The sequence below is a fragment of the Kluyvera sp. genome (assembly GCF_965301105.1).
Window position 1 is genome coordinate 1 of the sequence record NZ_CBDKZX010000001.1, and the last position, 57,671, is coordinate 57,671.

Here is a 57,671-nt window from a genome sequence, read left to right on the forward strand (position 1 = left end):
AGTCAGCGGTGACGATGCACTCTTCCGCCATGCCGCCGTCAACGGAGTAACCGGCGTTTTTCACGTCGCGGCACAGGGTTTCGTTGCCCGTATTACAATATTCGCAGTGGCCGCAGCCTTCGAAAAACCACGCCACGCTGGCACGATCGCCAACTTTCAGTGATTTCACACCGGGGCCGATTTCCTTCACGATGCCAATCCCTTCATGGCCCAGAATCACCCCGGTTTTATCGCCGAAATCGCCGTTCTTCACGTGGAGGTCGGTATGGCATACGCCACAGCACTCCATCGTCAGCAGGGCTTCCCCGTGCTTTAGCGGGCGTAAGGTTTTTTCGGTAACGTTGACCTGGTGGTCCTGTGTGACAACAGCAGCCTTCATGTGTATCTCCTTGTTCATGATGAGTATCTGCATAGCAGGTGTAATTCTCCTTAAGGATTAGTGGTTTGGCGCTGTAATGCAAGGCAATGGCAACATAATGTCATCATTTAAGCCGATTTCAGATTAAGAATACGGCGTTCCTCTAATAATTAAGGGGGGAAAATGCTGGCCCGGCGAGGTACTCGCCGGGCGCAGACTTACAGCTGTGCTTCTATCTCCTCAATCTCTTTACGCCATTGCGCCTGCAGCTGCGGCTTTTGATGCTTCGGCTTGCGCGCCAGATCGTCTTCCAGCAGCGTTTCCAGCGCGATCAGCCGCTCAAGCAGATCGTCATGCGGCGAGGGGTGAACCGTCGCGGCGACAGCGGGCGCAGTGGCTGTCACCAGCCCCGCGCGTTCACGCAGCCGCTCAAACACCGCTTCTGCATCGTGCCATTCGCTCAGCGTACCGTCCTCAATCAGCCAGAAACGGTTGCAGCTTTGGCTAATTAACTGACGGTCATGGCTGACCAGCAGCACGCCGCCTTCGAACTGCTGAAGGGTTTCTGCCAGCGCCGCTTTGCCTTCCATATCAAGGTGGTTGGTAGGCTCATCCAGCAACAGCAGGCTATAGCGGGCACGCGTCAGGCCAACGAACAGCAGGCGAGAGCGCTCGCCGCCGCTGAGCGTGCTGACGGTTTGTCCGTGACGCGCCCACGGGAAACCCGCGCTTATCAGCGCCATTTTGCGGTTCTGCGGATCCGGTGCGAACGGCTCCAGCGCGTCAAGCAGCGTGGCAGAGTCCGACAGTTGATTAAGCGTCTGGTCGTAATAGCCGGGCGACACGCGCGGATGGATTTTCAACCCGCTGTCTGCGGGCTTATCGGCAAACTGTTGCCAGATAAGCCTCATCAGCGACGATTTGCCGCAGCCGTTACGACCGACAATCGCCACGCGATCGCCGCTTTTCAGCCGCGCCATGTCGATGTTAAACAGCGGCGGTAGCCCGGGCGCAGGCGGGACGTCGAGGTTTTCCAGTTCCAGCAGACGGTCTGCCCGCAGCGCGTCGCCGCGCAGGGTTAACGTCCACTGACTGCCCGCCGTAAGCGCCGTCTGGCTCTCCCTGAGCCGCTCGACCTGTTTTTCCATCTGTTTGGCTTTGCGGGCAAGGTCTTCGTTGTCGTAGACCTTTCCCCAGGTCGCCAGCCGCTTCGCGCTGGCGGTGACGCGGTCGATCTCCTTTTGCTCCGCCTTGTGGCGCTGCGCGTCGCTTTCATCTTTTGCTTCAAGCGCCTTGCGTGCCGCCGTGCAGGGAAGGGCGAAGTAGTGCAGCATCTTATCGCGCAGGATCCAGCTGCCGTTGGTGACGGCATCCAGCAGCTGTCTGTCGTGCGAGACCAGCACGAAGCTCCCGGACCAGTTCTGCAGGAATTGTTCCAGCCACAGCAGGGTCGGTAAATCGAGGTGGTTGCTCGGTTCGTCCAGCAGGAGCAGATCCGGATCGTGGATCAACGCTCGCGCCAGCAGCAGACGCGTATGCTGCCCGCCGCTGAGCGTTGCGGATTGCAGCATCATATCCTGCGGCGTGAAGCCCATGCTTGCCAGCAGCGTTTCGGCTTTCCAGCGCTGGCTGTCGCGCTCAGCAAAAGGCAGCTGTGCGAGTACGGCATCCAGCATGGTCAGCGGGAAAATGGCGTCCGGGAGATGTTGCTCCACGCGTGCCATCAGGCAGTGCCCGGCCAGCGCTACCGTTCCGGCAGCAGGGGAATCTGTGCCGTCCAGCACCTTCAGCAGCGTACTTTTGCCGCAGCCGTTGTCGCCCAGCAGGCCAATGCGGTCGCCTTTTTTCAGCGTAAAGGAGAGTGAGTCGAAGAGCGTGCCAAACGCCGTATCAACGCGTAAAGATTGTGCAGTGAGTAAAGTGCTCATTGTTGCTTACCCAAGAGTTACAGGCATGTTTATGCCTCGTCAAACATCGCTGACGATAACTCAGTAAGCCCGAGAGAAGGGATTTCAGGGGTTGGTGTCTTCGCTCAAGCAGAAGTTATCGCAGCACGATACCGATAACGCTTGAGCTGGTGCGATCACCAAATGTATGTGAAACATTGAAAATTTCACAGTACAGCATAATTAGCCTCCTTTTCATGATGTCAGGTGATTCGGTGAATGCAGTGTAGCGGGTGTGTAATGTCTTTGCCACCAAAGATATTAGTTACAACATACATATGAAGTGTTAAAGATAAGACACATTCAGCATTGTGCATAACATCGTTTTCAACCAGAAGATTGAGTGAAGAACCCGGCGTCACGCTTGCTCAGCCGGGCTAATGGGACAGGTTAAATCGAGGTACGACGATAGCTGCGATATTCCGGCAGCCAGAAGTTCTCATCAATCGCTTCTTGCAGCGCGTCAGCAGAGGTATTCGTCGCGACCCCCTGTTGCTGCGCCATCTTACCCACCGCAAAGGCGATGGCACGCGAGACGATGTGAATATCCTTCAGCTCCGGAAGCACCAGTCCTTCGCCATGATTGGCAAGTGGAGAGTGTTTCGCCAGGGTTTCGCTCGCCGACATCAGCATTTCGTCGGTGATACGCGAAGCGCCGGAAGCGATCACGCCAAGACCAATCCCCGGGAAGATATAAGAGTTATTACACTGGGCGATCGGGTACACCTTATCTTTCCAGGTCACCGGCGCGAACGGGCTGCCGGTAGCAACCAGCGCCTGACCATCAGTCCAACTGATGATATCCTGCGGCGTGGCTTCTACGCGTGACGTCGGGTTCGACAATGGCATCACAATCGGACGCGGGCAGTGTTTGTGCATTTCACGAATAATCTCTTCCGTGAACAGGCCCGTCTGACCAGATACGCCAATCAGGATATTCGGCTTCACGTTACGCACCACATCGAGCAGTGAAATCTGCTCATTGTCATGCTGCCAGTCGTGAATTTTTTCCTGTTTTTGCACCAGTTTACTCTGGAACGGCAGCAGGTTAGGCATCTGGTCGGTCAGCAGACCGAAACGGTCGACCATAAACACGCGGCTGCGAGCCTGTTCTTCGCTCAGACCTTCACGCTGCATCTGCGAAATGATCTGCTCGGCGATGCCGCAGCCCGCAGAACCGGCCCCGAGGAAGACAATTTTCTGCTCATTCAACTGGCTACCCGCCGCGCGGCTTGCCGCAATCAGCGTGCCGACGGTGACCGCCGCAGTGCCCTGAATATCGTCGTTAAAGCAGCAGATTTCATCACGATAGCGATTTAACAGCGGCATCGCGTTTTTCTGCGCAAAATCTTCGAACTGCAGCAGCACGTTTGGCCAGCGCTGTTTCACGGCCTGGATAAAGTCATCAACAAACTGGTAGTACTCTTCGTCGCTGATACGCGGGTTACGACAGCCCATATACAGCGGGTCGTTCAACAACTGTTGATTGTTGGTGCCGACGTCCAGTACCACCGGAAGGGTGTAGGCAGGGCTGATGCCGCCGCAGGCGGTGTACAGCGAAAGCTTACCGATAGGGATCCCCATACCGCCGATCCCCTGGTCGCCCAGGCCGAGAATACGTTCTCCGTCGGTAACCACAATGACTTTGATGTTGTGGTTTGGCACATTTTGCAGGATATCGTCCATGTTGTGACGATTCTGATAAGAGATAAAGACGCCGCGCGCACGACGATAAATCTCAGAGAAACGTTCGCAGGCCGCACCGACAGTCGGCGTGTAGATAACCGGCATCATCTCATCGAGGTGGTTTTCAACCAGGCGGTAGAACAGCGTTTCGTTGGTATCCTGAATGTTGCGTAGGTAGATATGCTTATCGATTTCAGTTTTGAAACCCTGATATTGAATCCAGGCGCGCTCGGCCTGTTCTTCAATACTCTCGACAACCTCGGGCAGTAGCCCCAGCAGGTTGAAGTTGCTGCGTTCTTCCATACTGAACGCGCTGCCTTTATTCAGCAGCGGAAATTCCAACAGAACCGGCCCCGCATAAGGGATATACAGGGAACGATTTTTCTTGCCTGGTAACATCTGACTTAACTCCGTTATCTTCACTCCAGACCCAGCGGCGGGTGCAGCGCGCAAGATTATAGAGCAACGCTTAACATGATGGTGACAAATCGATAGAAAGGGCACAAAAAAGCGGGTGACTGCCTAAAAGCTCGGCAATTTCAGGTTTGTTTGATGGTCTTTCGTGGTGACAGTGTCACTTTTAAGCTGAAGTAAGAAAAGAGGTTGCCGCCAATTCTGGCGACAACCTGCACTTTTAGCGTGCCTGGAACATAATGGTGTCGGAAGTGAAGCTGCCATCCGCGGCAATAGCGAAATGCTCGCGTACCTCATGAGAGACTTTTTCTTGCAGGTAACGAATGGCCTCAATGATATTGTCCGGCGTTTTCATCCGCGCAACCCAGGAGGAGAACTCCAGGTGCAGCGTATCGCCAACCAGTTTATCGACGACCATTCCCCGGTTATTGACCATCGCCAGCCATTCGCCTTGCGAATAATTGCGAATGTGCGATGGATCGCGCAGCATTTCAATGGTTTGCAGCCACACATCCAGAATCGCTTTTCCCGGTGATGCAATATCCATCATGATAAAGCGGCCACCTGGTTTCAGGACGCGGCGAATCTCCATCAGCGCCGCCTGCATATCGTGCCAGTGGTGGGCGGAATAGCGGCTGATAACGATATCAAAGCTGTTATCGCCAAATAGCAATATTTCTGCCGGGCCTTGCGCACAGGTAATGTTGTTGAGCCCACGTTTTTGCGCTTCCTCGGCAACCACCGCCAGCATCCCTTCAGAGAGATCGTATGCCGTCACCTGTGCAACCTGTGTCGCGGCGGTAAAACTGGCGTGCCCGGCGCCACAGCCAACATCCAGTACCGTGGCCTCGCTATCTTCGGATAACCATTCGCTCAGGCGCCGCAAATCGGCTCCCTGGGCGTGGACATTGCTCTGTAAATAGGCCGCCGCCTGACCGCCAAACTGTGACTTCACCAATGCTTCATGATGGTTGTTCATACCCGTCTTCCTCTGTTGTTATGTTCTTGTTACAACGGACTATACGCCGGGATTAATACGGGTACAATATTGGCACTTATACTGGTATATCGAGTTACTACCATGGACAAAAGCGGGCTGACAGGGCCAGAAGCGTTGGGGACATTTTTACGGGTGAAGCGCGAAAGCACCTCGCCGGAAATGTTGGGCATTCCCGTTCTTTCACGCCGGAGAACGAAGGGGCTACGGCGTGAAGAGGTCGCACAAATGAGCGGTATCAGTACCACCTGGTACACCTGGCTGGAGCAGGGGCGTGATATCACCGTTTCCGCACAAACGCTCTCTGGTATTGCCATGGCGCTGCGGCTCAAACCCGCAGAGCGTGAATATCTCTTTTTGTTGGCGCATAAGAGCGACCCACTCAGCGAACAGGTACCTGCGGTAGAACAGACGATTCTGTCTACCGTGCATCACGTCTCGGAACCTTGCTATCTGCTGGATCTCACCTGGCAGGTGCTGGCGTGGAATAAAGGCGCTGAGACGCTGTTTAGCGGCTGGCTGGGCACCGAACCCGCACCCAATATGATGACTTTTATGTTCCAGCATCCGCTGGCGCGCACGCTGGTCGATAACTGGGAAGCGCGTGCGCGGCGTATCGTCGCTGAACTCCGTTCAGATGCGATTCATTATCCGAAGGACAGTACGCTTAACGCGTTTGTGCAGCAAATGAGCGATAACAGCCGTGATTTTCGCGAATTCTGGTCTCAGCAGCAGGTCATTGTACGTGAAGGGGGCGAACGCGTTTTTCATCATGCGGTAAAAGGTGACATCACCTATCGGCAACTGAGTTGGCAGCTGGCAAGTAACCGGGCGTTAAAAATGATCATGCTGGTCCCGGAGAGTGATTCGCAGCATTCTGTTACTCGGTAAATAGCCTCATAAAACAACGACGTAGCCAGGTGTTGGCGGCGTCCTGATGAACGTGACTGTGCCAGAACAGGTTAATCTGAATACGGGGTAACTCATAGGGCAACGGACGAATAATCAGCCCGAAGCGCTGCGCGGTTTGCAGCGCCAGCTTCTCCGTCACGGTGACGATAAAGTCGGTCTCACTGAGAATATAGGGGATTGCCATAAAATGCGGCACGCAGAGCGGGCTCAGATCGGTCACGCCCGCTTTGGCAAATAGCTCAAAAATCCGTTTATGCCCGGAATCCTGGGCCATCACTTTGATGTGCTGCGCAGCCCGGAAGGCCTCTTCATCAAAGGGAACGGTGCTCAACGGATGGTCTTTGCGCATCAGGCACACATAGCGCTGATCGAATAGTCGGCGCTGATAAAACCCCGCCTCGAGCTGCGGCAGCAGGCCAATGGCCAAATCGACACCGCCATTCTCCATCTCAATTTTTAACGGTACCGCCGTGTCGCGCACGGTGGTAATTCGTACCCCAGGCGCTTCTTTGCTGAGCAAATTCATCAGCCGCGGCAGCAGATAAATTTCACCAAGGTCGGTCATCGCCACGCGAAATTCTCGCTGACTGCCACAGGGATTGAACGTATTACGGTAGTTCAGCGTTTTTTCTAGTGTGCTCAATACCTCATCGACATCGCCCGCAATGGCTTCTGCATAGGGCGTCGGGCGCATCCCGCGCGACGCTTTTTCAAATAATTCATCGCCCAACATAATACGCAGGCGCTTTAGCGCATGGCTTACCGAAGGCTGAGTGAGCCCCATAATTTCCGCAACACGCCCGGTATGACGCTCGCTGTACATATGGCGAAAGACCACCAGAAGATTGAGATCCACTTCGTTTAAACGTGACATAGATATCGTTATCAATCCGATTAATAACCGCTATAAACCGTACGGCATATCTCACCGCTCCGTTTTTTTATACGCTTTGTTAACAAAATGACAACATTGAAGGTAAGGAACTGTGATGCAAGTGGATTTCACTCCGGTTAACCGCCAGGTCACCGCTACCCCCGGCAGCAATCTGCTGGACGTCTTACGCGAGCAACAAATTCCTATCTCATACAGCTGCATGGCGGGGCGCTGTCAGACCTGTCGCTGTAAGGTGGTTAGCGGTAACGTCGAACAAATTCTGCCGGATGATGTGCCAGAAATGGCGGCGGGTGAGGTGCTGGCCTGTTGTACCACGCTGCACTCGGCGTGCACCATTGAGCTGCCGCCCGCCGATGAGATCGTGGTGCATCCGGCGCGAACGTTAAAAACCACGGTGACGGCATTTTCACCGCTGTGCCACGACGTATGGCAGCTTCGCCTGAAGCCCGCCAAACCCTTTACCTGGTCAGCCGGACAGTTTGTCAGACTGACGTTTCCCGGCGGCGGTCAGCGCAGCTACTCAATGGCAGGGCTCCCGCAGGACGATGAGCTGGAGTTTCATATTCGCATTGTCTCTGATGGGCGTGTCACTCCGGGCCTGGTCGAGAGCCTGACGCCGGGGACGATGATCAAACTCAATGGTCCGATGGGTGGCAGCTGGCTGCGACAAAAACATGACGGCCCAATGCTGTGCGTCGCCGGCGGCACTGGCCTGGCGCCGCAACTCTCTATTATTCGTGCGGCGCTGGCAGCCGGGATGGCTAACCCCATTCATCTTTACTACGGCTGCCGATGGGCTAGCGATCTCTACGGTGTGGATCAGTTGGAGTCGCTCGCCCAAACCTATCGCAATTTCCGTTACCACCTCGTTCTGAGTCAGGAAACCCCATCCGCAGTGTACCGCACAGGCCGACTGCCCGCAGCTGTCGCCCTGGATCTTCCCGCCTTAACCGGCTGGAAAGTTTACCCCGCCGGACCACCGGCAATGGTCGAAGCCATGAGCCTTCAGGCTCGCGCCCTGGGCGCGCGGGCTGACGATATTCATGCCGACGCGTTTTATTACCAACCGTAATGTCGTTTCCCGGATAGATAACGAAAAGGAGTCATGATGAGCTTCACCTCTGCACCCAATAGCAATTTACTCTGGCCTGACGACGGCACCAGCCGCATTCCTTACTGGGCCTATACCCGCGACGATATCTACCAGCGCGAACTGGAGAAAATTTTCTACGGCAAACACTGGTGCTACGTGGCGCTGGAAGCGGAGATCCCGGAACCGGGCGATTTTGTCCGCAGCGTGGTGGGCGAACGCTCGGTGATTGCCGTACGCAACCCGCAGGGCGAGATCAACGTGGTTGAAAATGTCTGTGCCCACCGTGGAATGCGCTTCTGTCGGGAAAAATCCGGCAACCGCACGGATTTTGTCTGTCCCTATCATCAATGGAATTACGACCTCGACGGTAACCTGCAGGGCGTGCCATTCCGCCGCGGCGTCAAGCAGGATGGTAAAGTGAACGGCGGGATGCCTAAAGATTTTAACCCCGCGGAACACGGGCTGAAAAAACTCAACGTCGCCTGCCATAACGGCGTGGTATTCGCCTCATTTTCGTACGATGTCGAGCCGCTTGAGCAGTATCTGGGCCCGGAAATTCTGGCCTATTTTGAACGTGTCTTCAGTGGTCGTCAGTTGAAGTTACTGGGTTATAACCGTCAGCGTATTCCTGGTAACTGGAAGCTGATGCAGGAGAACATTAAAGATCCGTACCACGCAGGCCTGCTACACACCTGGTTTGTTACTTTTGGACTATGGCGCGCCGATAATCGCTCCCAGTTGATTATGGATGATCAATACCGCCACGCGGCGATGATCAGCCGTAAAGGCAACGGCGGTAAAAGTGCGGTCACTCAAGGCGTGAGCAGCTTTAAAGAGCAGATGCAACTTAACGACGCCAGTTTCCTCGACGTGGTAGAAGAGCCCTGGTGGAATGGCCCGACGGTGGTGATGATGACGCTGTTTCCGAGTCTGGTGGTCCAGCAGAACGTCAACTCCATGTCGGTGCGCCATATCCAACCGCGAGGCCCAAACGAATTCGATTTCGTCTGGACCCATTTTGGCTTTGCCGATGACGACGACGAAATGACGCAACGTCGCCTTAAACAAGCCAATCTGTTCGGCCCAGCGGGTTTTGTGTCTGCGGATGATGGCGAAGTGGTGGAGTTCTCCCAGCAAGGCTTCCATCACAATGACCATCGCCGCACGCTCGCGGAAATGAACGGTACCGGCTATGAAAATACCGATCATATGGTTTCGGAAAGTTTAATTCGTGGGATGTATCACTACTGGCGCGGCGTACTGGAGATTTAACATGATGATTAACCCTGAAATCTGGCAGCAGTTGGTCGCGCTGCAAACGGCGTACAGCGACATTGTCGACCGCGCAGAATGGGCGAGATGGACAGAACTGTTTACCGACGACTGTTGCTACAAGGTGATTCCACGCGAGAATTACGATCGCCAACTGCCGCTATCGACCATCAACCTGGAAAGCAAAGGGATGCTGAAGGATCGCATCTATGGTATCGCCGAGACGCTGTTCCACGATCCGTACTACCAACGTCACGTCGTGGGGCTGCCGCATATTCTGGCGATGGACGAGAAGGGCATTACCGCGCGTACTCACTATGCGGTTTTTCGCACCAAATCAGATGGGCATAGCGAAATGTTTAATGTCGGATACTACCTCGACACGGTGGTCCAAACCGCGGAAGGGCTACGATTTGCCAGCCGTCTGTGTATTTTTGATAGCGAACTGGTGCCCAACTCGCTGATCTATCCAATTTAAGGGGATAACGATGTCTGATAGCTGGATCTTAGCCGCTTTGCTGGCCGAACTGCCAGAAGATGATGTGATTGGCGTGGAGGTTAATGGCCGCGATATTGCGCTGTATCGCACCGATGAAGGCATTTTCGCCAGCGATAACCGTTGCTCACACGGCAATGCTCGCCTTAGCGATGGTTTTCTGGAAGACGGTGAAATTGAGTGCCCGTTGCATCAGGGACGTTTTTGCATCAAAACCGGAAAAGCGATGTGTAGCCCATTGACCGAGGGGGTGACGATTTACCCGGTGCAGGTTGAGGAAGAAAAGGTGTATCTCAAGTTTTCCTGATACCCATTGGCCCGGTACTCGCCGGGCCAAAAATGTTGCCAAAAAGTAAATTCCGAAATGGTCTCCTCGCTTTCGTAGAACGAAAATGTCTGTTGCAGACTCTCTTCTTGCTTTTTCTCTTGCCGCACAGGTACTCACGCTAATCAATTAACTCATGGCTGAATAATCGTTAAATGATATCTTTTTCAAAGAAGGGGAACTTAAGATATTCCTTTTCCCGGAAAAGGATGTTTGACCATGCCAGCAACACAACGCAGAACTATAATCGAGACTCATCAGATTGAGATAGGCTCTAAGTTAATTACAGCATTGGAAAACGCTAGCACACCTCTTAATCAGAGCATTAGCTCAACGCGTGAAAAATGGTAATAACATGATTAAAATGAATCCACCCATACTTTACATTAAAGCTCATCTATTCAAGAGCACTGTGGCCGCAGTTAGTTTGGCTGAAAAGAATAAGACCTCTAACAACATTTGCTTTGCCAAAAGATTACTTGAGGTGAAAAATAGCCCTGAAAACTTGGGGAAAGATAAACCAGTTATTTATAATGGTATGAAAATGCTGCGCTCAGAGAAGTATGCACATCTTCTTTCCCGTACGAATGCTTTATTTCCAGCGCTGCCCGCCAAAGATTATGCTCAAAATAATAATGTGGAGGCCGAGTATAATAAAATAAATGAGCTTACGCAGTCTTTTCAGTATATCACCGTTCCGAATCTTCAGCGTTACAACGATATAGGTACAGCTGTATGTTCACAGATTCGAACATCAAACGGCACGGCTATGCCAGCAAATAAGATTTCGATTAACGGTCAAGAAATTGCAATGCGCTGCCAGTATCCCAAAGCTAATCATATGGCCGAGCATTGCCGGATGTTGCTGGAGCAAAAGCCAGCAGTGGTCGTTGTGTTATCCTCATCAAATGATATTGCCGATAAAGGACTTCCTATGTATTTTTGTGAAAGTGGGAATTATGATGGCATACAGGTTGCCATCGCGCCAAAAATTAACAAAAATACAAGAGTAAAAGTAAACACGCAAATTGGAAATTTAATGTTAAATCATTATAGCATGAAGATTAATGATGGGCAGAAGGAAAGTACGCATTCAGTTACCCATGTTACAAATTGGCCCGACAAAACCTCAATTAACGTGATGGAATTAAATGAATTGACTCGTTATGTCAAGAATAAAATAAGCGATAAATGCGCGGAAAATAATAATCTTAGTGAAATACCACTGATTCATTGCAATGCCGGGGTTGGCCGCACCGGTACGTTAATCGGGGCAATGGCATTAGCTGATAACGCCAATCAACATAGCGTTGAAAATATTGTTCTGAATATGCGGAAAACGGGCTCTGGAAAGATGGTGCAAACTTTGGAACAATACCAAACGCTATGCGAATTTAATGAGATGTTAAGGACAGGGCAGCCGTAAGCGCTTCATAGGATTAGCGTTAAGCAGCCGCTAGCGCCTGGACAATCAGTTGCTCCAGTAGCAAATGTGCCGGGTGTTGTGCCGATAAACTGGCGGGATTATGTTTTAACGTGATTCCCATAACGCCCGGCGAAGGCAGTCGGGCGTTTACCGTTCTTAGATTCGCTGGCATGCCGACCCGCGTACGGACGGCAAGCCCCAAGCCCGCCTGAACCGCGGCCCAAATACCGCCCAGACTATGGCTAACGAATACCACACGCCAGGGAATTCCCGCGTTATCCAGGGCTGCCGTGGCACGAGCGCGCATCAGGCAGGGGTGTTCAAACATCACCAGGGGAATGGGCTCTCCGTCGGCAAGTAATTGATCAAGAACCCCATTTTCTGAGCCAATCCACTCCAGCGGCCGTACGTCTAACAGTTTGCCATCGCTTGCGCTGAGGTCCGGCTGCCAGAACAGGGCCATATCCAGAGCCTGTTCAGCAAGAGCCTGCTGTAAGGGGTCATTACGGTCAACTTTCGCCATGATCCTGACGTCAGGATGCTGATAATGAAATTGTCCCAGAATGCCAGGCATCAACGACTCGCCAAAGTCCTCCTGCATGCCAATACGTATTTCGCCTTGTAACTGGGCACCTTTGATGGCTTGTTGTGCTTCATCGCTCAAGGCCAACAGGCGACGTCCGTAAGCCAGCAATATTTCTCCCTGAGAAGTGAGCTGGAGGTGACGACCTTTTTTCATCACCAGCGCGGTACCGCACTGGTGCTCGAGCTTTTTGAGCTGAGCGCTGACTGCAGATGTTGACCGGCAAAGCTGCGTGGCCGCCTGGGCGAAACTACCGCACTCAATACCGGTTATAAAACTACGTAACGCGTCCAGATCCAGTGCAGGAAGCCTCTTTTGCATATTCATCCTTTTTATCAGGACGGTTGGTCCTGAACTATTCGATATTCAGGACACTACTGTTGCGCCAGTATGAGGGGACTGTCAATACGGAGAACCATTATGTCGTCATCACTGGATCGTCATACCCTGGCAAAAATAGCCCCAAAACTTGCCGAAGTGAGCAGCCAACTCCTTTTCAATGATATCTGGCAGAGGGAAGACCTCTCTCCACGCGACCGTAGCCTGATAACCCTGTCCGCGCTAGCGGCGATGGGGCGCACACAACAGATACCCTGGCACCTGGACTTTGCACGTCAAAACGGTCTGCAGCAGGAAGAGATCATAGAGGCCTTTACGCATCTGGCTTTTTATATCGGCTGGCCCGCAGCCGTCACGGCGCTGGGCTGCATCAGTGAAAAGGAGGAACGATCATGCCCTTAACGCGCATAACGCTGGGTGATATCTATAGCGATACACAGATAGCAAAGGTGTCGACGATTCTTCATCAAAGCCTGGTCGATAGCTTTGCTGTTCCCGTTGAAGACTGTTTTCAGTTGATCGATAAATTGCCGGCCAATCAGCGCATATTCAATACTCACTACCTTAGCGGTGGACGTAGTGAAGGATTTGTCCTGATACAGATCACCGCAGGCCGGCCGCGAACGCGGGAACAAAAGCAAAGCTTTTATCGCATGCTGAACGAACGTCTTGAACGTGAACTGGCTATCTCACCGGATGATGTGATGATAATTATCCAGTTCAACCAGGCTGAGGACTGGAGTTTTAGCCGCGGTGAAATGTTTTGTCCCTAACTCAAAGGGCAGCGCAGGCTGCCCTTGTTATGTTATGCCGATAATTGTTCGACCACTTCAGCGACGCTGAGAATCTGTTTGATACCGCCAATACCGGTACCCAGTGAGATATAGCCTTCATCGGTGTTGCCTTCCAGCATACCAAGGCGTAAACCACGCAGGCCGCCCATCACGCTGGCTAACTCTTCTTTACTGGCGCCTGCTTTATCGAGTGCGACCAGTTTCTCTGCCAACTTCCCAGGCAGCGAGCGATAGTAGTCGGGCAGGGTGCGGAACAACCGCAAATCAAGGCCGTTCGCCGCGACAATTTTCTCTTTAACTGACTGCGGTACACGGTTTTCCACGGTGCTGATGAACACGGAACCCGCGAATATCCCTTCAGCGCCCAGCGCATAGGCGGCTTTGGCCGTACGCTTATCAACGATACCGCCGGCGGCAAGAACCGGAACGTTTTCCACGGCATCGACAATCAACGGGACAATAGAGAACGTCCCCAGCGCGGTACCTGGCAGAGTGCCACCTTCATCAAAACCGGTGGCGACAATCATATCGGCGCCGGCATGTTCCGCTGCACGGCTGTTGGCGGGCGTCGGGTTAATGTCGCGATAGATAATGACGATACCGGCCGCTTTCAGCTCATCAAACAATTCAGGAATAATCGCACCGTCGCTGTAGCCAGTATAAACCACGGCTTTTACCGCTTCTTCTTTGATCACCTGTAGGATTCCCGGTGTCCAGATATCATTCTCCGCTGAAGGGATCAGGTTTACGGCGAACGGTTTTTCGGTCAGTTTTTTGGTTTTGCGAATCTCTTCGCGCATTTTCTCTGCGGTTTCTTCCGGCGTTGAGACGGCGGTCTCAGCGGTCAACCCGGCATTTGGCCCCAGCACACCTAGGCCCCCGGCATTACTGACAGCAGCGACCAGACGCGCATCGGTCAACCAGGAAAGAGGGCCCTGAATGACTGGTTTTTCGATTCCTAAAATCTGACATATACGGTTATTTTTCATGATGTTATTTCCTTGTTACAGCGCGAATTCGCTGGAATAAGGGCAGTGTAGAGAGGTTTATTATTCAGAAAAATAGTGAAAAATGTTCATCACTATTATTAAATTAGTAACAATGGGGCGATGACAGAAAAGGGGCGTGTACTATGCAGATGAATCTATTTGAAAATATTAAAATATTTATCGAAATCATCGATTCCGGCAGTTTCACGCAGGCCGCGGAAAACCTGCAAATTCATCGTCCCGCCGTGACCAGGGCGGTACAACAACTGGAACAACATAGCGGGGTGCGGCTGCTGCAACGTACCACGCGCCGCATCTATCTGACGCCGGAAGGCGAAGAGTTTTACCGGCGCAGTAAGCCACTGCTGTCCCAGGCCGATGATTTACTGGAATCCTTTTCACCGGACCGGCCGCTACATGGTCAGTTGCGCGTTGATATGCCCATTGCCTTTGCTCGCCTGGTCGTCGTACCTAAACTGCAGGAGTTCTATCAAGCTCACCCGGATCTCGAGATTATCCTGAGCAGTAGCGACGTGCGTCGCGACATGCTGCGTGACGGTCTTGACTGTGTGCTGCGTGTAGGAGAGCTGGACGACGGAGACTATGTGGCTCGCCCATTGGGAACCGTGAAAAGAATGACCTGCGCCAGCCCACACTACCTTGCGCAATACGGCACGCCAGAAACCCTTGCCGACCTTCAGCATCATCATGCCGTGAACTGGATTATCAGCAACGACCGCGAAGTCATTCCCTGGCACTTTGTGACACCCGCTGGCATCGAAGAGATCACCTTGCCGGGCAAGTTGATCCTCGATAACTCGGAAGTGTATATTGCGGCAGGCCTCGCCGGGCTTGGCCTGCTTCAGGGGATGAATTTCTTCTTACAGCCGTATATCGACAGCGGCCAATTGGTGGAGGTGCTGCCAGACTTCCCGTGCCCGTCGCGCAAACTGTCGCTGCTTTACCCTCATCGCCATTTATCGCATAAGGTGAGGGTGTTTGCCCAATGGCTGGAAGGGTTGCTGGGCTGCCTGCGTTAATGGCTTAGAGAATGCCTTTGTGCGCCACGTAATAGAGCAGCATAATCGTTTTGCCATCAACAATCGCGCCGCTATCAATGGCGGCCAATGCTTCGTTAAAGGTCATCTCCAGTACTTCAATATCTTCGCCCTCCGCTGCCAGGCCGCCGCCGGTGCTCACTTTGTGTATCGCGGGTGACAGGACCAAAGCCGGCGACAAACAAAACATTCAGAGCGGGTAAACCGGGAACCATACTTCCTCCTGAAGATACCGTGAACAATGCGGACATAACGTTAATTTATACGTCAGGGGGTAACGAGGCAATTGCGGTTTCAGATTTGGTGATGGTCAACGCAGTATGGCGAGGATTTGAGCGGCGCAGTGAGCAAGATAATCATAACCACAAAATGCTGGATTCTGCCTGACTTCATGTTAGTGCGCATAATGTATATTATGTTAAATCAAAGATAATCTACAGCCAGTCGTTCTTCATCACTATAGCCAACCACCTGTCCCCGCATTCTGTTCTGCTTTTCCTCACCCCCCTGGTTTTCGCCAGATCCATCACATTATAAATAGAACTCATACCTGTGGCTGGTTTTTCGAACCAGACACAATTCGTCGCCTGCCTTAAGTTGTATGCGAACGTTCATCACATAACACAAACAGAACATTCATACCGCCTGCTTAAGGAAGTCACTCTATGAATCAAACAAACATCGTTGATGTAAAGGCGTGGATCGATGCCCGGCCAATATCACGTTTTCAATGGCATGTCCTGCTCCTTTGCTTTCTTATCATTATGCTTGATGGTTATGACGCCGCAGTTATGGGCTTTATTGCTCCTGCGTTAATTGAAGACTGGGGCATCAGTCGCGCACAGCTAGGCCCGATACTGGGCGCTGCCATGTTCGGCGTCGCTATCGGTGCTTTGGTCGCTGGGCCGTTGTCGGATCGTTATGGCCGCAAGCGGATCCTGCTCTGGTCAGTTGCTTTGTTCGCTCTTTTCAGCCTGGCTGCTGCAGCCGCGCAGAGTCCGCTACAAATGGCGCTGATGCGCTTTCTCACCGGGTTAGGTTTAGGGGCTGTCATGCCAAACTGCGTCACGCTAGTTGCGGAATACATGCCTGAACGCCGTAAAGGCTTAATGATTACCCTGATGTACAGTGGATTTAATGTCGGCTCCGGACTGGGTGGATTTATTGCCGCGGCTCTGCTTTCACACTATAGCTGGCATTCGGCGCTGATTTTCGGAGGTGTGCTACCGCTGGTTCTGCTGCCCATTATGATCGCCCTGCTGCCAGAGTCGGCTATGAGCATGGTCGCCCGCCGAGTGCCAACAGAAAAAATTGCCAACGTGCTGAATCGTCTGGGTGGAAACTTCAATAAAAATAATATCTTCACATTGAATACCCCACAGATATCGCGCAGCAGTAAGGTGATTCAACTGTTTCGTCACGGATACGCCAGAGGGACAGTGGCATTATGGCTGACCTATTTTATGGGACTGTTTGTCATTTACCTGCTTAATGGCTGGCTACCTACTATTCTGCGTTCCGGAGGCCTCTCACTGCAGCAGGCTGCAATCATCACCGGCTTGTTCCAGCTTGGTGGCCCACTTGGCGGTATTATCGTCGGCTATATGATGGACCGCACCGCCGCCAAAAAAGTCATTGCCCTTACCTATTTCCTTGGTTGTCTGTGTCTGTTAGCGCAAGGACTGATGGATTTCGGTTCAGTGGCGCTGGCGGTACTGATTTTCATCAGCGGGATGTGCATTAATGGGGCGCAAAATGGTCTTCAGGCTTATTCCCCCGCCTATTACCAAACGGAAATTCGCGCCACGGGCGTAAGCTGGATGCACGGCATCGGCCGCACTGGGGCGATTCTGAGCTCTACGCTCGGCGGCGTCATCATGCTGGCTGTTCCGGGGCACTCATCCATTTTCCTGGTGCTCGCTTTGCCAGCATGTCTGGCGGGCATTGCTATTTTGTTGCACCGTATGAACCGAAAAGAACCTCGAGCAACAGAGGCAGAAATAAGCGCACTCGAGCAAACCCTGCGTAACCGATAACTGGAGTTTCATTATGGCCCGAATACTTGGCGGTATTGCCGTCTCACACACGCCGACGATTGGTTTCGCGGTTGATCACCACAAACAGCAGGATCCGGCGTGGTCCCCTATTTTCCAAAGCTTCGAGCCCCTCCAGCGCTGGCTTGATGAGAAAAAGCCCGATGCGCTGGTCTACATCTTTAACGATCATGTGACCGCATTTTTCTTTGACCACTATTCCACGTTTACCCTCGGAATTGACAAAGAGTATGGCGTAGCGGACGAAGGCGGCGGCCCGCGCAATCTGCCGCCGGTAAAAGGCGATGCGGCACTCTCGCGGCATATTGGTGCAAGCCTGATGGCCGATGAGTTTGATATGTCGTTCTTTATGAATAAAAAACTGGACCACGGATTGTTTTCCCCCCTGTCGGCGCTTCTGCCCTGGCAGCAAGAAGAGGGATGGCCAACCCGCGTGATCCCGCTGCAAATCGGCGTACTGCAATTCCCTGTGCCGAGCGCAAAACGTTGCTATAAGCTGGGCCAGGCATTACGTCGTGCCATCGAAAGCTATCCGGAGGATATTGACGTGGCGATTGTCGCCACCGGCGGGCTGTCGCACCAGGTTCACGGGGAACGCTGCGGATTCAACAATACCGACTGGGACGCGCAGTTTGTCGACATGCTCGTTAACGACCCGGAAAAACTCACCGAAATGACCATCAGTGAATATGCGACGCTGGGCGGCATGGAAGGCTCAGAGGTTATTATGTGGCTGGTGATGCGTGGCGCCCTTTCGGCCAATGTCACTGAGACCTGGCGTGATTACTACCTGCCCTCAATGACCGGCATTGCCACGCTGATTCTGGAAAATAACGCCCGCACGCCGCCGGTGGACACCCTGGCCCGCCACCGCCAGCATATGGCGCTGCAACTGGCTGGTGTTGATAACCTGCCGGGAACGTATCCTTTTACGCATGAGCGCAGTCTGAACGGCCTGCGGCTGAACAACTTCCTGCATAAGCTGACGCAGCCCACCTGGCGCCAGCGTTTCCTGAGTGCGCCGCAGGCACTGTATGAGGAGGCCGGGCTGAGCGAGGAGGAACAACGTCTGCTGACCGAACGCGACTGGCGTGGTTTGATCCAGTACGGCGCGAGTTTTTTCCTGCTGGAGAAAATGGGCGCAGTGGTCGGCGTATCGAATCTGCATATTTACGCCGCCATGCGTGGTCAAACGCTGGAGGAATTTCAGAAAACGCGAAACCAGCAGGTCACCTATTCTGTCGCTGGCAGCCGTTAACCTTTCGCTACGTGGTTATGAATAAAAGTGAGCAAGGCTTGCGTAGCGGGTGACGGTAGGCTCCCTTCCCGGAAGGTCAGCCCGATACGGCGTGTAGTATCGGGCAGGCGGACAGGCAAAACGGTGAGCAGCCCGTTGTCAATTTCATAGCGCATTTGGCTTGTAGAGACCGCAGCCAACATATCGGAGTGAAGCAGCAGGCCACGCACCATTGCAGCATCACCGGTTTCAACACAGGGCTGTGGTAGAGGCAGCCCTGAGATGAGAAACGCATTGTCCAGCAGATGCCGCGCCGGAGCGTTTGAGCGAGGCAGCACCCACTGCGCCTGCCCCAGCTTGCTCCGGGGATCAGGATCGTGTAGCAATGGATGGTCATTGCGCGCCAGAATCAGCATATCTTCTTCAAAGAGCGCCTCGCTTGCCAGGTCGGGGAGATCCTCATCCTGGCGCAGGGCGCCAATAATAAAATCAATATTGCCTGCACGCATGTCCGACACCAGAGACTCATACGGGCTCTCGTTGGTCATTATTGTGATGTTGGGATGGCACGCCAGGAAACGGGCGATCGCGCCGGGTAGCAGTTGTGTCCGGCTAAGCGGCAGCGCACCGATACGCACGCTTCCCTGTAGCACGCCACGCCGGGCGGCGAGATCGCTCCAGATATTATCCAGTTCGTTCAGCGACCGACTGATGTGAGGATAAAGTACGTCTGCCGCCGCTGTCGGACGAACCCCTTCCGGAGTACGGCGAAACAGCGGCGCATCGGCCCCTTTCTCCAGAATTTTAAGCGCTGCGCTGATGGCCGGCTGCGTCACCCCGAGCTGCGTCGCGACGGTCTGGGTATGATTGACATGATACAGTTGAATAAAAATTTCCAGTCGACGGGTATGAAAGAGCCAGCCTGCATCCGGCAGCGCGTTAGACGCGCTGGTGCGCACCCTCAATTTTTGCATCAGGGCCGGAACTGCCTGTAAATCCTCTACCGCCCGCCTGGCGCGCGGTAATATGCATTTCCCGTACTCCGTAAGCACCATACCGCTGTAGTGACGCTCGAAAAGAATGACGTTCAGTGAGGCTTCCAGGTCGCGTATTGCACGTGTAATGGCAGACTGTGTACGAAATAAATCATCGGCGGCACGGGAAACACTGCCCCTTAACGCGACCTGACAGAAAAAGCGTAGCTGCATAATATTTATCGATTTGCTTCGTATTTTTCTCTGCATGATCGGCCCAGCGCCACTCAATGAACTTAATAACAACATAAATAAAAATCATAGCGTTCACAAGTTAACGAATTACCTTCCTGCGACGGAGCATGACAAGCTGACAAAAAACAACAGAGGAAGTCATCATGTCCCAACCGATTCGTGAAAAAAGTGCCCTTGTCGTTAGCGCCCACTCCGCTGATTTCGTCTGGCGTGCAGGCGGCGCGATAGCCCTGCACGTCGAGCAGGGCTATCAGGTGCATATCGTCTGCCTGTCGTTCGGCGAGCGCGGGGAGTCCGCTAAACTGTGGCGCAAAGGCAATATGACTGAAGAAACTGTAAAACATCATCGTCGGGAAGAAGCGCAGGCTGCTGCCAACATTCTCGGGGCCAGCGTAGAGTTTTTTGATATTGGTGACTATCCGCTGCGTGCCGACAAAGAGACACTGTTCCGCCTGGCGGATGTTTATCGTCGGGTGCAGCCACACTTTGTTCTGACTCACTCCATGCAGGATCCCTATAACTACGATCATCCGATGGCGTCGAACCTGGCACAGGAAGCCCGCATTATCGCCCAGGCCGAAGGATACCGTCCTGGTGAACCTGTCGTGCAGGCACCGCCTGTCTATTGCTTTGAGCCGCATCAGCCTGAGCAGTGCAGTTGGAAGCCGGACGTTCTGCTGGATATCACCCACGTCTGGGACAAAAAGTATCAGGCAATCCAGTGCATGCAGGGCCAGGAACACCTGTGGGAATACTATACTCGCGTGGCGCTCCAGCGGGGCGTGCAGGCTAAACGTAATATCGGCATCACCGCGGCACGTGACATCGTGCATGCCGAAGCTTTCCAGAGCATCTTCCCTCGTGTGACGGAGAACCTTGCATGAACCTGCTTAACCGTAAAGGCATTGTCATCCGCTCCCTTCCCCGCCACGACAACACCGCCCTGCGTCAGTTCAGCGCGGCGGGGGTAGCTACGCTTCACGAAGCTTATGACCGACAGGGGCTTATGGCCCCGTACATCAGACCAATACAACAGGGCATATGCCGTGCCGGAAACGCGGTCACCGTGCTGGTCACGCCCGGCGACAACTGGATGTTCCACGTTGCCGTCGAGCAGTGCCGTCCGGGCGATATCCTCGTGGTAGCCCCTACTTCCCCCTGCGGGGATGGTTTTTTTGGCGACCTGCTGGCCACGTCGTTACAGTCGCGCGGCGTCGTGGGTCTGGTGGGTGATATCGGCATCCGTGATTCGCATACCCTCCGCGAGATGGGCTTTGCCGTCTGGTCCCGGCAGGTTTACGCCCAGGGTACGGTGAAAGAGACGCTGGGCTCGGTTAACGTCCCGATTATCTGTGCAGGCCAGCTGGTGACGCCGGGGGATGTGATTGTCGCCGACGACGACGGCGTGGTGGTCATTCCGCACGGGCTTGCCCGCGAGGTGCTGGTAAAAGCCGAAACCCGAATAGCGAATGAAGAAGCGAAACGAGAGCGGATGGGGAGCGGCGAACTGGGGCTGGATATCTACGCAATGCGCCCGCGCCTCGCCGAGAAAGGGCTGCGTTATTACGATAGCGCCGAAGACGTGGAGAGTTAAACATGGCACAACGCAGAATTCCCTGCCTACTGATGCGCGGAGGCACCTCGAAGGCGGCCTGCTTTCTCGCGGACGATTTACCGGTAGAACCCTCAATGCGCGACGCGGTGCTGCTAGCGGCGATGGGATCGCCCGATACACGTCAAATCGACGGTATTGGCGGTGCCGACCCGTTGACCAGTAAGGTGGCGATTATTCGCCGCTCGGCGCGGCCAGATGCCGATGTCGATTATCTTTTTGCCCAGGTAAACGTCGATCGTGCCGTGGTCGATTACGGTCAAAACTGCGGCAACATTCTTGCTGCTGTTGGACCTTTTGCCATTGAACGCGGCCTGGTGGACTGCGTCGCTCCCCTGACCCGGGTGCGCATCTATATGGAGAACACCGGCCAGCTTGCGGTTGCAGAAGTGCCCTGTGACAACGAAGGCGTGGAGTATGCGGGCGACACCCGCATTGATGGCGTACCCGGTACGGCCAGTAAAATTGTGCTCAATTTTCTCGACGTGGCGGGATCAAGCTGCGGCGCGCTGCTCCCGACCGGACGGGCTCGCGATCGCTTCGACGGCATCGATGTCACCTGTATCGATAATGGTATGCCGGTGATCCTTGTCCGTGCCAGCGACCTCGGGCGCACGGGTTATGAGACCCGTGAACAGCTCGACGCCGACGATGAGCTGAAGCAGCGGCTGGAGTCTATTCGCCTGCAGGCCGGACCGCGCATGAATCTGGGCGATGTGTCGCAACGCACGGTTCCTAAAATGACGCTAATTGCCAGGCCGCGCGCCGACGGAGCCATCAGCAGTCGTACCTTTATTCCGCACCGCTGCCATACCTCGATTGGCGTTTTCGGCGCGGTGAGCGTCGCCAGCGCCTGTCTTATTGAAGGTTCAGTGGCGCAAGAGTTGGCGAGTCTTGAGCGTATGCCAGAACTGAGCGTTGAGCACCCAACTGGTGAATTCGGCGTGGCGCTCCAGCTCGCCGATAACGGCCAACTGACTGGCTGCGGCCTGCTGCGCACGACGCGACTGCTGTTCACCGGCGACGTTTGTATTCCGGCCAGTGTATGGCCGCGTGAGGAGCTGTAATGACGACAATAACATTTATAGGCTATGGTGAAGCAGGAGGCATTCTTGCGGATGCACTGGCAAAAGAGAACCCGGTCACCGTCTGGGATTGCAAGTTTAATGGTCCAGAACGCGATGCGATGATAATGAAGGCGCGCCAGGGAGGCGTGCGGGCAGCAATCTCCCTGGCCGACGCGTTGACAGGCGCCGAGCTCATCTTTTCCACCGTCACCGCGGGATCCGCGCTGGATGTCGCGTCACAAGCAGCCCTGCCGATGACGGATAAGCAGTATTTTCTTGACCTTAACTCCGTCGCCCCGCAGACCAAGCGGCAGGCTGCCGAACGCTTTAAGTCCGGCACTTACGTCGATGTCGCGGTGATGGCGCCTGTTCCCCCCGCAGCACTCAGAACGCCTTTGCTGATCGGGGGCCCACAGGCACAAGCCATCGCCGAATTACTGACCGCGCTCGGATGTCATGCGCGCTACGGCGGGAACGACATTGGCAGCGTCTCGGCAATCAAGATGTGCCGCAGCGTCATGATCAAAGGACTGGAGGCGCTTACCGCCGAATGCCTGTTCGCCGCCCACCAGTACGGCGTTGAGGAAGCGGTGCTGGCATCACTCCACGCCAGCTTCCCCTCATTGGGCTGGAATGATTCCTTCCCTGGCTACCTGATAAGCCGCGTTGCCGAGCATGGCATCCGACGCAGCGAAGAGATGGAAGAAGTGGTCAAAACCCTTCGCGATGCCGCGGGAGAGAGCGTGATGAGTCAGGCGACGGCGATAGCCCAACGCCACCTGCCAGAACGTATGGCCGCGCTAGGAATTACCTATGCGCAGCTTGAGCCGTTTAACTGGAAAGCGCTGACAGCGTTGCTTAAAGAACATATTTAAACGTCCCGAACAACGTGTCAGGAAAGTAGATCAAAATACCGTGAAGCCCTGACGACTGAACAGACTCTCTGCTCCTCAGCCGTCAGAGCATGCAAGACATCAGACCGCAGTTTCCAACACCACCACGCACTGACCCGCTCTCACCGATGAACCCGGTTGAACTCGCACCTGGCTGACCACACCATCCTGCGAGGCCACTAACGGAATTTCCATCTTCATCGACTCGAGGATCACCAGAACGTCGCCTTCGCGTACGGTGTTGCCGATTTCAACGTTCACCTGCCACAGGTTGCCAGATATCGGACTGTCGATGCTTGCCTGACCGGCCCTTAACGGTGCATCTTCGCCCTCTTCGACCAGCGTATCGCTACTATCAAAATGTGCCTGACCGTTGGCAATCCAGCGCTCGCGCTCTGCATCAAACGCCCCCTGCTGATGGGCACGGAAAGCCTCAATTTCCGTGGCTTCATCCGCCAGGAACTGCTGGTAGTCGGCCAGGTTCAGCGTGGTATGTTCAATACGCAGCGGATAACGCCCCAGCGGGAAATCACGGCGGATCGTCAATAACTCGTCGGCAGAAACCGGGTAGAAACGAATCTGGTCGAAGAAGCGCAGCAGCCACGGTTTACCGCCAAAATCGTCAACCGCGTGATAGCGATTCCACATTTGCAGCGTACGGCCAACGAACTGATACCCGCCCGGCCCCTCCATGCCATAAACGCAGAGATATGCCCCGCCAATGCCCACCGAGTTTTCCGCCGTCCAGGTGCGCGCCGGATTGTACTTGGTGGTGACCAGTCGATGGCGCGGATCAAGCGGTGTCGCGACCGGTGCACCGAGATAGACATCTCCCAGCCCCATCACCAGATAGCTGGCGTCGAACACCGTTTTATACACTTCATCGACGTTCGCCAGATCGTTAATGCGGCGAATAAACTCCAGATTGCTTGGACACCATGGCGCATCGCGGCGCACGGTGGTCATGTATTTGTCGATAGCCTTCTGGCACGCCGGATCGTCCCAGGAGAGCGGCAGCCAGACGATGCGCGACGGCACTGCCAGCGAATCCTGCTCGCACACACCATTCCATACTCCGGAGACTATCTCCAGAAGCGTTGCCAGACTTAGCGTTTCCGGCTGGTAGTGAATTTGCAACGAGCGGATCCCCGGCGTGAGGTCGACGATCCCACTCAGCGCTTTTTCCTCCAGCGCTTGCATCAACGCATGACCGCGAAAACGCAGCACCAGATCCAGCTCTGGTTCGCCAATCTCCAGCAACAGATGGGTATCGCCAGAGAGCCTTGCCACCAGTCGCTTATCGGCGGCACCAAGACTGAGCACCGCTGGCGAGGCCAAAGTCGCGGGTTGCCAGACAGGGTGCTGTGGCGTCAGGCTGGCAATCTCGGTTTCCTGAGCCTGTGCCAGACGGCGCGCAGTCGCGATATCGACAGGAACAAAGCGGATTTTATCACCGGCTTTCACCTGCCCGACCGCCGGTAAATCGGCCTCGATAATCGTGACAGGGCAAACAAATCCGCCAAGGCTCGGGCCATCCGGGCCGAGGATCACCGGCATGTCACCGGTAAAATCCACCGCGCCAATGGCGTACGGGTTATCATGAATGTTTGACGGATGCAGGCCGGCTTCACCGCCGCTCTCACGTACCCACTCCGGTTTCGGCCCGATCAGGCGTACGCCCGTCCGGCTGGAGTTAAAATGGACTTCCCATTCGGTGGCAAAAAAAGTCTCTATATAATCAGGCGTGAAATACTCCGGCGCGCCGTGCGGGCCATAGACAACACGCAGCTCGCGCACCGTTCCCAGCGTGGTCCGCAGCGCTTGCGGCAGTTCGCTTTCCTGAACGCGCTCTGATAAAGGCGCCAGATGCAGCACGTCGCCGGTTCGCAGCGCCCGTCCGGCATGGCCGCCAAATTGCCCCAGCGTGAAGGTACTTTTACTGCCCAGATAATCCGGCACGTTGAAGCCGCCACGCAGGCACAGATAGCTGCGCACGCCCTGGTTGCGGATGTCGCCCATCCGTAGCGTCATGCCCGCCTGCACGGTGACAATACGATTATTCTCCAGCGGTTCGCCATCCAGCGTGAGCGCAATCTCTGCCCCGGTGACCACCAGTTGCGCGTCACAGTTAAATTTGAGCGTCGGGCCACTGAGGGTAATTTCCAGCGCGGCGGCGTTGGCATCATTGTCCAACAGCCGGTTACCCAGACGCAGCGCCCGACTGTCCATTGGGCCGGATGGTGGAACGCCTACCGCCCAGTAACCGGTTCTTCCGGGGTAATCCTGCACCGTGGTTTGTGTTCCGGCGTTGAGAACTTCCAGCGTGAACGCCTGGTATTGCAGCCCTTCCAGGCAGCGAGTCCAGGGTTCACCGCTCGCAAACGGGGCAAAGGTTAAAATCTGCTGCAGATAGCTACGGTTGGTTTCTACGCCATAAAGGCGCGTTTCGCCGAGAGCTGTATGTAGTGTGCGAATCGCCTGTTCGCGCGTCGGCTGCCAGGCGATGATTTTCGCCAGCATTGGATCAAAAAACGGGGGCACCTCGCAGCCGGATTCCACCCAACTGTCGATACGTAGCGTCCGGCGGTCATTTGCCGGGAAGACGACTTCGGTGAGCAGCCCCGGAGACGGCTGGAACTGACGCCCCGGATCTTCGGCGTAAACGCGTGCCTGAATCGCATGGCCATCAGGCTTGAGGTTTTCTCGCAGCGCCGCCAGCGGCGGTAACGTTCCGGCCGCCAGCTCAATCATCCAGCGCACCAGGTCCACGCCCCACACCTGCTCGGTCACGCCGTGCTCAACCTGCAGACGGGTATTCACCTCCAGGAAATAAAATCGTTCAGCGTGACTGTCGTAGACAAACTCGACGGTGCCCGCGCTGCGATAGTTGACCGCTTTACCCAGCCTGATCGCCGCCTCACACAAGGCATTTTCCATGCCTTCAGGCAGATTCGGCGCAGGGGTTTCTTCCAGCACTTTCTGATTACGGCGCTGTATTGAGCAGTCGCGCACGCCGAGGGAAATCACCTCGCCTCTGCCATCGCCAAATAGCTGTACTTCAAGATGCCGCGCCCGCTCGATGTATTTCTCAATAAATACCCCCGCATCGCTGAAGTTGTTTTTCCCCAGGCGTACCACGGCATCGAACGCGTCGTTGAGTTCTTCTGGGGTATAGCAGACGCGCATCCCGATACCGCCGCCGCCCGCAGTGCTTTTCAGCATTACCGGGTAACCAACGCGCTCAGCGGCGTGCAGCGCTTCAGTCACATCGGCCAGAAGTTCAGTGCCTTCCAGCATCGGTACACCATGGGATTTAGCCAGCGCCCGAGCCGTATGTTTCAGGCCAAACAGGCGCAGCTGTTCCGGCGTCGGGCCAACAAAGGCAATACCTGCGGCTTCGCAGGCTTCCGCAAAAGCGGCGTTTTCAGACAGAAAACCATAACCTGGATGAATGGCCTGTGCGCCGCTGGCTTGCGCGGCCGCAATGATTTTTTCCGTCACCAGATAGGTATTGGCCGCCGGGCCATCGCCCAGACTCAGGGCTTCATCGGCTTCGCGAATATGCAGGCTGCTGATGTCAGCCTCAGAATAGACCGCCACGCCGCGCAGGTTCATTGCGTGCAGGGTACGTAAAATGCGGCAGGCAATGGCCCCGCGGTTTGCAATCAGGAGTGTCGTCAGCATAGGTCAGACTCAATCATGGCGGGTCGTCCCGCCGAATATTGGCTCACCCATGGTCGTCCATGGGGAAAAAGCGTTTATGGCAGGAGGCGTCCGGCACGGACTTCAAACAGGCGATAAATCGCCCGACGCAGGCGTTGCCAGCGGTTTGGTGTTAGTTCCATATCAGCACCTCAGCAGGCGTTGGATTCCAGCCGTTGCAGGGATTATTCAACTGCGGACAGTTAGAAATGAGCACGATGACGTTACACTCGGCGCGTAGCTCTACATACTTACCCGGCGCAGAGATGCCGTCCTCAAAGGTCAGTCCGCCCTGCGGCGTCACCGGCACGTTCATGAAGAAGTTGATGTTCGCGCCGATGTCGCGCTTTTGCAGCCGGCCATCATGCAGGCAGGCGCAGAGAAAATTATCCCGACAGCTATGCATATGCCGTTTGTCGAGGGCATAACGAACGGTATTGCTCTCCTGTGCGCAGGCGCCGCCGAGGGTATCGTGGCGCCCACAGGTATCGGCGACAATGGTCAGCAGCGGGTTACCGAGGTTCGAATACAGCACGCTGCCGCTGGTCAGATACGCGTTGTTCTGACGACGCAGCGTGCGCTGGGCGTCGTAGCGTTCGCGCGGTTTATCCGCGTTATAAAACAGCGTGTCTACCGCTTGATTTCCTTCGAGATCGAGCAGGCGCAAAGTTTGCCCCTTCTTCACTTCAAACAGGTAGGGTTCACCTGCCGGGATTACGTGGCGAAAGCTGGCGTGCTGGGCTTGTTTCTCGCTGGCTACGGTCATCTTATGGCTCCTTACAGGGCAAAAAGTTGAGTGTTGATAAGGGCGCGTTCGTTTTCCGGCCGTGTCCGCAATGCGTTAATGGCGGCGTCTTCATCCTCAGCCCGTCTCCAGCTCAGCTGCACCGGGCGTGGCGCATACTCACGGGATGGGTCCATCGGATGCTGCAATGCGGTCATCACAACCAGCGTGTCCATGGGCGCGAACAGTTCGATGTAACTTCCCGGCTGTGAATGCCCGCTGTGGAAGCTGAACTGTCCGTTGTCATCCACCGTGACCTTGCTGAAGAAATTGACCACCATCAGCAGATCTTCAAGGTTGAGATCCCACTTGCCCATCTCGACCAGCAGGTTGTCGGTACCGTTACGGTAGAAACCGTTCCGCCGTTCCTGATAACGCCCCTGCCCGTATTTTTCCGCCACTTCCTGCGCGTTCAATACGCCGCCAAACGGATCGTGCCAGCCGCTGGTATCGGCAATAATGCCTGCCAGTACGCGGCCCATATCGGAGTAAAAACAGTGCCCGGCGGTGAGCCGCGCCGTATGCTGACCTTTCAGCGTATCGGGGAGGTTCAGACGCTCGCTTTTGTGGTGCGGGTTAAGCATCAGCAGGCTGACGTTTGCCCCGCCGTCGATATCCGTCATGCGCAGGATCTGCCCGCGTTTGAGGACAAACGAAAGGTGCCCGCCGCCCGGCAAGATCTCTTCACGCAGGAATGTTTCGGTCTTCATATGATTAACCCCTTAAGGCATAAACGTTGTCGGGAGCCGTACCGCTCAGCGCAGAGAGCCGCGTTTCGTTGAGCGGAATGTCATAGGTAATGCGCGCGCCAAAGGCATTGGGCGCCTGAGGGTCGATGCGCACTTTGTCGAACACCAGTAAACGGGTGCCGAGGTTGAAACCTTCGGATAGATCGTGGGTGACCATAAATACGGTCATGCGAGTTTCACCCCACAGCTGCAGCAGCAGCGCATGCATGTCTTTACGAATGCCTGGGTCGAGTGCGCCAAAAGGCTCATCGAGCAGAAGTACGCGCGGTTGCATAATAAACGCCTGCGCAATGGCTAAACGCTGCTGCATGCCGCCGGAAAGCTGCGCCGGATATTTGTCCAGCGCATGGCCAAGACCGACTTTTTCCAGCATCTCCGTCGCCCGCTCGCGTACCGCGCGTTTTTTGGCGCCGAACAGTCGCCCGAACAGTGGTGATTGCGGCAGTTCGAGACCAATAGCGACGTTATCCAGCACGTTCAGGTGTGGAAAAACTGAATAACGCTGGAACACCACGCCCCGGCTGCTATCCGGTTCGGCATGGAGCTGTTGACCATCCAGAGTGATAGAACCCCGGCTCGGCGTTTCCTGACCGAGCAGCAGGCGCAAAAACGTCGATTTTCCGCAGCCGGACGCGCCAACCATCGAGCAGAACTCGCCCTCTTTCACCTGCAGGTTAAGACGCTCCAGTACGACGTGGTCGCCGTATTCCTGCCAGATATTGTTGATAGTGATAAAGCTCATGCCTTCCCTCCTTCCGCCCAGGGAAAACAGGTTTGATGTAGTTTGCGCAGCGCCAGATCCATCAGCCAGGCCAACAGCGTGATCCACAGGACGTAAGGGATAATCACGTCCATGGCCATATAGCGGCGCACGAGGAAAATGCGGTAGCCCAATCCGGCAGTGGATGAAATGGCTTCAGCCGAAATCAGGAACAGCCATGCCGAACCCAGCAGCAGGCGCAGCGAAGTCAGCAGACGCGACAGCAGTTGCGGCAGCACCACGCGCAGCACCAGCGTCCAGCTATTCGCGCCCAGAGTCTGGGCTTTAATCAGGATCTCCGGCGGGATTTCACAGGCGCGATGCTCCAGATCGCGTGCCAGCATCGGCGTGATGCCGATAACAATCAGCATCACTTTCGACAGTTCGTCGAGGCCAAAAACGATAAACAGCACCGGTAAAATCGCCAGCGGCGGGATCATTGACAACACCGTCATCAGCGGTGACAGCGACGCGCGCCACAGCGGGAACACGCCGGACGTCACGCCGATACACAGGCCCAGCAGTGAGGCAATGGTTAGCCCAACCAGCAGACGCGCCAGACTGACCAGGGTATCGACCCAGAACAGATATTCACCGCTGCGTTTATCCGGGGTAAACGCCATCCGTGATAGCGCATCCAGCATCTGCTGGAGACCCGGCAGCAGCTTGTCCTGCGGATTAGCCTCCAGCCGTACCGCCGAGCCAAAGAAGTAGGCAGCCAGCAGCAGGATGAAAGGCATCATGACCAGCATCAGCCGCATACCAGAAGTGGGATGACGATTAATTTGTCGCATGGGAACTCCGTCCGTTATCACAGCGTGCCGGCAGCGGCCATTTTCACGAAGCTATCGTCAAATCGCAGTTTGACGTTATGGGCATCACCCTGAGTCACGTTGCCAGGGAAGCGCATACCAATAAAATCGGCACTCTGCGCTCCATCGCCCAGTAGCCCTTTATCAAAGGAGAACGCGGCCACGCGCTGCATGGTTTTCGCCAGTTCCGGGGAGCTAATAAAGGCAATGTTGTCCTGTGGGGTGTAGAACAAATGGGTGGTCTTCAGCTGCGCCTGATATCCAGCCAAATCTGTGCCGGAGGCGGCCGCCATTGCATTCAGCGCGTTCGTATCCTGGGCTTTCATCATCCCCATCATTTCGTACCACGCGCCGGTTAAGGCTTTGCCGAGTGCAGGGTTATCTTTCAGGGTTTCGCTGTTGACGACCATCATGTCGATAAGCTCCCCCGGTACCTGCGAGGAGCTGAACACTTCGGTGGTTTTCGGCGTACCTTTGATAACAGAAAGCTGCGGGTTCCAGGCCACTGCCGCCTGTACGCTGGAGGTGCCAAACGCCGAGACGATATCCGCATCTGAGGTATTCACGACGGTGACGTCTTTTTCCGCCAGTCCCGCTTTTTCCAGACCGCGAACTAGTAAATAGTGGGAAACGGATAGTTCTGGCAGGTAGACCTTCATCCCCTTCAGGTCGTTAAGGGTCTTGCCCTCGCCCTTCATCACCACGCCGTCATTGCCTTCCGAGTAGCTGCCGAGGATCAGTGCGGTGCTGTCTACGCCACCTGCGGCCGGAATGGTCAGCGCATCCATATTGGTCATGGTGCAGCCATCGAACTGGCCCGCCGTGTACTGGTTGATGGATTCGATATAGTCGTTGAGCTGTACTACGTTGATTTTGATGCCGTACTTATCGGCCCATTTATCGATAATTTTGCTGCTGCTAATGGTCCCCCAGGGCATCCACCCGGCGTAGATGGTCCAGCAGACGTTGAACTCTTTTTTCACAGCAGCAAAAGTGGGGAGACTGACCAGCATTGCCAGCGACAGTACAACAGAGCGGAGTAATGACGTTTTCTTCATGCTTGACCTCTGAGTGGCACAAAATTAGGGGGCAGCGCGACACCAATGGGTGCTGCTGTCTCCCGGGCTTTTGTCCCGCCGTGTAACCTCTCAGAGGTCGCCAGCTCTTGGACCAGTCATTCACTCAGTGAACCGGAACCCTAGCCAGCTATTGATTAGATTGTGTGTGCTGCCCTTTCCGGTTTATCTAAGCAAGGGACATGCCATGATTTAATTCTCTTTATTATCAGTTAATTAGAGATTGCTTTATCCGAGAAATCACTATTTTGGGGAGGGTTTGTGGAGCTGGTGCACTGCGGTGGTGCCTGGGGAAATATATTAAAGTCCACCCTACGATGAATATGCGCAGAGGTTTCTGATAATAAAGTCGTATATCTCCTGTTGCGCCATCAGAAGATCAATCCGCGTTGCCGGATCCGCGCCTTTCTTGTACTCTTCCTCCGCTAAATTTCATCAACGATGGACGCTCATGACTGCGCATACCTCTAAAGACCCTCTACACGGCGTAACCCTTGAAATGCAGGTTAACGCGCTGGTCGCCCGCTACGGCTGGGATCGGTTGAGCCAACTGATCAAAATCAACTGTTTTAAGAATGACCCCAGCGTGAAGTCCAGCCTCAAATTTTTGCGCCGTACGCCCTGGGCGCGTGCGGAAGTTGAAGCCTTATATCTCGATGCCTTACATGACGAAGTTGATGTGACGCCGGCAGAACCGGCGTTCGATCCGTGGGCAAATAGCCGCGCTAAGCGCTGATGCGTACTAACGGTTTGCCCTATAAACCGTTGTGATATCAGACCACGACCGACGCACGCTGGCGTCGGTCATTGTCTTTACAGGAAGAATTTCACCGCCTGCTGCAGCGTGGTTGCTATACCCCACAGCAGCGGCACGCTAACGGCCAGCCAGCTTGCCGTCATTAACAGCGTCGACGGCTGAGCCTCCCAGGTCAGCTGAGCATTTTTATTGATGGTATACAACCCCTTCGCCTGCTGCTGCTGTTCGGCAGTCATCGCGTATTTCTCCGGCAGCGGTCGCACCAGTTGGTTGCAGATAAAACCGATGATCAGCAGGCCGGTCAGCACTATCAGCGTAATGTCATAAACCCGCTCGGGCGTCACACCATGCGCCAGCTGATATTCACGCAGATAGTTCACCAGCACCGGGCCGCTAATCCCCGCCGCCGACCAGGCCGTCAGCAGCCGCCCATGAATGGCCCCTACCATTTGTGAACCAAAAACATCGGCAAGATAGGCCGGAATGCTGGCAAAACCCCCGCCGTACATCGAGATAATAACGCACAGCGCGCAGACGTAGAGCGCCACGTAACCGCCATGGTTGACCAGCGGCAGCGTGCCGTACAGCACCGCGCCCAGGCAGAAAATGATCGCAAAAGTCATTTTGCGTCCGCATAAATCAGAGACCGATGCCCAGAAGAAACGCCCCAGAATATTAAACAGGCTCAGTAAACCGGTGAATCCCGCCGCCATGGTGGCAATGCGCTTCAGCTGTTCGCTATTCAGCGCATACCAGTTCAGGTCGAGCGACAGCAGCTTACCGGCAAAGATCTCCTGCAGCATCGGCGACGCCATGCCGAGGATGCCAATACCTGCGGTAACGTTCAGCCACAGTACCAGCCATAGCAGCCAGAACTGCGGCGTACGGCAAGCCACGCTCACGTGAACCTGAATAGTTGAGTGATTGCGGATCGTGTTCTGCGCTTTTTCTCCCGATGGGTGCCAGCCCATCGGCGGTAAGCGGTAGCCAAAGGTACCGCAGAGCATAAATAACGCGTAGATCGCCGCCAGCGCCAGGATACTTTGCCACACGCCGTTACCTTCCGGCCCGGCAAAGAAATTCATCAGCGCGTTAGCTAACGGTGCGCCCACCAGCGCCCCGCCGCCAAAGCCCATAATTGCCATCCCGGCCGCCATGCCGCGTTTATCAGGAAACCAGCGCAGAAGTGTGGAAACCGGGGAAATATAGCCAAGCCCCAGGCCGATCCCGCCGATCACCCCGGCCCCCAACCACAGCAGCCAGAGCTGATGCAAATAGATCGCCACGCTGGATAGCAGCAGCCCTCCGCACCAGCACAGCGTCGCCACAAAGCCCACCAGCCGTGGCCCTACCTTCTCCAGCCAGCTTCCCCATAATGCTGCCGAACAGCCGAGAAACACAAAAAACAGCGTATAAGTCCACCCGAGCATGGAGATCTTCCAGTCACAGTCGCGGGTCACCAGCTGCTGCCAGAAGGAGAGGTTAACTGGGCATTGTAAGTGCTCGCTAACACCAATAAGCTGGGACATCGGTAGCCAGTAAACGGAAAACCCATAGGCCATACCGATGCAAAGATGGACGGCCAACGCTGCGGGCGGCACCAGCCAGCGGTTAAAACCCGGTCTGGCGATAATCCGCGGTTTGGCAAAAAACTCGCGCAGCGGTGAAACCGGTGCGGTGGCGATGTTTTCATTCATTTGCGCCATATTCCTGTCCTTTTCATGTGTAATGGCCGACGAACGCGCCGTCGGAGACAGGAGGTAAAAGGCAAGAAAGGTGCCATTCGCTCAAAATACGTACAGAAATGACGACTGAAGCGAGCAAGCAGCACCTGACTAACAGAACAAAAAAACCAGCTATAGTCGGTTAAATTATGAACGGGTATACAAACGAGAGGATAATGTCGATTTTGATAACGTCGCTCTCAGAGTGATACGACAGCGACGTTGGTTTCCGCAGGCAGATCTAGATAACGATCAGATCGTATTTTTTGATCTTGCGATACAACGTAGCAATCCCGATACCTAACTCGTCTGCTGCCTGCTTTTTATTGCTATAGCGGCTCAAGGCATCGCGAATCATCTGACGTTCCATCTCTTCAAGCCCGGTAACCCCCTCCTCTTCTTTCGCGGTTTTCAGCACCGTTGCCCCTCGGGCATCCGGACGTTCGCCGATTTTTCCACTGCTCACCAGGTTTGGCGGCAGCAGCGAAACATCAATCACTTCGCCGGAAGGCACCACGTTGACCAGATATTCCATCAGGTTGCTCAACTCACGAATATTGCCCGGCCAGCGATAGCTTTTCAGCAGTGCAATCACCTCCGGCGCGACACCGGGATAGACCAGCTCCAGCCGACGGGTATGCAGATGCAGGAAATAGTGAATCAGCAGTTCGATGTCATCCTGACGTTCACGTAACGGCGGCAGACGTAACGGAATCACATTGAGACGATAGTAGAGATCCTCCCGGAACTTACCTTCGGCGATAAATTGATCGAGGTTTTGATTGGTGGCGGAAATAATTCGAATATCCACCGGCACCGGATGACTGGCCCCTACCGGCTGGATCTCCCGTGATTCAATGGCGCGCAGCAGCTTGGCTTGCAGCGTGAGCGGCATATCGCCAATTTCATCCAGAAACAGTGTCCCGTGGTTAGCGGCCTGAATGAGCCCCGTTTTGCCGTTGGCCGATGCGCCAGTAAAGGCCCCTTTCACGTAACCAAACAGCTCGCTTTCCAGCAGTTGTTCAGGAATGGCCGCGCAGTTAATGGCAATAAACGGCTTATCTTTGCGGTCGCTCAGCTTGTGCACCGCACGGGCGACAACCTCTTTACCGGTTCCGCTTTCTCCGGCAATCATCACGCTTGATGGGCTGGGGGCAACGCGAGTTATCAGCTTTTTCAGCTGTCGCATTGGCCGACATTCTCCGACCATTTGTTCAATCTGCGGCCCCTCCTGCGGCGCGGTAATATCCGCCGAAGAGTGTGACTGATGAAACGCCATCAGAAACAGCCATTGATCCTGAATGGCGTGCAGCTGACCAATGATGAGCTCTTTCTTATCATCAATAGAAATGACATGCTGAACGTGTCCGCGAATAAAATTTTGCGCGAACGTCAGAGGCCGGAAATGAATCTCTTTACCCACCATATTCCCCTGGGACACCCCAAGGATTTTTAACGCTGCCTGATTAACAAATTTGACTTTCTGTTCCTGGCTGACAACGAGCACGCCCTGGTCCATATTGTCAAGCATCGTTAAAAACATTTTCTGGATATTGTCGCCACCGCTCTGATCCTCCAGTAAACGGGAGACAAATATGGAGGAGACATGGCGAACATAATCGGAAAACTCGGTGATATTATCATTTATTCGCTCCTGCTGGTCGCGCGTCAGGGCAATCAGACTAATAACGCCGACGCACTGCTCCTGATAAATCACCGGCGTTCCGAGGAAGGCCTTTTCTTTGCATGTTTCCTTACTTTCACAACCTTTACAGAGGGGATCAAAACGAGAATGAGTAACAACCTTCTCCTTTTTTGTTTCAATTATGTAACGAAGAAGTCTCGAGTCTGTATTTAATTTACGGCCAAGGAATTTCCCATAACTTCCTGTCCCGGCCACGCGGCATAGCGTATTGTCGACAATTTCAACTTCAAGCTGAAGAACGCTGGAGAGCATGCGGGCAAAACGTTGAATTGTAGGCTGAATCTGCATCAAGATAGATGATGAACTGGAAGGTATCATAATATCACTCACTGAAAGCTAACGGGGTGAACGTCAACGCTTATTTCTTTACGATGATACTACCGCAGCCCCTGGCAATAATTGACCTGAGCACTTTCTCTTTTTCAATTCTTGAATCAAATATGGAAGTGGTATCACATTTTCATATCAATATGATAATTTCGATGATGATTTTATCAATATGGTGCGTTTCTCTGTCGACGGGTAATATAACGCATGAAAAAACCCATGTATAAATAAACACATCACCTGTTCACAGCGCCCTCATGTTATTCCCACCCGGCATCAACGCATTCTTTTCGTGATATCCATCGCATAATTTCCGCATATTGACCGTTGTAAATTGGGCCCTTTGGAAATTGGCACGCTTATTGTTAGTGAAATACCAGCGCTGGCATTCGCCGCAGCGGTAACCAGCAATCAATAAGCCCGTCATTCACGACCAGGATTGAAATATGAAAACTGTTAACGAACTGATTAAGGATATCAACACGCTGAACTCTAATCTGCATGAGAAGGATTTCCTGCTGACCTGGGAACAGTCGCCGGACGAACTCAAGCAGGTGCTGGACGTCGCGGAAGCGTTAAAAACGCTGCGTGCGGAAAATATTGCCACCAAAGTGTTTAACAGCGGGCTGGGGATTTCCGTATTCCGCGATAACTCAACCCGTACCCGCTTCTCCTATGCTTCGGCGTTGAATCTGCTTGGGCTGGCGCAGCAGGATCTCGACGAAGGAAAATCGCAGATTGCCCACGGCGAAACGGTACGTGAAACCGCCAATATGATCTCGTTCTGCGCCGATGCTATCGGCATTCGCGACGATATGTATCTTGGCGCGGGTAATGCCTATATGCGTGAAGTGGGCGAAGCGCTGGATGATGGCTACAAACAGGGCGTGCTGCCGCAGCGCCCGGCGCTGATTAACCTGCAGTGTGATATTGACCACCCGACGCAAGCGATGGCCGATCTGGCCTGGCTACGTGAACACTTTGGTTCGCTGGAGAATCTTAAAGGCAAGAAAATCGCCATGACCTGGGCCTATTCTCCAAGCTACGGCAAGCCGCTCTCTGTGCCGCAGGGCATTATCGGCCTGATGACCCGTTTTGGTATGGACGTCACCCTCGCCCACCCGGAAGGCTACGACCTGATTCCTGATGTGATTGAGGTCGCGAAAAATAACGCCAAGGCCTCCGGCGGCAGCTTCCGTCAGGTGACGGACATGGCAGAAGCCTTTAAAGATGCCGATATCGTCTATCCGAAGTCCTGGGCACCGTATCAGGTCATGGAGCAGCGCACCGAGCTACTGCGCGCTAACGATCACGACGGTCTGAAGGCGCTGGAGAAAGCCTGTCTGGCGCAAAACGCCCAGCATAAAGACTGGCACTGCACCGAAGAGATGATGGCGAAAACCCGTGACGGCGACGCGCTGTATATGCACTGCCTGCCAGCCGATATTACCGGCGTTTCCTGTAATGAAGGTGAAGTCACCGAAGCGGTGTTCGAAAAATACCGTATTGCCACCTACAAAGAGGCCAGTTGGAAGCCGTACATCATCGCCGCCATGATCCTCTGCCGCAAATACGCGAAGCCGGGCAAGTTGCTGGAGCAACTGCTGGCCGAGGCGCAGAAACGCATCAAATAGCCACCTTCGCTGGCCTGCGGGCCAGCATCACTCCCCCGTAATGATGAATAAGGACAGTGTATGTCTGCTTTCTCACTGAAAATGGATATTGCCGATAACCGTTTTTATACCGGTGAAACCTCGCCGCTGTTTGCGCGCGAGCCTGCGCAACAGGCGCGCCGTTTCCATCAGAAAATTGCCGGCTACCAACCCACGCCGCTGTACGCGCTGAATGAACTGGCCGCCCTGTTTGGCGTAAACAAAATTCTGGTGAAGGACGAGTCGCAGCGATTTGGCCTTAACGCTTTCAAGATGCTGGGCGGTTCTTACGCGATTGCACAATTACTGTGTGAAAAGTACCAGTTGGATATCAACGCGCTGTCACTCGATGGCCTGAAATCGCGCATTAAAGAAAAAATGACCTTCGCCACCACTACCGATGGTAACCACGGGCGTGGCGTGGCGTGGGCGGCGCAGCAGTTGGGGCAAAACGCGGTGATTTACATGCCGAAAGGTTCAGCTCAGGAACGCGTGGACGCCATTCTGCGTCTGGGCGCGGAGTGTATCGTCACCGACATGAACTATGACGATACCGTGCGCTTCACCATGCAGACGGCGCAGAAAAACGGCTGGGAGGTGGTACAGGATACCGCATGGGATGGCTACACCAAAATCCCCACCTGGATTATGCAGGGCTACGCCACGCTGGCCGATGAAGCCGTTGAACAAATGTCGGCGATGGGCATCGCTCGCCCAACGCACGTTTTCCTGCAGGGCGGCGTTGGTGCGCTGGCAGGCGGCGTGCTTGGCTACCTGGTAGACGTCTACGGCGCGGAGAATCTGCGCTCCGTCATCGTTGAGCCCGAGCTGGCCGACTGCCTCTACCGCTCCGGGGTGAAGGGGCAAATCGTCAACGTCGGCGGCGATATGGCCACCATTATGGCGGGGCTTGCCTGCGGTGAACCCAACCCGCTCGGCTGGGAAGTTCTGCGCAACTGCGCCAGCCAGTTTATCTCCTGCCAGGACGCGGTTTCCGCACTGGGTATGCGGGTGCTGGGTAACCCGCCTGGCCACGACCCGCGCGTCATTTCCGGGGAGTCCGGCGCGGTCGGCCTTGGCGTACTCGCCGCCGTTCACTATCACCCACAGCGCGACGCGCTCATGAACAAACTGCAGCTGGATAGCCACTCCGTCGTGCTGATCATCAGCACCGAAGGCGACACCGACGTGAAGCATTATCGGGAAATCGTCTGGGAAGGTAAGCATCCGGCAGCGCAATAAATCCTACAAATTCAGAACTGGAGAACATCCTCATGGCTAAGCATATTCCTTTTAAACTGATTGTTGAAAAAGCCAACCACTACCAACAGGACATGACCCGCTTTCTGCGCGATATGATTGCTATCCCAAGCGAAAGCTGCGATGAAAAGCGCGTGGTGCACCGCATCAAAGAAGAGATGGAAAAAGTGGGCTTCGATAAAGTGGAAATCGATCCTATGGGTAACGTGCTGGGTTATATCGGCCACGGCCCGCGTCTGGTGGCGATGGACGCGCATATTGATACCGTGGGTATCGGTAATATCAAGAACTGGAGCTTCGACCCCTATCAGGGCATGGAAACCGACGAACTCATCGGCGGGCGCGGCGCGTCTGACCAGGAAGGCGGGATGGCGTCGATGGTCTACGCCGGCAAGATTATTAAAGATCTGGGGCTGGAAGACGAATATACCCTGCTGGTGACCGGTACGGTGCAGGAAGAGGACTGCGATGGGCTTTGCTGGCAGTATATTATCGAACAGTCCGGCATTCGTCCGGAGTTCGTGGTCAGTACCGAACCCACCGACTGCCAGATCTACCGTGGTCAGCGCGGCCGCATGGAGATTCGTATCGATGTCTCTGGCGTCAGCTGCCACGGCTCCGCGCCGGAACGCGGCGACAACGCCATCTTTAAAATGGGTCCGATTCTCAACGAACTGCAGGATCTTTCCCACAAGCTGGGCAACGATGAATTTCTGGGTAAAGGCACCCTCACCGTCTCGGAAATCTTCTTTACCTCACCAAGCCGCTGCGCGGTCGCCGATAGTTGTGCCGTTTCCATCGACCGTCGTCTGACCTGGGGTGAAACCTGGGAAGGCGCGCTGGAGGAAATTCGCGCCCTGCCTGCGGTACAAAAAGCCGGTGCGGTGGTCTCTATGTACAACTATGACCGTCCATCCTGGACCGGGCTGGTGTATCCGACCGAATGCTACTTCCCGACCTGGAAAGTGGAAGAGAATCACTTCACCGTGCGTGCGCTGAGCAATGCCTATGAAGGTCTCTTTGGCAAAGCTCCGGTGGTCGATAAGTGGACCTTCTCCACCAACGGCGTCTCGATCATGGGCCGTCACGGCATTCCGGTGATTGGTTTTGGTCCGGGTAAAGAGCCGGAAGCCCACGCGCCAAACGAAAAAACCTGGAAGTCACACCTGGTCACCTGCGCCGCAATGTATGCCGCAATACCGCTGAGCTGGCTGGCCACCGAGTCACTGTAGTCCGCTTTTCCTCCCGCCGTTCGCGGCGGGAGTCTGGAGTTTATATGCGCGTACTGATTAAAAACGGCACCGTCGTCAACGCCGATGGACGGGCCAGACAGGACCTGCTTATTGAAAACGGCCTGATTAGCCGACTGGCCGAAGAGATAACCGTCGAACAACCCTGCGAAGTGATTGACGCCAGCGGCTGCTACGTGATGCCCGGCGGCGTGGATGTTCATACCCATTTCAACATTGATACCGGTCTGGCCCGCAGCTGCGACGATTTCTTTACCGGCACCCGCGCCGCGGCCTGTGGCGGTACAACCACTGTCGTCGATCATATGGGATTTGGTCCGGCAGGCTGTCGGTTGCGCCATCAGCTGGAGACCTATCACGGTTACGCCGCCTACAAAGCCGTCATTGACTACAGCTTTCACGGCGTCATTCAGCACATCAACGCTGCGATCCTCGATGAAATTCCCATGATGGTCGATGCGGGGATCAGCAGCTTCAAACTCTATTTAACCTACCAGTACAAGCTGAGCGATGACGACGTACTTCAGGTGATGCGCCATCTGCACAGCGCGGGCGCACTCACCACCGTGCACCCGGAAAACGACGCCGCCATTGCCCGTAAACGCGCTGAATTTCTGGCACAGGGGAAAACGGCGCCGCGCTATCACGCACTGAGCCGGCCACTGGAATGCGAAGCGGAAGCTATCGCGCGCATGATTAACCTGGCGCAACTCGCCGGTAATGCGCCGCTGTATATCGTGCATCTGTCGAACGGACTGGGGCTGGAATATCTGAAGCTGGCGCGTTCGCGTCATCAACCGGTGTGGGTGGAAACCTGCCCGCAGTATCTGTTGCTCGATGACCGCTGCTATGAACGCGAGGATGCGCTGAAATATCTGCTCAGCCCGCCGCTGCGTAATGCCAGCAACAATGACGCGCTGTGGTGCGGGGTGAGCGACGGCTCCATCGATGTGATAGCCACCGATCATTGTGCCTTTTCGATGGCCCAGCGTCAGCATCTGTCAAACGGCGATTTTAGCCGCTGCCCGAACGGTCTGCCGGGGGCGGAAAACCGTCTACTACTGCTGTTCTCTCACGGTGTGATGACCGGACGAATTACGCCCGAACATTTCGTCGCCCTCACCAGCGCTAATCCGGCGAAGCTGTTCGGCCTGTGGCCACATAAAGGCGTGCTGGCGGCAGGTGCCGACGGCGACGTGGTGATTATCGATCCGCGCCGGACGACCACCATTCGTCACGAAATGCTGCACGACAACGCCGACTATTCGCCGTGGGAAGGTTTTATCTGTCAGGGTTCCATCCGCCAGACGCTGTCGCGTGGCCGGGTCATCTTCAGTAACGGCACCTTCTGCGGCGTCGCCGGTCAGGGCCGTTTCCTGCGGCGCGCCCCCTTTTCTTCCGCAGCCCTTCCTGTAAGCGGCATGCCATCTTAAAGAGAGGATTTCATGAGTAAAAAAATCGTACTCGCCCTGGGCGGAAACGCACTGGGGGACGATCTGGCCGGGCAAATGCAGGCCGTTAAACAAACCTCACAGGCCATCGTCGACCTGATTGCACAGGGCCATCAGGTGGTAGTCACCCACGGCAATGGCCCGCAGGTGGGGATGATCAATCTGGCGTTTGAAGCCGCGGCAAAAACCGATGCCCATACGCCGATGCTGCCAATGTCGGTGTGCGTGGCGCTGAGCCAGGGGTATATCGGTTATGACCTGCAAAATGCGCTACGCGAAGAACTACTGTCGCGCAATATGGATATTCCGGTCGCCACGCTGATTACCCAGGTGGAGGTTGACGCCAACGATCCAGCATTCAGTAACCCTACCAAGCCGATCGGCTCCTTCTTCAGCAAAGAAGAGGCGGAACAGCTGGCCCAAAAGGGATACATCCTGAAAGAGGACGCCGGGCGCGGATATCGCCGCGTGGTCGCCTCACCGCAGCCGATTGATATTATTGAAAAAGAAACGGTAAAAGCGCTGATGGACGCCTGCCACGTGGTGATCACCGCCGGCGGCGGCGGGATCCCGGTGATCCGCGAGGGGAATCATCTGCGCGGTGCCAGCGCGGTCATTGATAAAGATTGGGCCAGCGCGAAGCTGGCGGCGATGATTGATGCCGATATGCTTATCATTTTGACCGCGGTGGAGAAAGTGGCCATCAACTTTGGTAAACCCAACGAGCAGTGGCTGGATAAACTCACTTTAGGCGACGCCGACCGTTTTATTGCTGAAGGACATTTCGCAAAAGGTTCCATGTTGCCGAAGGTGGAAGCTGCAGCCTCCTTTGCCCGTTCCCGTCCTGGGCGTAAAGCGTTGATCACAGTGTTGAGCAAAGCGAAGGAAGGTATTGAAGGTAAAACCGGCACCATTATCGAAGGATAAAACCACCCAATAACGCCGGGGCCAGGCTCAGCGCCGCCCCGGCGTTGGCTTATACGGCAATTGGGCTACGATTTTGCTGTTTAATGCGTTGATTTGTCAGCATCATCAACGCTTCCAGCACACCACCACCAATCGCCCTCGCCTTGTCCGATACGCTGGTATAGTCAGCCTTATCACCGCGCGGGTCGATATCGCTGATTTTAAAACCAATATCGACCACCAGACCATCGTTGAGCAGCCCGCGCACCATACCGCTGAGCGGAGCCCGAATTTCAGCCTCACCAACGGTGGCAATCACATCGCCCTCGTTGACGATATCGCCCAGCTTCACGCGAGCGCGCATCACGCCCGCGCCTGGCGCGCGGATCACGCGCTTGGCGGTATGCCCCATAATATTTCCCGGTACGCCAGTGTTCTCCTGCGCGCGACCTTGATAGATAACCTGCCCCAGCCAGTGGCCACGATTGGTTTCAATCACCGCATGACAGTCGGTTCCCGCGCAAAAACCCGGCCCAAGCGCAATCACCGACGGGGCCAGCCCGCAGTGAGTCCCCAGATTCTCTTTCGCCAGGATCGCATCCACCACGCAGTCGGGCTTCAGCTCGCGCAGCGACTCGCACAGCGGATCAACCAGCACCGGAATGGTACCGCTCTCCGCCACCCGCATAGCGTCCTGGGCAGAGGCAACATGACGCGCGGTCACACCTTCTACCGTCATTTCACCGTCAAATATCGCCTGGGCAAAGGCCACAGTACGACGAATCACCGTCGGTTTCTCCACCTCCAGCATCACCACTTTAAAACCGGCGTGCCACAATCGCAGCGCCACGCCCGTCGCGATATCGCCCGCCCCGCGAATAACCACCCGCAGCGGCTGCGTTGGCGAGTCGCTGGCCATCATCAGCCCGCCCGGCGCGCGATTTTTCACCTGTAAGATCTCCGCCAGCACGCTGATGGCGATTTCATGCGGCGTCTCGGCGCCAATGTTATAGCCCACCGGCGCGTGCAGCCGGGCGATATGTTCCTCGGCAACGCCATTCTCGCGCAGCTGACGTAAAAACACCTGCACCTTACGACGGCTGGCGAGCAGGCCCAGCCAGGCGGTGGGCAGTACGACCAGCTTATCCAGCGCTTCGCGATCCTGATTATTGGTGGCGATCAGCACATAGTTATCCGGCTGAACGGCCAGTTTTTCCACGGCATCGCCGAAGCTCTGTGCTTGTACCAATTGGGTGAACGGCGGGAAACGTTCAGGATTGAGGCTTTCCGGGTAAATATCCGCCACCGCGATTTCAAAACCCAGCAATGCTGCGCTCTGAGCCACAGCACGATTCACATGACCGGCGCCAATCAACACCAGCCTGGGGCGCAGGCCATGAACGCTGATGTACACCGACATCGCGCCGCCGCAGTCCGAGCCCACCGCATCGGCCCCGGTACGCGCCATCCGGCCATGAAACATGCGCGAGGCTTTTTCACGCAGGGCATCGAGGGCTTCATCAATGACCCGGCGTTCAACCATACCGCCGCCGATCGTTCCGACAATACTGCCGTCATCACGGACCAGCATCTGTGCGGAATGTCGGGGAGTAGAACCGCGACTGTCGACGATTTGCGCCAGCGCGAACGGACGGTTTTGTGCTTCGAGTCTTGCCGCTTCTGAGAAAATATTCATAACAACCTCAAATGGATATTCCTTGATCACCCCAGAATGGAGTCACTTTCTCACTCGTCTGCGCGTAATCGCCGGACGCGACTGGACCGAACCGGCCCAGATGACGTCGACATCCTTTCTCATTATCAAATTGCCAGGCTGCAAATTCTCATTTTGAGAAAGTTGGTTGAGCAGCCAGATACGCCGGCAGCCCGTTGGCACGCCTTTAAACGCGCCTTGCGGATGCTGAACCAGGCGATGCAACATCGGCCACATGAGCGCGTCATGCGCCGTAGCGCCGGTGATGCGGGAAAAAAGTGGCCAGCGGTGGACAGTGGCTGGCCCAATCGGTTTTCCGAGCATCCCTGCTCCTGTAATGGCAACTACGCAACAACAGGAATGAGGGATGCAAGGTTCATGCTCATCCGGCGCTTTAAGTGCAAAACCGTGAGCGCCGTCAGCTTCTACCAGCACGACGTCCACCTGGCCACTCGCCATGAGCGCGTCCAGTTGGGCGGGCGTAAAGCCTCTGACCTTTCCTGACGCCGGCAGCCAGGCAGAAAAACACGCCTGTAGCGGCTGCTGCCAGAATGTGGCGGGCAGTGTCTGCGGATCGCGGCACAGGGTGACCGGCAAGCCGTGGGGGACAAACATATGGGTCGTGGTGGTCAGCAGCACGCGTCGTCCTGCCTGCTGAAACAGCTCTGCCAGCCAGAACAACGTGCTGGTTTTCCCACCCGCCCCCACGGCGGCAATCAGTAAAGGACTGGCAGTGGCGTTCAAATCACATAATAGATCGTCAACGTGCGGTATATTTTCCATGTTGCGCGATATCCCTATGTTCAGGAGCAAAGATAAAAATGGAGGTCGATTGCATTATTACCGCCGCGGGGCTGTCCTCTCGAATGGGACAATGGAAAATGATGTTACCCTGGCAGGATGGCACAATACTTGATGCAAGTATTAAAAATGCGCGCCGCTGCTGCTCGCATATTATTTTAGTGACCGGATTTCGCCATAAGGAGCTAATAACACGATATTCTGGCATGCCCAACATGACCCTGATTTATAATCCTGACTTCCGCCAGGGGCTCTATTCTTCGGTAAAGGCGGGTATTCAGGCATTACGCCATGATTATTGTTTTATCACCCACGGCGATTTGCCATGCCTCGACGATGGCGTTTTTGATGAACTCTGGCAACAGCGCTTCGAAGGTACGCTGCTGCCATATTACGCGGGCGTGCCGGGGCACCCCATTCTCACGTCTACCGGTAATTTGCAGCAGTGTTTAAGCGACGCTCACCAGACCTCGGTACGTCAATGTCTACTCACAGGCCCCTATCGTAAGCTAACGCTCAATAATCCCGCAATTATCCTCGATATTGATACCCCGGAAGACTTTACTCGCTTAAATAAGAACCACAATACATCAATGCCCAAATGATATTATCAATTTGATAGCCCGCTATCATTATTGATAAATAAGCAAAGCGTCTTTGCCTGAGTGATTTTAATTCTCATCAACAAATCGAATCACGCTGCATTACGCCGTTTTAACTTTAGATCTCTCTCACATTTCCTGACTAATTCTCTCTATTACCTCAATATCTGGTGTGATTGTTGCTGACCTCCCCTTATCCGTCGGAATTATCACAATACCGGCCACTATGATTTAACAGGTAAGTCTAAGGAGAGGATTATGGGCGATATCATGCGTCCCGTTCCGTTTGAGGAACTCTTAACGCGTATTGTTGATGAATATCAGAATCATCGTTCCATCTTTGGTATTCCGGAACAGCAGTTTTATTCACAAAACAGCCCGCATAAGGTGAGCGTGTTTGGTGAAACCTGCGCGACGCCGATTGGCCCGGCGGCGGGGCCGCATACCCAGCTGGCGCAAAATATTATTACGTCCTGGCTGACCGGTGGACGGTTTATCGAACTCAAAACGGTACAAATCCTCGATCGGCTGGAGCTGGAAAAACCCTGTATCGACGCCGAAGATGAATGTTTCAATACCGAATGGTCCACCGAGTTTACCCTGCTTAAGGCGTGGGATGAGTATCTGAAGGCGTGGTTTATTCTGCACCTGCTGGAGGAGATCCTGCCGCTGACGCCGGTTAAAGACGGCAAGTCGTTTATCTTCAATATGAGCGTCGGCTATAACCTCGAAGGTATCAAACAGCCTCCGATGCAGCAGTTTATCGACAACATGATGAACGCCGGATCGCAGCCTAAATTTGCCCAGTATCGCGACACGCTAACTCGCTGGCTGCGACAACATCGGCCAGAAAACGCCGCGCTGGTGAACCGCATTCCGGCAAAATTGGTTCAGGGGGTGACGCTCTCCACGATGCACGGCTGCCCGCCGGACGAAATTGAAGCCATCTGTCGCTATATGCTGGAAGAAAAGCAGCTGAATACCTTCGTGAAACTCAATCCGACGCTGCTGGGCTTCAAGCGAGTACGTGAAATTCTCGATACCTGCGGCTTTGGCTATATTGGCCTGAACGAAGCTTCTTTCGACCACGATCTGAAAATTGACCAGGCGCTGGAAATGCTGAAGCGCTTGATGACGCTGGCCAAAAGTAAAAATCTTGGCTTCGGCGTGAAGCTGACCAATACCCTCGGTACGGTAAACAACAAAGGCGCGCTGCCGGGCGACGAAATGTATATGTCCGGACGCGCGCTGTTCCCGCTGTCAATCAACGTCGCCGCCCTGCTGTCGCGCGAGTTTGACGGCAAGCTGCCTATTTCCTACTCCGGCGGCGCCAGCCAACTGAACATCCGCGATATTTTCGAGACCGGCATCCGCCCGATCACCATGGCCACCGATCTGCTGAAGCCCGGCGGCTATCTGCGCTTAAGCGAATGTATGCGCGAACTGGAACAGGCCGACGGCTGGCAGATGACTCAGGTCGACGTGAAGCGCCTGAACGCGCTGGCGGAAAAAGCGGTCAGCATGGAGTATACCCAGAAGCACTGGAAGCCGGACGATCGTATTGATGTCGGCGAAAAATTGCCGCTGACCGACTGCTACGTTGCCCCTTGCGTGAGCGCCTGCGCCATCAAGCAAGATATCCCGGAGTACATTCGACTGATGGGCGAACAGCGCTACGTTGACGCGCTGGAACTTATCTATCAGCGCAACGCGCTGCCGGCCATTACCGGTCATATCTGTGACCATCAGTGCCAGTACAACTGCACACGCCTCGACTACGATAGCGCGCTGAATATTCGTGAACTGAAGAAAATCGCCCTCGAAAAAGGCTGGGATGAATATCAGCGTCGCTGGCATAAACCCGCCGGTTCCGGCACCCAGCACCCGGTGGCAGTGATTGGCGCGGGTCCCGCAGGGCTGGCCGCGGGTTATTTCCTCGCACGCGCAGGTTACAGTGTCACGTTATTTGAACGCGAAGCTAACGCGGGCGGCGTGGTGCGGAATATCATTCCGCAGTTCCGTATTCCCGGCGAGCTTATCCAACAGGATATCGACTTTGTGGTGAGCCACGGCGTCAACATTGTCTACGGCTGCGACCCGCACCTGACGGTGGAAAAACTTCAGCAACAGGGATACCGCTACGTTCTGGTCGGCACCGGTACCGATAAAAACAGCGGCGTGAAGCTGCAGGGCGATAACCCGAACGTGCGTAAATCGTTGTCCTTCCTGCGTGAATATAACCGCGGCGATAACCTGCAGTTAGGGAAGCACGTGGCCATCATTGGCGCGGGCAATACCGCGATGGACTGTGCCCGTGCCGCCCTGCGCGTGCCGGGTGTAGAGCAGGCAACCGTCATCTACCGCCGTTCGCAGCAGGAGATGCCCGCCTGGCGCGAAGAGTATGAAGAAGCGGTACACGATGGCGTCACCTTCCGCTTCCTGAATAATCCGGAGCGATTCGATGCCGACGGTACACTGACCGTACGCGTCATGGCGCTCGGTGATGTGGATGAAAAAGGCCGCCGCCGACCGGTAGAGACAGCAGAAACCTGTACGCTACAGGTCGACACGCTGATTACCGCCATCGGCGAGCAGCAGGACGGTGACGCGCTCGCGGCGATGGGCATTCCGCTGGACGCAAACGGCTGGCCGGAAGTGAACGCCGACGGTGAAACCCGTAAAGCGGGCGTTTTCCTGATTGGCGACGTTCAGCGCGGCCCCTCTTCAATTGTCTCCGCCATCGGTAACGCCCGCCGGGCAACGGATACCATTCTGGCGCGAGAAAATATCCGCAGCCACCATGGCGATAAACACTGGAACAACGTGGATCCCGCTGAAGTTTACCGGCGTAAAGGCGCCATTGTGGTTGCCAATGTTGGCAAAGACGATCGCGACGCTTTCGTCGCCCAGGAAGCCGCACGCTGTCTGGAATGCAACTATGTGTGCAGTAAATGCGTGGACGTTTGCCCGAACCGCGCCAACGTGTCGATTGCCGTCCCCGGCTTCGAAAATCGCTATCAGACGCTGCACCTGGACGCCTACTGCAACGAATGCGGCAACTGCGCCCAGTTCTGCCCATGGCAGGGCAAACCGTACAAAGACAAAATTACCGTCTTCAGCCTGCCGCAGGATTTCAGCAACAGCAGCAATCCAGGCTTCCTGGTCGAGGGGAATCGCGTTCATATTCGTCAGAATGAACAAACCTGGCTGCTGACCCTCGACGACCATGGGGAGTTCAATCAGATACCACCGCAGTTAGACGCCATGTGCCGCATCATCAGCCATGTCCATCGTCATCATCACTATCTTCTGGGGGCCGTTGAAGTATGAGCCAGTTACTGCTGAAAAATGCGACCATCGCCCAACTCTATCCGGCAATGGTGCAGGAAAATGTCGATATCGTGATTGAAAATACGGACATCATCGCGGTTGGGCACGATCTTTGCCATCACTACCCGCAGGCAACAGTCAAAGAGATGCACGGCAAGTTGGTGATGCCGGGGATGGTCTGCTCACATAACCACTTCTATTCGGGATTATCGCGCGGTATCCAGGCCAATATCGCCCCGAGCCCGGACTTTATCTCCACGCTGAAAAACCTGTGGTGGCGGCTGGACCGCGCGTTGGACGAGGAATCGCTGTACTACAGCGGGCTTATCTGCGCGATGGAGGCGATTCGCAGCGGTTGTACGGCAGTCATCGACCATCATGCCTCGCCGAACTACATTGCCGGGTCGCTCAGCCAACTGCGTAACGCTTTCCTGAAGGTCGGCCTGCGCGGCATGACCTGCTTTGAAACCACCGATCGTAACGGCGGCCAGCAAGAGTTGCAGGCCAGCGTCGAAGAAAATATCCGTTTTGCGCGCGAAATAGATCGCGCGCGGGAAGCCGGGAAAGAACCCTATCTGGTCGAGGCGCATATCGGCGCGCACGCGCCGTTCACCGTGACCGATGCGGGTTTATCCATGCTCAGCGAAGCGGTGAAAGCGACCGGGCGCGGGCTGCATATCCACGCGGCGGAGGACAGCTACGACGTCTCGCATAGCCACCATCACTACGGTAAGGATTTACTGGTTCGCCTCGCGGAATTTGACCTGATCGACCGTAAGACGCTGATCGCTCACGGCCTGTATCTCTCCGACGCCGATATCGCCTTGCTCAACGAGCGTGACGGGTTCCTGGTGCATAACGCGCGTTCGAACATGAATAACCACGTGGGCTATAACCGCAAGCTCGTCGCCTATCGCAATCTGGCGCTGGGTACCGACGGAATCGGCTCCGATATGTTCGAAGAGCTGAAGTTCGCCTTCTTTAAACATCGCGACGCCGGTGGCCCGCTCTGGCCAGACAGCTTTGCTCGTGCGCTCAGTAACGGTAATACCCTGCTCAGCCGCAACTTCAATGCGCAATTTGGTCGTATTGCCGCGGGATATAAAGCGGATCTCACCGTCTGCGACTATCTGCCGCCCACCCCGTTGGTGGCGGAGAACATCGCCGGACATATTGCTTTTGGCATGGGATCGGGCAGCGTGCACAGCGTGATGGTCAACGGCGTGATGGTCTATGAAAACCGTGAGTTTACCTTCGACTGCGAGCCGATTTTTGCCGAGGCGCGCAACGTGGCGGCGAAGATGTGGAAACGGATGGATGGGCTAGACTGATCCACAACCAATGGCCCGGCCGCGCGTGCTGGCCGGGTCAACAAACTAAATTTTATAAAACAGTGTGTGGGGGGCAATGGGCGACGGCACAAAGCCAAAATATTGATAAAACTCGCGGGCCTTATCATCGATGGCGTGCACCATCACCGCTTTAATACCGACCTGATCGGCCAGGTTGCTCACCCGCATCACAGCATCGCTGAGTAACCATTTGCCAAAACAGTGCCCTTGAGTACAAACATCGACGGCCAGACGTCCCAGTAAAACAATCGGCACCGGGTCCGGCATATTCTGCCGCAGGCTGCGCCCCAGATCGACATGGCTGACAGAGCCTGTGGCAATCGAATAATACCCCACCACCCGCCGGGTACCTTCCAGACAGATAACAAACGTGCGCGACGCGTTCAGCAGTTGATTTTTCATGGCGCGACGGCGGAGCCAGTCGCTTAGCACGTCATTTCCACAATCGAAAGGCTGGAGAACATGTGCTTCGGTCAGCAGTTCAGGTGCGGTAACGCCTATTTCCATTCCGGTTTGACATCCTGCAAACGCTGGCGACCTTCACGATTCTGTACCGGGGCTTCCAGTTGTTCAATGAACGCCTGATAACGGGCATCGTCCAGCACGAATACGCGCTGATCCAGAATGATATTCTGCGCCTCATGTACCGCGTGCTCGACAATAAAATCGGTTCTGTTCTTGCTGACCAGGCTGGCGGCGTAATCAATGACCGCGCGTTCTTCTTCAGTCACGCGCACGTTAATCTGTTTATCGCGCGTCGATTTACGGATGGTATTGTGCATCGTACCCTCCTCAGGTAACAAATTGCTATACAGAGATAGTATACGTAAAGGGTAACAAATTGCTATACAGATCGTGACGCAGTAGTCGCCGGGGAAGCCACTCATCCCCGGCAATCACGTCAGAACGCGGTGGTTATCTTGCGCTGCTTTTGCATTTCCGCCAGCGTCTCACCGGTGATTTTGCTTAACGCAGAGGTTGGACAGACGTCAATACAGGCCGGGCCGCGCTCGCGCCCGTGGCAGAGATCGCACTTCACAATCGTTGCCGGCTGATTTTTAGCTGATGCAATGTTAATCACGCCAAATGGACAGGCCACCACGCAGCTCTGACAGCCGATACAGCGGGAATCATCGGCTTCAACCCGCTCGTCCCCCATACTTAATGCACCTACCGGGCACGCCCCCACGCAGGGGGCATTTTCACATTGATGACACATCACCGGCACGCTAAGCGTATCCAGACGCAGCACTGTTAAGCGCGGCGCGAACGCCGCAGACTCTGTGGCATGTTCCAGCGCGCAGGCTATCTCGCAGGTGCGACAGCCGATACAGGACGCCGGATTAGCCATGATAAAGCTGGTCATGCCCCCTCCTTACTCTTAAACAGCGTCAGCATTTCACTGGCGGCCTGACGCCCCGCCACCATCGCCGTGACCACCAGGTCAGCGCCATGTACCGCGTCACCGCCGGCAAAAATCTTGTCATTGCTGGTTTGCGTGGTGCCGCGACCGCTGCCACCGGTGCGGATTTGGCCCCAACGGTCCAGCTGCACGCCATGGCCGCGTAGCCACGGCATATCGTGGGCCTGGAAGCCAAATGCCATGATCAGCACATCCGCCTGGAGCTCAAAGCCGGAGCCAACAATCGGTCTTGGACGACGACGTCCATCCGGGCCGGGTTCCCCCATGTCGGTGCGGATCATGCCGACCGCGCTGACCTGTCCCTTACGGTTGCGCTGGATATACTGCGGCTGGACGTTGAACTGGAATTCCACGCCTTCCTCCCGCGCGTTGACCACCTCTTTTTTCGACCCCGGCATACTCAGCTCGTCACGACGATAGGCGCAGGTCACGCTCGCGGCCCCGCGTCGTACCGCCGTACGCAGGCAGTCCATCGCAGTATCGCCACCGCCCAGCACCACGACGTGCTTGCCCTGGATATCGATAAGCGGGTACTCCGGACTCTCTTCCAGCCCCATCACCTCGCGGGTGCTGGCAATCAGGAACGGCAGCGCCTGGATCACACCCGGCGCGTCTTCACCTTCGAGCCCCGCCGCCATCAGGCCATAGGTACCAACGCCAAGGAACACCGCGTCGTAATTGGCGACTAAATCGTTAAAGTCGACATCACGCCCTACTTCCTGGTTCAGATGGAATTGAATGCCCATTTCGCTGAAGATCGTCCGGCGCATACCGAGGATCCCTTTATCCAGCTTGAATGGCGGGATACCGAACGTCAGCAGCCCGCCAATTTCCGGATGCTTATCAAAAACATCCACCTGCACACCTGCGCGCGCCAGAATATCGGCGCAGCCCAACCCGGCAGGCCCGGCGCCAATAATGGCGACCCGCTCCTTACGCGGCGTCACGCCAACCACCTGCGGACGCCAGCCCATCGCCAGCGCGGTGTCGGTGATGTAGCGTTCGAGATTGCCAATCGCGACCGAGCCGCCTTCGTTTTTCAGCGTGCATGCCCCTTCACATAAACGATCCTGCGGACAAACGCGGCCACAGATTTCCGGCAGCGAACTGCTCTGGTGGCACAGCTCCGCCGCTTCAATGATTTTTCCTTCATTAACCAGGCGAATAAAATCGGGAATGTGGTTATGCAGCGGACAGGTCCAGTTGCACCACGCTTTCTGCGCGCAGCTCAGGCAGCGTTCGCTCTCATATTCTGCGGCTGAGCAGGACAAACCGTAGTAAATCTCCTCGAAATGCGTTTTGCGCAGCGCGGCGTCCACCTTCCCGGCGCCGACGCGAGGCGGTTTTGCCAGAAACATTTCGCGACGGCCTGGCTGACGGGGCTGCACCGGCTGTCCGAGCACAGTCCGCGTCTGGCGCTCACGGCGTAATTTTTCAAGCTGCTGTTCGTCCATCAAGCGCAGCGCCTGCGTTGGGCAAGTTGCCACACAGGCCGGTTGCCCGCCGGGATGTTCGCTACACAGGTCGCATTTCTGCGCCAGCTGTGGCGCATCTTCATTGGCGGCCACCATTTCGATGGCCCCGAATGGGCAACTGATGACGCAATTCTTACAGCCTATGCATTTTTCCTGCTTCAGTTGAATGCTGTTATCGGCGAAATAAAGGGCGTCGGTTGGGCAGGAAGCCACACAGGGCGCGTCGTTACAGTGGTGACAGGTGGCGGTACGACTCTCTTTACGGTGGAAAACAACATGAATACGCGGCATGAAATCCTGCCGATGTAACGGCCAGTTATCCTGATGATGGGCGGTAACGCAGGCAACCTCGCAGGCATGACAACCAATACAGCTGGCGGCATCAGCAACAATAAATCGGTTCATTAGCTTCCCTTTTATTATTCAGATATTCATCAAGGGTCGCGATGCAATATTCAGGCGCATTTTTGGTTTCGCGTCTGTCGAGGTGATTTTTTGCGATACAGGTCAAATAAACCGGTCATAAATAAAATAATGCTTATAAAATCATGGCATTAATAATTAATCTCATTTAGCCATTCCAGACGTCTTTCTCTTCGCCCCTACCAAAATGAGAGATAAATACTCTCATAGTGATAGCCGGTATTTTACCGCCCTTTCATTCCGCCTTGTCACCCCGGAATAATATCCGGCAAGTCGTGATTCCATTCACAAAAAATATTATTTGCTTCCGATAACGGTTAATTCTGGCACAGCTTACGCATAGATATCGCCGTGCGCGCAACATGCTGATGACAACATCAGTTCAGGGAGGCGATAACTGCCTTCGAATCGTAACTTCCGCTCTCGCTGGGGCGAAAGTCGTACAGGAGATAACCACTTCATGAAAGATTCAGCCATTCCTGCCTCACGCTCGACGGCATCAACCGCGCCGGTCGATGAGGTTTTGCCGATTATGCAAATGATTCTCTACGGACTGCAGCACGTGCTGGTGATGTACGCAGGTGCGGTAGCCGTTCCCCTGGTGGTGGGCAGCGCGGTTGGCTTGCCCGCCGAGCACATTATTTTACTGATCAGCGCCGATCTGTTTATCTGCGGCGCGGCCACCATTGTTCAGTCGATGGGGATTCGCCCCTGGCTCGGCTGCCGTTTGCCGCTGATTCAGGGCTGTACCTTCGCCGCGCTCATCCCGATGGTGCTGATCGGCAAAGAATACGGCATCGGCGCCATTTCCGGTTCGGTGATTGTTTCGGGGATATTTATCCTCTGTTGCGCGCCGTGGATTAGCCGTCTGATTCGCTTCTTTCCCAAGGTGGTGATGGGCGGTATCGTGACGTTGATTGGTCTGTCGATCATGCCGGTGGCCGGCGGGTGGATCGGCGGCGGAAGCAGTGAAATGGAAGGATTTGGCGACCTGTTTTCACTGCTGATGGCCGCGATCACGCTGGTTATTATCCTTAATCTGTATACCTTTGCTACCGGCGTAGTCAAAAACACCGCCGTACTCATTGGGCTGATTATTGGCACTATTCTCTGGAGCTTCTTCAAGCCGCTCGACTTTCACCTCGTGAACGCTACCCCGTGGCTGCACCTGCCGTCGGTGATGCAGTTTGCCCGCCCGGAGTTTCATATCGTGCCCGTCGCCCTGCTCTCTATGGTGATGGTGGTGGTGATGGTGGAGACCATGTCCTCGATTATGGCCACCGGCGATATTGTCGGTAAGAAAGTGGATGCCACCATGCTGCGCAACGGTCTGAACACCTGCGGGCTGGCCACCACCATTTGCGGATTCTTCAACCTCTTCCCCTATGCTGCCTTTGCGCAGAACGTCGGGTTAATCGGCCTCACCGGTGTTCGCAGCCGTTTTGTGGTGTCGGCCTCAGGGGCGATTCTCATTTTGATGGGCGTGTTCTCGAAAATGGCCGCGCTGGTGGTGCTGATCCCCAAACCGATCCTCGGCGGTGCCGGGATCGTCATGTTTGGCATGGTCGCCGTCTCCGGTATTCGTACCCTGGGACAGGTCAACTACCGTAACAATAACAATGGGATGGTGGTCGCACTGACCCTCGGTCTCGGCATGATGCCGGTGCTGGTGCCGAACCTGTTCACCCAGTTCCCCCCCATGATGCAGCTGTTCCTGCACAGCGGTATCACCATCGGGACGCTCACGGCCATCGTTGCCAACCTGACGCTCAACGGCAGCGTGCCGTTGCGTATTTCTCACGATATCCCGGAACCCGATCCGCTGCCGCCGAGCGCCGCGGCACGAAATATGGCGGTGCGCACCGTGCGTATGTGGCTGCTGCTGCGCAAAGTGCAGAAAGGTCAACAACCACAACACAGCGCGGGGGAATAATGCACAACCGACTCATACTGGCGCTGCTGGCGCTGGCGTTAATGACGATCCCCGCCGTCCAGCAGGCCATCGCCTTTGGGGTCAGCAGCCGTTTTGATTTTGGGCTGCTGTTTTAGCGTTTTACCATTATCTGGAGAGTCATGATGAAGAAAGTGACCACCGTCTGCCCTTACTGTGCCGCGGGCTGCAAGCTGCAGCTGGTGGTTGAGGACGGGCGGATCGTGCGCGCAGAAGCGGCGATGGGCAAAAATAACCAGGGGACGCTGTGTCTGAAAGGCTACTACGGCTGGGATTTTGTCCACGATACCCGCATTCTGACGCCACGGCTGCAAACGCCAATGATCCGTCGCCAGCGTGGCGGCAAACTGGAAGCCGTTTCGTGGAACGAGGCGCTGGATTACGTCGCCACGCGGCTTAGCGAGATCAAAGCAAAATATGGCCCCGACGCCATTCAAACCACAGGTTCTTCGCGGGGTACCAGCAACGAAACTAACTATGTGATGCAAAAGTTCGCCCGCGCGGTCATCGGCACCAATAACGTTGACTGCTGCGCGCGCGTCTGACACGGCCCTTCGGTTGCAGGTCTGCACCAATCGGTCGGTAACGGCGCTATGAGCAATGCCATCACCGAGATTGATAACAGTGAGCTGGTGTTTATCTTCGGCTACAACCCGGCAGATTCTCACCCTATCGTCGCCAATCATGTGCTGAATGCGAAGCGAAATGGTGCCAAAATTATTGTCTGTGATCCACGGCGTATAGAAACCGCCCGGATTGCCGATATGCATCTGGCGCTAAAAAATGGTTCGAATATCGCGCTGTTAAACGCTATCGGCCACGTCATTATTGCGGAGGATCTCTACGACAAATCTTTCGTTGCCCAGCGTTCTGAGGGCTTTGAAGAGTACCGTAAAATCGTCGAAGGCTATCCGCCGGAGTCGGTTGAAGAGATTACCGGCGTCAGCGCGCAGGACATTCGCGCGTGCGCCCGACTGTATGCCCGCGCCACGACGGCCACGATTCTTTGGGGCATGGGCGTCACCCAGTTCTACCAGGGGGTAGAAACGGTGCGCGCTCTGACCAGCCTGGCGATTCTGACCGGCAATCTTGGCAAAGCGAGCGTCGGCGTCAACCCGGTTCGCGGGCAAAATAACGTTCAGGGGGCCTGTGATATGGGCGCCCTGCCGGATACCTATCCGGGCTATCAGTTCGTTAACGTTGCCGAAAACCGCGAGAAGTTCGCCAAAGCCTGGGGCGTCGAAAGCCTGCCGGCTCATACCGGCTATCGTATTAGCGAGCTATCGCATCGGGCAGCGAACGGGGAAGTCCGTGCAGCGTACATTATGGGTGAAGATCCGTTACAAACCGACGCCGAGCTGTCGGCGGTGCGTAAGGCGTTTGCGACGCTGGAGCTGGTGATTGTGCAGGACATTTTCATGACCAAAACCGCCGCGGCGGCCGACGTCATCCTTCCCTCGACGTCGTGGGGCGAGCATGAAGGGGTTTATACCGCCGCAGACCGGGGTTTTCAGCGCTTCTTTAAAGCGGTGGAGCCGCAGTGGGACTTGAAAACCGACTGGCAAATTATTAGCGAAATCGCCACCCGCATGGGCTATCCGATGCACTACCGTAACACTCAGGAAATCTGGGATGAATTGCGGCACTTGTGTCCGGATTTCTTCGGCGCCACCTATGAGAAAATGGGTGAGCTTGGGTACGTACAGTGGCCATGTCGGGATGAATCACCGGCGGATAAGGGAACCTCATGGCTGTTTGCCGATCGCTTCTCCACGGCAAACGGACTGGCGAAATTCTTCACCTGTGATTGGGTAGCGCCAATCGATAAATTAACGGAAGAATTTCCGATGGTGCTCTCGACGGTACGCGAGGTAGGCCACTACTCCTGCCGTTCGATGACCGGCAACTGTTCAGCGCTCTCGACGCTGGCCGACGAACCGGGTTATGCGCAGATCAATACCGCCGACGCAGCGCGTTTAGGTATTGCCGATGAAGCGCTGGTGTGGGTGA

General features: G+C 55.2%; 48 protein-coding genes, 1 pseudogene and 1 riboswitch (1 of these 50 running past the window's edge). Of the genes and pseudogenes, 26 read left to right on the forward strand and 23 right to left on the reverse strand.

The window, feature by feature from the left end; all coding sequences use genetic code 11:
• The 4 genes from ACW14G_RS00005 to ACW14G_RS00020 form a co-directional block, all read right to left on the reverse strand.
• Positions 1–379: alcohol dehydrogenase catalytic domain-containing protein (locus tag ACW14G_RS00005; RefSeq protein ID WP_455648410.1), on the reverse strand; the 379-nt coding region annotated here is incomplete at its 3' end.
• A gap of 197 nt (positions 380–576) precedes the next feature.
• The gene (locus ACW14G_RS00010; RefSeq protein ID WP_455648411.1) at positions 577–2,286 is read right to left on the reverse strand and encodes an ABC-F family ATP-binding cassette domain-containing protein; all 1,710 of its coding nucleotides are present in this window, start codon (positions 2,284–2,286) and stop codon (positions 577–579) included.
• 408 nt (positions 2,287–2,694) lie between these two features.
• The gene (locus ACW14G_RS00015; protein ID WP_163445586.1) at positions 2,695–4,389 is read right to left on the reverse strand and encodes an NAD-dependent malic enzyme; all 1,695 of its coding nucleotides are present in this window, start codon (positions 4,387–4,389) and stop codon (positions 2,695–2,697) included.
• 235 nt (positions 4,390–4,624) lie between these two features.
• On the reverse strand, positions 4,625–5,383 hold the full coding sequence (locus tag ACW14G_RS00020) for a class I SAM-dependent methyltransferase (protein WP_249021811.1): 759 nt from the start codon (positions 5,381–5,383) through the stop codon (positions 4,625–4,627).
• 102 nt (positions 5,384–5,485) lie between these two features.
• Between ACW14G_RS00020 and ACW14G_RS00025 the strand changes: the two genes are divergently transcribed.
• Positions 5,486–6,292 (forward strand): helix-turn-helix transcriptional regulator, encoded by an 807-nt coding sequence (locus ACW14G_RS00025; RefSeq protein WP_249021810.1) that lies wholly within the window; start codon positions 5,486–5,488, stop codon positions 6,290–6,292.
• Here ACW14G_RS00025 and ACW14G_RS00030 read toward each other — a convergent pair.
• The gene (locus ACW14G_RS00030) at positions 6,282–7,187 is read right to left on the reverse strand and encodes a LysR family transcriptional regulator (protein WP_249021809.1); all 906 of its coding nucleotides are present in this window, start codon (positions 7,185–7,187) and stop codon (positions 6,282–6,284) included. The genes ACW14G_RS00025 and ACW14G_RS00030 overlap by 11 nt on opposite strands.
• Positions 7,188–7,302: 115 nt before the next feature.
• Between ACW14G_RS00030 and ACW14G_RS00035 the strand changes: the two genes are divergently transcribed.
• From ACW14G_RS00035 to ACW14G_RS00055, 5 genes are all read left to right on the forward strand, one after another.
• Entirely contained in the window at positions 7,303–8,280 is a 978-nt protein-coding gene (locus ACW14G_RS00035; protein ID WP_249021808.1) for a 2Fe-2S iron-sulfur cluster-binding protein, read from the forward strand.
• Between the two features lie 33 nt (positions 8,281–8,313).
• On the forward strand, positions 8,314–9,573 hold the full coding sequence (locus ACW14G_RS00040) for an aromatic ring-hydroxylating dioxygenase subunit alpha (RefSeq protein WP_249021807.1): 1,260 nt from the start codon (positions 8,314–8,316) through the stop codon (positions 9,571–9,573).
• A 1-nt stretch (position 9,574) separates the two neighbouring features.
• Positions 9,575–10,051 (forward strand): aromatic-ring-hydroxylating dioxygenase subunit beta, encoded by a 477-nt coding sequence (locus ACW14G_RS00045; RefSeq protein WP_249021806.1) that lies wholly within the window; start codon positions 9,575–9,577, stop codon positions 10,049–10,051.
• Between the two features lie 10 nt (positions 10,052–10,061).
• Positions 10,062–10,376: a non-heme iron oxygenase ferredoxin subunit gene (locus ACW14G_RS00050; protein WP_249021805.1), complete on the forward strand. Its 315-nt coding sequence runs from the start codon at positions 10,062–10,064 to the stop codon at positions 10,374–10,376.
• A gap of 373 nt (positions 10,377–10,749) precedes the next feature.
• A complete protein-coding gene (locus ACW14G_RS00055) occupies positions 10,750–11,820 on the forward strand; it encodes a protein-tyrosine phosphatase family protein (protein WP_249021804.1) in 1,071 nt (356 codons plus the stop codon).
• A 19-nt stretch (positions 11,821–11,839) separates the two neighbouring features.
• Here the strand turns inward: ACW14G_RS00055 and ACW14G_RS00060 are convergent, their stop codons facing one another.
• Positions 11,840–12,724: a LysR substrate-binding domain-containing protein gene (locus ACW14G_RS00060; protein WP_249021803.1), complete on the reverse strand. Its 885-nt coding sequence runs from the start codon at positions 12,722–12,724 to the stop codon at positions 11,840–11,842.
• Positions 12,725–12,820: 96 nt separating this feature from the next.
• On the opposite strand from ACW14G_RS00060, the gene ACW14G_RS00065 reads away from it, so the two are divergent.
• Positions 12,821–13,144, forward strand: coding sequence for a carboxymuconolactone decarboxylase family protein (locus ACW14G_RS00065; RefSeq protein WP_223804186.1), 324 nt, complete (start codon positions 12,821–12,823; stop codon positions 13,142–13,144).
• Positions 13,135–13,515 carry a tautomerase family protein gene (locus ACW14G_RS00070; protein WP_249021802.1) on the forward strand — a complete coding sequence of 127 codons (381 nt, stop codon included), beginning with the start codon at positions 13,135–13,137 and terminating at the stop codon, positions 13,513–13,515. Before ACW14G_RS00065 ends, ACW14G_RS00070 begins: the two co-directional genes overlap by 10 nt.
• A gap of 32 nt (positions 13,516–13,547) precedes the next feature.
• Here ACW14G_RS00070 and ACW14G_RS00075 read toward each other — a convergent pair whose 3' ends face one another.
• Positions 13,548–14,525, reverse strand: a complete 978-nt coding sequence (locus ACW14G_RS00075; RefSeq protein WP_167575835.1) for an NAD(P)H-dependent flavin oxidoreductase — start codon at positions 14,523–14,525, stop codon at positions 13,548–13,550.
• A 149-nt stretch (positions 14,526–14,674) separates the two neighbouring features.
• Here ACW14G_RS00075 and ACW14G_RS00080 point away from each other — a divergent pair, with 149 nt between their 5' ends.
• Positions 14,675–15,565: a LysR family transcriptional regulator gene (locus ACW14G_RS00080; protein WP_249023321.1), complete on the forward strand. Its 891-nt coding sequence runs from the start codon at positions 14,675–14,677 to the stop codon at positions 15,563–15,565.
• 4 nt (positions 15,566–15,569) lie between these two features.
• On the opposite strand, the pseudogene ACW14G_RS00085 reads toward ACW14G_RS00080, so the two are convergent.
• A pseudogene (locus ACW14G_RS00085) lies at positions 15,570–15,716 on the reverse strand (GDP-mannose pyrophosphatase); the annotation flags it as partial.
• Between the two features lie 532 nt (positions 15,717–16,248).
• Here ACW14G_RS00085 and ACW14G_RS00090 point away from each other — a divergent pair.
• Together ACW14G_RS00090 and ACW14G_RS00095 are read left to right on the forward strand one after the other, a co-directional pair.
• Entirely contained in the window at positions 16,249–17,619 is a 1,371-nt protein-coding gene (locus ACW14G_RS00090; protein ID WP_249023266.1) for an MFS transporter, read from the forward strand.
• A gap of 13 nt (positions 17,620–17,632) precedes the next feature.
• Positions 17,633–18,895, forward strand: a complete 1,263-nt coding sequence (locus ACW14G_RS00095; protein WP_163446357.1) for a gallate dioxygenase — start codon at positions 17,633–17,635, stop codon at positions 18,893–18,895.
• Here ACW14G_RS00095 and ACW14G_RS00100 read toward each other — a convergent pair.
• Positions 18,892–20,118, reverse strand: coding sequence for a LysR substrate-binding domain-containing protein (locus tag ACW14G_RS00100; protein ID WP_163446511.1), 1,227 nt, complete (start codon positions 20,116–20,118; stop codon positions 18,892–18,894). The two genes, ACW14G_RS00095 and ACW14G_RS00100, sit on opposite strands and share 4 nt — an antisense overlap.
• 128 nt (positions 20,119–20,246) lie before the next feature.
• Here ACW14G_RS00100 and galB point away from each other — a divergent pair, with 128 nt between their 5' ends.
• The 4 genes from galB to ACW14G_RS00120 are packed head-to-tail and all read left to right on the forward strand — an operon-like array spanning position 20,247 to position 23,657.
• Complete coding sequence (galB, locus tag ACW14G_RS00105; protein WP_249023265.1) at positions 20,247–20,987, forward strand: 4-oxalmesaconate hydratase; 741 nt, start codon at positions 20,247–20,249, stop codon at positions 20,985–20,987.
• Positions 20,984–21,697: a 4-carboxy-4-hydroxy-2-oxoadipate aldolase/oxaloacetate decarboxylase gene (locus ACW14G_RS00110; RefSeq protein WP_249023264.1), complete on the forward strand. Its 714-nt coding sequence runs from the start codon at positions 20,984–20,986 to the stop codon at positions 21,695–21,697. The genes galB and ACW14G_RS00110 overlap by 4 nt, the downstream gene beginning before the upstream one ends.
• Before the next feature lie 2 nt (positions 21,698–21,699).
• The gene (locus tag ACW14G_RS00115) at positions 21,700–22,782 is read left to right on the forward strand and encodes a 4-oxalomesaconate tautomerase (protein WP_249023263.1); all 1,083 of its coding nucleotides are present in this window, start codon (positions 21,700–21,702) and stop codon (positions 22,780–22,782) included.
• Positions 22,782–23,657, forward strand: a complete 876-nt coding sequence (locus tag ACW14G_RS00120) for an NAD(P)-dependent oxidoreductase (protein WP_249023262.1) — start codon at positions 22,782–22,784, stop codon at positions 23,655–23,657. Before ACW14G_RS00115 ends, ACW14G_RS00120 begins: the two co-directional genes overlap by 1 nt.
• A 99-nt stretch (positions 23,658–23,756) precedes the next feature.
• Here the strand turns inward: ACW14G_RS00120 and uca are convergent, their stop codons facing one another.
• From uca to ACW14G_RS00150, 6 genes are all read right to left on the reverse strand, one after another.
• Complete coding sequence (gene uca, locus ACW14G_RS00125; RefSeq protein ID WP_249023261.1) at positions 23,757–27,359, reverse strand: urea carboxylase; 3,603 nt, start codon at positions 27,357–27,359, stop codon at positions 23,757–23,759.
• Positions 27,360–27,510: 151 nt separating this feature from the next.
• Complete coding sequence (locus ACW14G_RS00130; RefSeq protein WP_163446363.1) at positions 27,511–28,143, reverse strand: urea amidolyase associated protein UAAP2; 633 nt, start codon at positions 28,141–28,143, stop codon at positions 27,511–27,513.
• 11 nt (positions 28,144–28,154) lie between these two features.
• Positions 28,155–28,871: an urea amidolyase associated protein UAAP1 gene (locus tag ACW14G_RS00135; protein ID WP_163446364.1), complete on the reverse strand. Its 717-nt coding sequence runs from the start codon at positions 28,869–28,871 to the stop codon at positions 28,155–28,157.
• Positions 28,872–28,875: 4 nt separating this feature from the next.
• On the reverse strand, positions 28,876–29,652 hold the full coding sequence (locus ACW14G_RS00140; protein ID WP_163446365.1) for an ABC transporter ATP-binding protein: 777 nt from the start codon (positions 29,650–29,652) through the stop codon (positions 28,876–28,878).
• On the reverse strand, positions 29,649–30,464 hold the full coding sequence (locus ACW14G_RS00145; RefSeq protein ID WP_167575824.1) for an ABC transporter permease: 816 nt from the start codon (positions 30,462–30,464) through the stop codon (positions 29,649–29,651). Before ACW14G_RS00145 ends, ACW14G_RS00140 begins: the two co-directional genes overlap by 4 nt.
• Before the next feature lie 17 nt (positions 30,465–30,481).
• Positions 30,482–31,540 carry a putative urea ABC transporter substrate-binding protein gene (locus tag ACW14G_RS00150; RefSeq protein WP_249023260.1) on the reverse strand — a complete coding sequence of 353 codons (1,059 nt, stop codon included), beginning with the start codon at positions 31,538–31,540 and terminating at the stop codon, positions 30,482–30,484.
• Positions 31,541–31,597: 57 nt separating this feature from the next.
• Positions 31,598–31,695: riboswitch (guanidine-I (ykkC/yxkD leader) on the reverse strand.
• 314 nt (positions 31,696–32,009) lie between these two features.
• Between ACW14G_RS00150 and ACW14G_RS00155 the strand changes: the two genes are divergently transcribed.
• Positions 32,010–32,294, forward strand: coding sequence for a VF530 family protein (locus ACW14G_RS00155; protein WP_163446368.1), 285 nt, complete (start codon positions 32,010–32,012; stop codon positions 32,292–32,294).
• Positions 32,295–32,371: 77 nt separating this feature from the next.
• Here ACW14G_RS00155 and ACW14G_RS00160 read toward each other — a convergent pair whose 3' ends face one another.
• Positions 32,372–34,021 (reverse strand): OFA family MFS transporter, encoded by a 1,650-nt coding sequence (locus tag ACW14G_RS00160; RefSeq protein ID WP_163446369.1) that lies wholly within the window; start codon positions 34,019–34,021, stop codon positions 32,372–32,374.
• 259 nt (positions 34,022–34,280) lie between these two features.
• Positions 34,281–36,062, reverse strand: a complete 1,782-nt coding sequence (locus ACW14G_RS00165; RefSeq protein WP_223802635.1) for a sigma-54 interaction domain-containing protein — start codon at positions 36,060–36,062, stop codon at positions 34,281–34,283.
• 455 nt (positions 36,063–36,517) lie between these two features.
• On the opposite strand from ACW14G_RS00165, the gene ygeW reads away from it, so the two are divergent.
• The 5 genes from ygeW to arcC are packed head-to-tail and all read left to right on the forward strand — an operon-like array spanning position 36,518 to position 42,611.
• Entirely contained in the window at positions 36,518–37,705 is a 1,188-nt protein-coding gene (gene ygeW / locus ACW14G_RS00170) for a knotted carbamoyltransferase YgeW (RefSeq protein ID WP_163446371.1), read from the forward strand.
• A gap of 60 nt (positions 37,706–37,765) precedes the next feature.
• On the forward strand, positions 37,766–38,965 hold the full coding sequence (gene dpaL / locus ACW14G_RS00175) for a diaminopropionate ammonia-lyase (protein WP_249023259.1): 1,200 nt from the start codon (positions 37,766–37,768) through the stop codon (positions 38,963–38,965).
• 32 nt (positions 38,966–38,997) lie between these two features.
• On the forward strand, positions 38,998–40,215 hold the full coding sequence (locus ACW14G_RS00180; protein WP_064545433.1) for a YgeY family selenium metabolism-linked hydrolase: 1,218 nt from the start codon (positions 38,998–39,000) through the stop codon (positions 40,213–40,215).
• A gap of 44 nt (positions 40,216–40,259) precedes the next feature.
• A complete protein-coding gene (gene hydA, locus ACW14G_RS00185; protein WP_223802637.1) occupies positions 40,260–41,666 on the forward strand; it encodes a dihydropyrimidinase in 1,407 nt (468 codons plus the stop codon).
• A 12-nt stretch (positions 41,667–41,678) separates the two neighbouring features.
• Complete coding sequence (gene arcC / locus ACW14G_RS00190; RefSeq protein ID WP_223802638.1) at positions 41,679–42,611, forward strand: carbamate kinase; 933 nt, start codon at positions 41,679–41,681, stop codon at positions 42,609–42,611.
• A gap of 49 nt (positions 42,612–42,660) precedes the next feature.
• Here arcC and yqeB read toward each other — a convergent pair whose 3' ends face one another.
• Together yqeB and yqeC are read right to left on the reverse strand one after the other, a co-directional pair.
• Entirely contained in the window at positions 42,661–44,286 is a 1,626-nt protein-coding gene (gene yqeB, locus ACW14G_RS00195) for a selenium-dependent molybdenum cofactor biosynthesis protein YqeB (protein ID WP_223802639.1), read from the reverse strand.
• A 42-nt stretch (positions 44,287–44,328) separates the two neighbouring features.
• Positions 44,329–45,087, reverse strand: coding sequence for a selenium cofactor biosynthesis protein YqeC (gene yqeC / locus ACW14G_RS00200; protein ID WP_249023258.1), 759 nt, complete (start codon positions 45,085–45,087; stop codon positions 44,329–44,331).
• Between the two features lie 38 nt (positions 45,088–45,125).
• Here yqeC and ACW14G_RS00205 point away from each other — a divergent pair, with 38 nt between their 5' ends.
• The 3 genes from ACW14G_RS00205 to ssnA all read left to right on the forward strand — a co-directional run bounded on the left by ACW14G_RS00205 (position 45,126) and on the right by ssnA (position 50,368).
• Positions 45,126–45,710 (forward strand): NTP transferase domain-containing protein, encoded by a 585-nt coding sequence (locus tag ACW14G_RS00205; RefSeq protein WP_163446377.1) that lies wholly within the window; start codon positions 45,126–45,128, stop codon positions 45,708–45,710.
• A gap of 255 nt (positions 45,711–45,965) precedes the next feature.
• On the forward strand, positions 45,966–49,037 hold the full coding sequence (ygfK, locus tag ACW14G_RS00210; RefSeq protein WP_163446378.1) for a putative selenate reductase subunit YgfK: 3,072 nt from the start codon (positions 45,966–45,968) through the stop codon (positions 49,035–49,037).
• The gene (ssnA, locus tag ACW14G_RS00215; RefSeq protein ID WP_249023257.1) at positions 49,034–50,368 is read left to right on the forward strand and encodes a putative aminohydrolase SsnA; all 1,335 of its coding nucleotides are present in this window, start codon (positions 49,034–49,036) and stop codon (positions 50,366–50,368) included. The genes ygfK and ssnA overlap by 4 nt, the downstream gene beginning before the upstream one ends.
• Before the next feature lie 45 nt (positions 50,369–50,413).
• On the opposite strand, the gene ACW14G_RS00220 is transcribed toward ssnA, so the two are convergent.
• The 4 genes from ACW14G_RS00220 to ygfT all read right to left on the reverse strand — a co-directional run bounded on the left by ACW14G_RS00220 (position 50,414) and on the right by ygfT (position 53,692).
• On the reverse strand, positions 50,414–50,896 hold the full coding sequence (locus tag ACW14G_RS00220) for a GNAT family N-acetyltransferase (protein ID WP_419058734.1): 483 nt from the start codon (positions 50,894–50,896) through the stop codon (positions 50,414–50,416).
• Positions 50,887–51,171 (reverse strand): type II toxin-antitoxin system TacA family antitoxin, encoded by a 285-nt coding sequence (locus tag ACW14G_RS00225; protein ID WP_416869531.1) that lies wholly within the window; start codon positions 51,169–51,171, stop codon positions 50,887–50,889. The genes ACW14G_RS00220 and ACW14G_RS00225 overlap by 10 nt, the downstream gene beginning before the upstream one ends.
• Positions 51,172–51,290: 119 nt before the next feature.
• Positions 51,291–51,755: a 4Fe-4S dicluster domain-containing protein gene (locus ACW14G_RS00230; protein ID WP_249023256.1), complete on the reverse strand. Its 465-nt coding sequence runs from the start codon at positions 51,753–51,755 to the stop codon at positions 51,291–51,293.
• The gene (ygfT, locus tag ACW14G_RS00235; protein WP_163446381.1) at positions 51,752–53,692 is read right to left on the reverse strand and encodes a formate-dependent uric acid utilization protein YgfT; all 1,941 of its coding nucleotides are present in this window, start codon (positions 53,690–53,692) and stop codon (positions 51,752–51,754) included. Before ygfT ends, ACW14G_RS00230 begins: the two co-directional genes overlap by 4 nt.
• Before the next feature lie 478 nt (positions 53,693–54,170).
• On the opposite strand from ygfT, the gene ACW14G_RS00240 reads away from it, so the two are divergent.
• Positions 54,171–55,643, forward strand: coding sequence for a nucleobase:cation symporter-2 family protein (locus tag ACW14G_RS00240; protein WP_163446382.1), 1,473 nt, complete (start codon positions 54,171–54,173; stop codon positions 55,641–55,643).
• Positions 55,644–55,786: 143 nt separating this feature from the next.
• Positions 55,787–57,671, forward strand: the 5' portion of a protein-coding gene (gene fdhF, locus ACW14G_RS00245) for a formate dehydrogenase subunit alpha (RefSeq protein WP_455648419.1). 269 nt of this gene lie beyond the right edge of the window; only the first 1,885 of its 2,154 coding nucleotides appear in the window; it begins with the start codon at positions 55,787–55,789; its stop codon lies beyond the right edge, outside the window.

Bases quoted from the DNA above. Each gene is read 5' to 3' on its own strand.
- ACW14G_RS00010 (WP_455648411.1), bottom strand. From the start codon at position 2,286: ATGAGCACTTTACTCACTGCACAATCTTTACGCGTTGATACGGCGTTT.
- ACW14G_RS00015 (WP_163445586.1), bottom strand. From the start codon at position 4,389: ATGTTACCAGGCAAGAAAAATCGTTCCCTGTATATCCCTTATGCGGGG.
- ACW14G_RS00020 (WP_249021811.1), bottom strand. From the start codon at position 5,383: ATGAACAACCATCATGAAGCATTGGTGAAGTCACAGTTTGGCGGTCAG.
- ACW14G_RS00025 (WP_249021810.1), top strand. From the start codon at position 5,486: ATGGACAAAAGCGGGCTGACAGGGCCAGAAGCGTTGGGGACATTTTTA.
- ACW14G_RS00030 (WP_249021809.1), bottom strand. From the start codon at position 7,187: ATGTCACGTTTAAACGAAGTGGATCTCAATCTTCTGGTGGTCTTTCGC.
- ACW14G_RS00035 (WP_249021808.1), top strand. From the start codon at position 7,303: ATGCAAGTGGATTTCACTCCGGTTAACCGCCAGGTCACCGCTACCCCC.
- ACW14G_RS00040 (WP_249021807.1), top strand. From the start codon at position 8,314: ATGATGAGCTTCACCTCTGCACCCAATAGCAATTTACTCTGGCCTGAC.
- ACW14G_RS00045 (WP_249021806.1), top strand. From the start codon at position 9,575: ATGATGATTAACCCTGAAATCTGGCAGCAGTTGGTCGCGCTGCAAACG.
- ACW14G_RS00050 (WP_249021805.1), top strand. From the start codon at position 10,062: ATGTCTGATAGCTGGATCTTAGCCGCTTTGCTGGCCGAACTGCCAGAA.
- ACW14G_RS00055 (WP_249021804.1), top strand. From the start codon at position 10,750: ATGATTAAAATGAATCCACCCATACTTTACATTAAAGCTCATCTATTC.
- ACW14G_RS00060 (WP_249021803.1), bottom strand. From the start codon at position 12,724: ATGCAAAAGAGGCTTCCTGCACTGGATCTGGACGCGTTACGTAGTTTT.
- ACW14G_RS00070 (WP_249021802.1), top strand. From the start codon at position 13,135: ATGCCCTTAACGCGCATAACGCTGGGTGATATCTATAGCGATACACAG.
- ACW14G_RS00075 (WP_167575835.1), bottom strand. From the start codon at position 14,525: ATGAAAAATAACCGTATATGTCAGATTTTAGGAATCGAAAAACCAGTC.
- ACW14G_RS00080 (WP_249023321.1), top strand. From the start codon at position 14,675: ATGAATCTATTTGAAAATATTAAAATATTTATCGAAATCATCGATTCC.
- ACW14G_RS00090 (WP_249023266.1), top strand. From the start codon at position 16,249: ATGAATCAAACAAACATCGTTGATGTAAAGGCGTGGATCGATGCCCGG.
- ACW14G_RS00095 (WP_163446357.1), top strand. From the start codon at position 17,633: ATGGCCCGAATACTTGGCGGTATTGCCGTCTCACACACGCCGACGATT.
- ACW14G_RS00100 (WP_163446511.1), bottom strand. From the start codon at position 20,118: ATGCAGAGAAAAATACGAAGCAAATCGATAAATATTATGCAGCTACGC.
- galB (WP_249023265.1), top strand. From the start codon at position 20,247: ATGTCCCAACCGATTCGTGAAAAAAGTGCCCTTGTCGTTAGCGCCCAC.
- ACW14G_RS00110 (WP_249023264.1), top strand. From the start codon at position 20,984: ATGAACCTGCTTAACCGTAAAGGCATTGTCATCCGCTCCCTTCCCCGC.
- ACW14G_RS00115 (WP_249023263.1), top strand. From the start codon at position 21,700: ATGGCACAACGCAGAATTCCCTGCCTACTGATGCGCGGAGGCACCTCG.
- ACW14G_RS00120 (WP_249023262.1), top strand. From the start codon at position 22,782: ATGACGACAATAACATTTATAGGCTATGGTGAAGCAGGAGGCATTCTT.
- uca (WP_249023261.1), bottom strand. From the start codon at position 27,359: ATGCTGACGACACTCCTGATTGCAAACCGCGGGGCCATTGCCTGCCGC.
- ACW14G_RS00130 (WP_163446363.1), bottom strand. From the start codon at position 28,143: ATGACCGTAGCCAGCGAGAAACAAGCCCAGCACGCCAGCTTTCGCCAC.
- ACW14G_RS00135 (WP_163446364.1), bottom strand. From the start codon at position 28,871: ATGAAGACCGAAACATTCCTGCGTGAAGAGATCTTGCCGGGCGGCGGG.
- ACW14G_RS00140 (WP_163446365.1), bottom strand. From the start codon at position 29,652: ATGAGCTTTATCACTATCAACAATATCTGGCAGGAATACGGCGACCAC.
- ACW14G_RS00145 (WP_167575824.1), bottom strand. From the start codon at position 30,464: ATGCGACAAATTAATCGTCATCCCACTTCTGGTATGCGGCTGATGCTG.
- ACW14G_RS00150 (WP_249023260.1), bottom strand. From the start codon at position 31,540: ATGAAGAAAACGTCATTACTCCGCTCTGTTGTACTGTCGCTGGCAATG.
- ACW14G_RS00155 (WP_163446368.1), top strand. From the start codon at position 32,010: ATGACTGCGCATACCTCTAAAGACCCTCTACACGGCGTAACCCTTGAA.
- ACW14G_RS00160 (WP_163446369.1), bottom strand. From the start codon at position 34,021: ATGGCGCAAATGAATGAAAACATCGCCACCGCACCGGTTTCACCGCTG.
- ACW14G_RS00165 (WP_223802635.1), bottom strand. From the start codon at position 36,062: ATGATACCTTCCAGTTCATCATCTATCTTGATGCAGATTCAGCCTACA.
- ygeW (WP_163446371.1), top strand. From the start codon at position 36,518: ATGAAAACTGTTAACGAACTGATTAAGGATATCAACACGCTGAACTCT.
- dpaL (WP_249023259.1), top strand. From the start codon at position 37,766: ATGTCTGCTTTCTCACTGAAAATGGATATTGCCGATAACCGTTTTTAT.
- ACW14G_RS00180 (WP_064545433.1), top strand. From the start codon at position 38,998: ATGGCTAAGCATATTCCTTTTAAACTGATTGTTGAAAAAGCCAACCAC.
- hydA (WP_223802637.1), top strand. From the start codon at position 40,260: ATGCGCGTACTGATTAAAAACGGCACCGTCGTCAACGCCGATGGACGG.
- arcC (WP_223802638.1), top strand. From the start codon at position 41,679: ATGAGTAAAAAAATCGTACTCGCCCTGGGCGGAAACGCACTGGGGGAC.
- yqeB (WP_223802639.1), bottom strand. From the start codon at position 44,286: ATGAATATTTTCTCAGAAGCGGCAAGACTCGAAGCACAAAACCGTCCG.
- yqeC (WP_249023258.1), bottom strand. From the start codon at position 45,087: ATGGAAAATATACCGCACGTTGACGATCTATTATGTGATTTGAACGCC.
- ACW14G_RS00205 (WP_163446377.1), top strand. From the start codon at position 45,126: ATGGAGGTCGATTGCATTATTACCGCCGCGGGGCTGTCCTCTCGAATG.
- ygfK (WP_163446378.1), top strand. From the start codon at position 45,966: ATGGGCGATATCATGCGTCCCGTTCCGTTTGAGGAACTCTTAACGCGT.
- ssnA (WP_249023257.1), top strand. From the start codon at position 49,034: ATGAGCCAGTTACTGCTGAAAAATGCGACCATCGCCCAACTCTATCCG.
- ACW14G_RS00220 (WP_419058734.1), bottom strand. From the start codon at position 50,896: ATGGAAATAGGCGTTACCGCACCTGAACTGCTGACCGAAGCACATGTT.
- ACW14G_RS00225 (WP_416869531.1), bottom strand. From the start codon at position 51,171: ATGCACAATACCATCCGTAAATCGACGCGCGATAAACAGATTAACGTG.
- ACW14G_RS00230 (WP_249023256.1), bottom strand. From the start codon at position 51,755: ATGACCAGCTTTATCATGGCTAATCCGGCGTCCTGTATCGGCTGTCGC.
- ygfT (WP_163446381.1), bottom strand. From the start codon at position 53,692: ATGAACCGATTTATTGTTGCTGATGCCGCCAGCTGTATTGGTTGTCAT.
- ACW14G_RS00240 (WP_163446382.1), top strand. From the start codon at position 54,171: ATGAAAGATTCAGCCATTCCTGCCTCACGCTCGACGGCATCAACCGCG.